General features: G+C 60.6%; 53 protein-coding genes and 2 pseudogenes (2 of these 55 cut by a window edge). 30 read left to right on the forward strand and 25 right to left on the reverse strand.

The window, feature by feature from the left end; genetic code table 11:
• The 6 genes from algG to ACYZTW_RS20880 all read right to left on the reverse strand — a co-directional run.
• Positions 1-943: the 5' portion of a mannuronan 5-epimerase AlgG gene (gene algG / locus ACYZTW_RS20855; protein ID WP_462001603.1), read on the reverse strand. The gene continues 575 nt to the left of window position 1, outside the view; only the first 943 of its 1,518 coding nucleotides appear in the window; the start codon lies at positions 941-943; its stop codon lies off the left edge, out of view.
• Positions 944-1,029: 86 nt separating this feature from the next.
• Positions 1,030-2,418: an alginate export family protein gene (locus ACYZTW_RS20860; RefSeq protein ID WP_462005812.1), complete on the reverse strand. Its 1,389-nt coding sequence runs from the start codon at positions 2,416-2,418 to the stop codon at positions 1,030-1,032.
• 41 nt (positions 2,419-2,459) lie between these two features.
• On the reverse strand, positions 2,460-3,860 hold the full coding sequence (locus ACYZTW_RS20865) for an alginate biosynthesis protein AlgK (protein ID WP_462001604.1): 1,401 nt from the start codon (positions 3,858-3,860) through the stop codon (positions 2,460-2,462).
• The gene (locus tag ACYZTW_RS20870; protein ID WP_462001605.1) at positions 3,857-5,071 is read right to left on the reverse strand and encodes a PilZ domain-containing protein; all 1,215 of its coding nucleotides are present in this window, start codon (positions 5,069-5,071) and stop codon (positions 3,857-3,859) included. Before ACYZTW_RS20870 ends, ACYZTW_RS20865 begins: the two co-directional genes overlap by 4 nt.
• A gap of 117 nt (positions 5,072-5,188) precedes the next feature.
• Positions 5,189-6,670, reverse strand: a complete 1,482-nt coding sequence (locus tag ACYZTW_RS20875; RefSeq protein ID WP_462001606.1) for a glycosyltransferase family 2 protein — start codon at positions 6,668-6,670, stop codon at positions 5,189-5,191.
• 60 nt (positions 6,671-6,730) lie between these two features.
• A complete protein-coding gene (locus tag ACYZTW_RS20880; RefSeq protein WP_462001607.1) occupies positions 6,731-8,041 on the reverse strand; it encodes a nucleotide sugar dehydrogenase in 1,311 nt (436 codons plus the stop codon).
• A gap of 677 nt (positions 8,042-8,718) precedes the next feature.
• On the opposite strand from ACYZTW_RS20880, the pseudogene ACYZTW_RS20885 reads away from it, so the two are divergent.
• Positions 8,719-8,841: pseudogene (locus ACYZTW_RS20885) on the forward strand (IS5/IS1182 family transposase); the annotation flags it as partial.
• Here ACYZTW_RS20885 and ACYZTW_RS20890 read toward each other — a convergent pair.
• Positions 8,835-9,758, reverse strand: a complete 924-nt coding sequence (locus tag ACYZTW_RS20890) for a LysR family transcriptional regulator (protein WP_462001608.1) — start codon at positions 9,756-9,758, stop codon at positions 8,835-8,837. The pseudogene ACYZTW_RS20885 and the gene ACYZTW_RS20890 overlap by 7 nt on opposite strands.
• Positions 9,759-9,989: 231 nt before the next feature.
• Here ACYZTW_RS20890 and ACYZTW_RS20895 point away from each other — a divergent pair, with 231 nt between their 5' ends.
• From ACYZTW_RS20895 to ACYZTW_RS20915, 5 genes and pseudogenes are all read left to right on the forward strand, one after another.
• Positions 9,990-10,598 carry a cysteine dioxygenase family protein gene (locus ACYZTW_RS20895; protein WP_462001609.1) on the forward strand — a complete coding sequence of 203 codons (609 nt, stop codon included), beginning with the start codon at positions 9,990-9,992 and terminating at the stop codon, positions 10,596-10,598.
• Between the two features lie 11 nt (positions 10,599-10,609).
• Complete coding sequence (locus tag ACYZTW_RS20900; RefSeq protein ID WP_462005813.1) at positions 10,610-12,193, forward strand: rhodanese homology domain-containing protein; 1,584 nt, start codon at positions 10,610-10,612, stop codon at positions 12,191-12,193.
• A 264-nt stretch (positions 12,194-12,457) separates the two neighbouring features.
• On the forward strand, positions 12,458-13,426 hold the full coding sequence (locus ACYZTW_RS20905; protein WP_462001610.1) for an ABC transporter substrate-binding protein: 969 nt from the start codon (positions 12,458-12,460) through the stop codon (positions 13,424-13,426).
• 59 nt (positions 13,427-13,485) lie between these two features.
• Positions 13,486-13,937 (forward strand): annotated as a pseudogene (locus tag ACYZTW_RS20910) (hypothetical protein); the annotation flags it as partial.
• 206 nt (positions 13,938-14,143) lie between these two features.
• Positions 14,144-15,769 (forward strand): methyl-accepting chemotaxis protein, encoded by a 1,626-nt coding sequence (locus tag ACYZTW_RS20915; protein WP_462001611.1) that lies wholly within the window; start codon positions 14,144-14,146, stop codon positions 15,767-15,769.
• 147 nt (positions 15,770-15,916) lie between these two features.
• Here the strand turns inward: ACYZTW_RS20915 and ACYZTW_RS20920 are convergent, their stop codons facing one another.
• Positions 15,917-16,093: a hypothetical protein gene (locus ACYZTW_RS20920; RefSeq protein ID WP_462001612.1), complete on the reverse strand. Its 177-nt coding sequence runs from the start codon at positions 16,091-16,093 to the stop codon at positions 15,917-15,919.
• Positions 16,094-16,208: 115 nt separating this feature from the next.
• On the opposite strand from ACYZTW_RS20920, the gene ACYZTW_RS20925 reads away from it, so the two are divergent.
• Positions 16,209-17,135: a universal stress protein gene (locus tag ACYZTW_RS20925; protein ID WP_462001613.1), complete on the forward strand. Its 927-nt coding sequence runs from the start codon at positions 16,209-16,211 to the stop codon at positions 17,133-17,135.
• Positions 17,136-17,270: 135 nt separating this feature from the next.
• On the opposite strand, the gene ACYZTW_RS20930 is transcribed toward ACYZTW_RS20925, so the two are convergent.
• Together ACYZTW_RS20930 and ACYZTW_RS20935 are read right to left on the reverse strand one after the other, a co-directional pair.
• The gene (locus tag ACYZTW_RS20930; RefSeq protein WP_462001614.1) at positions 17,271-18,083 is read right to left on the reverse strand and encodes a class I SAM-dependent methyltransferase; all 813 of its coding nucleotides are present in this window, start codon (positions 18,081-18,083) and stop codon (positions 17,271-17,273) included.
• A 37-nt stretch (positions 18,084-18,120) separates the two neighbouring features.
• On the reverse strand, positions 18,121-18,390 hold the full coding sequence (locus tag ACYZTW_RS20935) for a DUF4242 domain-containing protein (protein ID WP_033060295.1): 270 nt from the start codon (positions 18,388-18,390) through the stop codon (positions 18,121-18,123).
• A gap of 194 nt (positions 18,391-18,584) precedes the next feature.
• On the opposite strand from ACYZTW_RS20935, the gene ACYZTW_RS20940 reads away from it, so the two are divergent.
• Positions 18,585-19,568 carry an AraC family transcriptional regulator gene (locus ACYZTW_RS20940; RefSeq protein WP_462001615.1) on the forward strand — a complete coding sequence of 328 codons (984 nt, stop codon included), beginning with the start codon at positions 18,585-18,587 and terminating at the stop codon, positions 19,566-19,568.
• Between the two features lie 17 nt (positions 19,569-19,585).
• Here the strand turns inward: ACYZTW_RS20940 and ACYZTW_RS20945 are convergent, their stop codons facing one another.
• From ACYZTW_RS20945 to ACYZTW_RS20955, 3 genes are all read right to left on the reverse strand, one after another.
• On the reverse strand, positions 19,586-20,797 hold the full coding sequence (locus ACYZTW_RS20945; RefSeq protein WP_462001616.1) for a cytochrome c biogenesis protein DipZ: 1,212 nt from the start codon (positions 20,795-20,797) through the stop codon (positions 19,586-19,588).
• Between the two features lie 170 nt (positions 20,798-20,967).
• Complete coding sequence (locus ACYZTW_RS20950) at positions 20,968-21,180, reverse strand: hypothetical protein (protein ID WP_462001617.1); 213 nt, start codon at positions 21,178-21,180, stop codon at positions 20,968-20,970.
• A gap of 48 nt (positions 21,181-21,228) precedes the next feature.
• A complete protein-coding gene (locus ACYZTW_RS20955) occupies positions 21,229-21,495 on the reverse strand; it encodes a DUF2790 domain-containing protein (protein ID WP_462001618.1) in 267 nt (88 codons plus the stop codon).
• A gap of 297 nt (positions 21,496-21,792) precedes the next feature.
• On the opposite strand from ACYZTW_RS20955, the gene ACYZTW_RS20960 reads away from it, so the two are divergent.
• Both ACYZTW_RS20960 and ACYZTW_RS20965 read left to right on the forward strand, forming a co-directional pair.
• Positions 21,793-22,533 (forward strand): response regulator, encoded by a 741-nt coding sequence (locus ACYZTW_RS20960; protein ID WP_033060285.1) that lies wholly within the window; start codon positions 21,793-21,795, stop codon positions 22,531-22,533.
• Positions 22,530-23,837: an ATP-binding protein gene (locus ACYZTW_RS20965; RefSeq protein ID WP_462001619.1), complete on the forward strand. Its 1,308-nt coding sequence runs from the start codon at positions 22,530-22,532 to the stop codon at positions 23,835-23,837. The genes ACYZTW_RS20960 and ACYZTW_RS20965 overlap by 4 nt, the downstream gene beginning before the upstream one ends.
• A gap of 436 nt (positions 23,838-24,273) precedes the next feature.
• Here the strand turns inward: ACYZTW_RS20965 and ACYZTW_RS20970 are convergent, their stop codons facing one another.
• The 3 genes from ACYZTW_RS20970 to ACYZTW_RS20980 all read right to left on the reverse strand — a co-directional run bounded on the left by ACYZTW_RS20970 (position 24,274) and on the right by ACYZTW_RS20980 (position 27,343).
• The gene (locus tag ACYZTW_RS20970; protein ID WP_462001620.1) at positions 24,274-25,032 is read right to left on the reverse strand and encodes an HvfC family RiPP maturation protein; all 759 of its coding nucleotides are present in this window, start codon (positions 25,030-25,032) and stop codon (positions 24,274-24,276) included.
• Complete coding sequence (locus tag ACYZTW_RS20975; RefSeq protein ID WP_462001621.1) at positions 25,025-25,864, reverse strand: HvfB family MNIO-type RiPP peptide maturase; 840 nt, start codon at positions 25,862-25,864, stop codon at positions 25,025-25,027. The genes ACYZTW_RS20970 and ACYZTW_RS20975 overlap by 8 nt, the downstream gene beginning before the upstream one ends.
• A 144-nt stretch (positions 25,865-26,008) precedes the next feature.
• Entirely contained in the window at positions 26,009-27,343 is a 1,335-nt protein-coding gene (locus ACYZTW_RS20980; RefSeq protein WP_462001622.1) for an acetamidase/formamidase family protein, read from the reverse strand.
• 434 nt (positions 27,344-27,777) lie between these two features.
• Between ACYZTW_RS20980 and ACYZTW_RS20985 the strand changes: the two genes are divergently transcribed.
• Positions 27,778-28,824: a class I SAM-dependent methyltransferase gene (locus tag ACYZTW_RS20985; protein WP_462001623.1), complete on the forward strand. Its 1,047-nt coding sequence runs from the start codon at positions 27,778-27,780 to the stop codon at positions 28,822-28,824.
• Positions 28,825-28,986: 162 nt separating this feature from the next.
• Positions 28,987-29,829 (forward strand): NAD-dependent protein deacetylase, encoded by an 843-nt coding sequence (locus ACYZTW_RS20990; RefSeq protein WP_462001624.1) that lies wholly within the window; start codon positions 28,987-28,989, stop codon positions 29,827-29,829.
• A 151-nt stretch (positions 29,830-29,980) separates the two neighbouring features.
• Here the strand turns inward: ACYZTW_RS20990 and ACYZTW_RS20995 are convergent, their stop codons facing one another.
• Entirely contained in the window at positions 29,981-30,895 is a 915-nt protein-coding gene (locus ACYZTW_RS20995; RefSeq protein ID WP_462001625.1) for a LysR substrate-binding domain-containing protein, read from the reverse strand.
• A gap of 285 nt (positions 30,896-31,180) precedes the next feature.
• On the opposite strand from ACYZTW_RS20995, the gene ACYZTW_RS21000 reads away from it, so the two are divergent.
• From ACYZTW_RS21000 to ACYZTW_RS21010, 3 genes are read left to right on the forward strand one after another with little or no spacing between them, the layout of a single operon-like run.
• Complete coding sequence (locus tag ACYZTW_RS21000; protein ID WP_074875602.1) at positions 31,181-31,879, forward strand: CoA transferase subunit A; 699 nt, start codon at positions 31,181-31,183, stop codon at positions 31,877-31,879.
• Positions 31,880-31,912: 33 nt separating this feature from the next.
• Positions 31,913-32,578: a CoA transferase subunit B gene (locus tag ACYZTW_RS21005; RefSeq protein WP_282382231.1), complete on the forward strand. Its 666-nt coding sequence runs from the start codon at positions 31,913-31,915 to the stop codon at positions 32,576-32,578.
• 11 nt (positions 32,579-32,589) lie between these two features.
• Positions 32,590-33,771: an acetyl-CoA C-acetyltransferase gene (locus tag ACYZTW_RS21010; RefSeq protein WP_462001626.1), complete on the forward strand. Its 1,182-nt coding sequence runs from the start codon at positions 32,590-32,592 to the stop codon at positions 33,769-33,771.
• A 266-nt stretch (positions 33,772-34,037) separates the two neighbouring features.
• Here ACYZTW_RS21010 and ACYZTW_RS21015 read toward each other — a convergent pair whose 3' ends face one another.
• Positions 34,038-34,640: an NADPH-dependent F420 reductase gene (locus ACYZTW_RS21015; RefSeq protein ID WP_462001627.1), complete on the reverse strand. Its 603-nt coding sequence runs from the start codon at positions 34,638-34,640 to the stop codon at positions 34,038-34,040.
• A gap of 111 nt (positions 34,641-34,751) precedes the next feature.
• On the opposite strand from ACYZTW_RS21015, the gene ACYZTW_RS21020 reads away from it, so the two are divergent.
• Positions 34,752-35,654, forward strand: coding sequence for a LysR substrate-binding domain-containing protein (locus tag ACYZTW_RS21020; protein ID WP_462001628.1), 903 nt, complete (start codon positions 34,752-34,754; stop codon positions 35,652-35,654).
• Between the two features lie 127 nt (positions 35,655-35,781).
• Here ACYZTW_RS21020 and ACYZTW_RS21025 read toward each other — a convergent pair whose 3' ends face one another.
• Positions 35,782-37,101: an Nramp family divalent metal transporter gene (locus ACYZTW_RS21025; RefSeq protein WP_462001629.1), complete on the reverse strand. Its 1,320-nt coding sequence runs from the start codon at positions 37,099-37,101 to the stop codon at positions 35,782-35,784.
• A gap of 288 nt (positions 37,102-37,389) precedes the next feature.
• Between ACYZTW_RS21025 and ACYZTW_RS21030 the strand changes: the two genes are divergently transcribed.
• The 4 genes from ACYZTW_RS21030 to ACYZTW_RS21045 all read left to right on the forward strand — a co-directional run bounded on the left by ACYZTW_RS21030 (position 37,390) and on the right by ACYZTW_RS21045 (position 40,731).
• Positions 37,390-38,184 carry a hypothetical protein gene (locus ACYZTW_RS21030; protein WP_462001630.1) on the forward strand — a complete coding sequence of 265 codons (795 nt, stop codon included), beginning with the start codon at positions 37,390-37,392 and terminating at the stop codon, positions 38,182-38,184.
• A 57-nt stretch (positions 38,185-38,241) separates the two neighbouring features.
• Positions 38,242-39,153, forward strand: coding sequence for an aromatic amino acid exporter YddG (gene yddG / locus ACYZTW_RS21035; protein WP_462001631.1), 912 nt, complete (start codon positions 38,242-38,244; stop codon positions 39,151-39,153).
• Between the two features lie 84 nt (positions 39,154-39,237).
• Entirely contained in the window at positions 39,238-39,909 is a 672-nt protein-coding gene (locus ACYZTW_RS21040; protein WP_462001632.1) for a glutathione S-transferase family protein, read from the forward strand.
• 234 nt (positions 39,910-40,143) lie between these two features.
• Positions 40,144-40,731, forward strand: coding sequence for a DcrB/PsbP domain-containing protein (locus ACYZTW_RS21045; RefSeq protein WP_462001633.1), 588 nt, complete (start codon positions 40,144-40,146; stop codon positions 40,729-40,731).
• 3 nt (positions 40,732-40,734) lie between these two features.
• Here ACYZTW_RS21045 and ACYZTW_RS21050 read toward each other — a convergent pair whose 3' ends face one another.
• The 3 genes from ACYZTW_RS21050 to ACYZTW_RS21060 form a co-directional block, all read right to left on the reverse strand.
• Positions 40,735-41,451: an alpha/beta hydrolase gene (locus ACYZTW_RS21050; RefSeq protein WP_462001634.1), complete on the reverse strand. Its 717-nt coding sequence runs from the start codon at positions 41,449-41,451 to the stop codon at positions 40,735-40,737.
• Positions 41,452-41,628: 177 nt separating this feature from the next.
• A complete protein-coding gene (locus ACYZTW_RS21055; protein ID WP_462001635.1) occupies positions 41,629-42,741 on the reverse strand; it encodes a succinylglutamate desuccinylase/aspartoacylase family protein in 1,113 nt (370 codons plus the stop codon).
• A 200-nt stretch (positions 42,742-42,941) separates the two neighbouring features.
• The gene (locus ACYZTW_RS21060) at positions 42,942-43,721 is read right to left on the reverse strand and encodes an ABC transporter substrate-binding protein (protein WP_462001636.1); all 780 of its coding nucleotides are present in this window, start codon (positions 43,719-43,721) and stop codon (positions 42,942-42,944) included.
• Between the two features lie 259 nt (positions 43,722-43,980).
• On the opposite strand from ACYZTW_RS21060, the gene ACYZTW_RS21065 reads away from it, so the two are divergent.
• The gene (locus tag ACYZTW_RS21065) at positions 43,981-44,613 is read left to right on the forward strand and encodes a type 1 glutamine amidotransferase (protein WP_462001637.1); all 633 of its coding nucleotides are present in this window, start codon (positions 43,981-43,983) and stop codon (positions 44,611-44,613) included.
• A gap of 110 nt (positions 44,614-44,723) precedes the next feature.
• Here ACYZTW_RS21065 and ACYZTW_RS21070 read toward each other — a convergent pair whose 3' ends face one another.
• Positions 44,724-45,158: a rhodanese-like domain-containing protein gene (locus tag ACYZTW_RS21070; RefSeq protein WP_415769757.1), complete on the reverse strand. Its 435-nt coding sequence runs from the start codon at positions 45,156-45,158 to the stop codon at positions 44,724-44,726.
• Between the two features lie 101 nt (positions 45,159-45,259).
• Between ACYZTW_RS21070 and ftrA the strand changes: the two genes are divergently transcribed.
• Positions 45,260-46,234 carry a transcriptional regulator FtrA gene (ftrA, locus tag ACYZTW_RS21075; protein ID WP_462001638.1) on the forward strand — a complete coding sequence of 325 codons (975 nt, stop codon included), beginning with the start codon at positions 45,260-45,262 and terminating at the stop codon, positions 46,232-46,234.
• A gap of 117 nt (positions 46,235-46,351) precedes the next feature.
• Here ftrA and cobF read toward each other — a convergent pair whose 3' ends face one another.
• Together cobF and ACYZTW_RS21085 are read right to left on the reverse strand one after the other, a co-directional pair.
• Entirely contained in the window at positions 46,352-47,107 is a 756-nt protein-coding gene (gene cobF, locus ACYZTW_RS21080; protein ID WP_462001639.1) for a precorrin-6A synthase (deacetylating), read from the reverse strand.
• Positions 47,107-47,679: a histidine phosphatase family protein gene (locus tag ACYZTW_RS21085; protein ID WP_462001640.1), complete on the reverse strand. Its 573-nt coding sequence runs from the start codon at positions 47,677-47,679 to the stop codon at positions 47,107-47,109. Before ACYZTW_RS21085 ends, cobF begins: the two co-directional genes overlap by 1 nt.
• Before the next feature lie 342 nt (positions 47,680-48,021).
• Between ACYZTW_RS21085 and ACYZTW_RS21090 the strand changes: the two genes are divergently transcribed.
• The 8 genes from ACYZTW_RS21090 to ACYZTW_RS21125 all read left to right on the forward strand — a co-directional run.
• Entirely contained in the window at positions 48,022-48,876 is an 855-nt protein-coding gene (locus ACYZTW_RS21090; RefSeq protein WP_462001641.1) for a MurR/RpiR family transcriptional regulator, read from the forward strand.
• Positions 48,877-48,878: 2 nt separating this feature from the next.
• The gene (locus ACYZTW_RS21095; RefSeq protein WP_462001642.1) at positions 48,879-49,523 is read left to right on the forward strand and encodes a cysteine hydrolase family protein; all 645 of its coding nucleotides are present in this window, start codon (positions 48,879-48,881) and stop codon (positions 49,521-49,523) included.
• Positions 49,520-50,851, forward strand: a complete 1,332-nt coding sequence (locus ACYZTW_RS21100) for a glutamine synthetase family protein (RefSeq protein ID WP_462001643.1) — start codon at positions 49,520-49,522, stop codon at positions 50,849-50,851. The genes ACYZTW_RS21095 and ACYZTW_RS21100 overlap by 4 nt, the downstream gene beginning before the upstream one ends.
• Complete coding sequence (locus ACYZTW_RS21105) at positions 50,835-51,587, forward strand: N-formylglutamate amidohydrolase (protein WP_462001644.1); 753 nt, start codon at positions 50,835-50,837, stop codon at positions 51,585-51,587. Before ACYZTW_RS21100 ends, ACYZTW_RS21105 begins: the two co-directional genes overlap by 17 nt.
• Before the next feature lie 57 nt (positions 51,588-51,644).
• Complete coding sequence (locus ACYZTW_RS21110; RefSeq protein WP_462001645.1) at positions 51,645-52,994, forward strand: APC family permease; 1,350 nt, start codon at positions 51,645-51,647, stop codon at positions 52,992-52,994.
• Between the two features lie 119 nt (positions 52,995-53,113).
• Positions 53,114-54,130: an arginine N-succinyltransferase gene (locus ACYZTW_RS21115; protein ID WP_462001646.1), complete on the forward strand. Its 1,017-nt coding sequence runs from the start codon at positions 53,114-53,116 to the stop codon at positions 54,128-54,130.
• A gap of 61 nt (positions 54,131-54,191) precedes the next feature.
• Entirely contained in the window at positions 54,192-55,226 is a 1,035-nt protein-coding gene (gene astA / locus ACYZTW_RS21120) for an arginine N-succinyltransferase (protein WP_462001647.1), read from the forward strand.
• 289 nt (positions 55,227-55,515) lie between these two features.
• A protein-coding gene (locus ACYZTW_RS21125; RefSeq protein WP_462001648.1) for an isocitrate lyase/PEP mutase family protein crosses the window boundary here: on the forward strand, positions 55,516-56,133 show its 5' portion. It continues 252 nt past the right edge of the window; only the first 618 of its 870 coding nucleotides appear in the window; the start codon lies at positions 55,516-55,518; the stop codon falls past the right edge of the window.

The following is a 56,133-nucleotide window of genomic DNA, read 5'->3' on the forward strand; positions in this document are numbered from 1 at the left end:
CGTGCTTCTTGCGGGTACCAAAGGCGTCGTTGTGGGCAATGATCAGCCGGCGCGAACGGTCGTGCGGGTCGATGCCATAGACGATGTTGTCGCGGTAGGAATTGCCGAGAATCACCACGTCGTCGGCCTCATAGCAATAGAAGCCGTACCAGTTGTCGACGAACTGCGAATTGAGCAGCCAGCCGGTCGGCCGCTTGCGTTTCATCTTCGGCGCCATGCTCGGGCTGTACTGGGAAATACTCACCCCATAACTCTTGCTCGCGGTGTAGCCGAAGCTGGTGATGGTGCTGTTGACGATGTAAGTCTCGGTGCCGCCCCAGGACACCAGGAAGGGCCGAAACTCGTCCTCCTTCTTGTACCAGGCCGGACTGTCGTTCTTCTCACTCCAGGCGCTGACCTTGGTATCGGTAATAAACAGCTTGCCGTCATTGACCAGGAATGAACCGCCCTCCTGGGACAATCGCAACTCCTTGACCGACTTGTCGATATGCAGGGTCCCGCCGGGACGTATGACGATCGGCAAGCGCGCCAGAAACACCCCCGGCGCGGTTTCGCGCAAGGCCGTCGGTGGCAGGCTGCGCGCCAGTTGCGTCAGGCTCATGTAGCCACGGTCGATGAAGATCGCCACGGGCATTTGCTTCTGGCGCACCACCCATTCCTTGAGACGCTCCTTGCCGCCGATGAACTCGTCGAGCGAGTTTTCCTTGAGCATCGGCTGGATCAAGGCACGCCCGGCGGGTTTGTAGGCAATCTTCGCCATGGCGGCCTCGGCCGTATAGCCGGACAGGTCGGGGATCTTCGGCTCGCTGATCAGCAAGGGCTTTCCCGGAGCCTCGCTGATGGTATAGCGCGGCGCGAAGACGATACCCGCCGCGCTGACACCCGCGGTCGGCACCAACAGCAGACCCGCGAGCAACAGCCCTATCTTGACGACACTGTCCATAAGCCTCACTCATCAAAATAAATGCAACCTGGTGTGATCAAGGCGCCGTTGCCCACGATGGCATCACTGCGGGCAACAACACGGGCCTAGATTTTCCAGACGAAATCAATGAACGCTCGGTGCATGCTCGAGTCGGTGTCGCTGGCGTAGGCGTCGCCCGGGAAGAACACGCCGAGGCGCAAGCGGATCAGCGCCGAGGGTTCGTCGACCCAATCCACCATGCTCGCGGGCAACAGACCTTGTTTGAAGTACTTGGTCATGACCAGATCGACTTCCTGGCCCAGGTCCTTCTCACCGTCCACCAGAGCCGCATTGATGATCCCGTCGTCACCGGTTTCCTGCTGGTCGTCGACCCGCCAGAAGCGGTGGTAGACGAGGCTGGCGTCGTAGTCCTCGCGCAACTGCCAGGCGCCGAACAGGGTAGCCACCTGGAGGTTGCTCAGTTCACCGCGAAAGGCTTCGCCGAAACGGTGAACGCGCGAACGCGTGCCGGTGTAATTCGAGCGGTTGCTCTGCAGGCCGGTTTGCTGGAACTGATTCTCCTGGTCGCGACCGCCACCGTCGCCGCGGGCTGCGGCAGCACCGAGGCGCCAGCTTTCATCGATGTTCCAGCGCAGGCCAAGGTCCGCGCCCCAGGCGTTGACGTCGCCACTGGTGTGGCCCGTCGCAATGCGATCGCCGTTAGCGTCGACCACGCTGGTGAGGTTGTCGCGATTGCCGGTCAGCCAGGTGGCGCTGAGCCAGTAATTGACCGGCATCGTCGAGCGAAAGTTATAGCCGTCACCGTTCGCTTCGAGACCGACCCAGGTCAGGCTGCCGGTGTTGGTCTTGTCGAGCGCATCGAGCTGCTCGCCCGTATTGGGCAGACTGCCGTTGTCCTCAACGTGATGTACACGCAGGCCGAACCAGTGATTGGGCGCCCATTGCGTAGAGATGTCGGCGAAGGCATGGGAGCGGTCTTTGTCTTCGGGCGCCAGATCGCTCAAGTCAGTGCGGTAGTCGGAATAGCGTTCGGCGGCGCCGAGGTGGGCGCGCAACAGCGTGGTCTCGAAGGTCCAGTTGAGCGCTTCGATATTGGTGTCCATCCACTCGCCGCTGTCCTCGCGCAAACGCTGGCGCCCCAAGCGCAAATGCTCGCCCGGATAGGCGGTGATACCCGAATAATCAACCCAGAACTCGCGCAGCGCCAGGTAGCTGTCATCGGTCCCACGGGCGTTACTTTCGTCGACGCCGTTGTTGACCGTATCGGTGTCGATGGTATCGGTCGCCGCCACCGCCTGCCCCATCAAATAGGCACTCCAGTCACCCCATTGGCCAAAGGCCCAGGGGCGCAAATCGATGCCAATATCGTTGAGGGTGCCACCGGGTGCGGTGCCCAGGTCACGGTCGTCCTGCGACTCACCGGTAATCTTCACGTCCAGGCCGAAATTCTTCGGTGCCACTTCCGCCGCCAGCGCCAGACCGGCACTGCACATCAGCGAAACACCCAGACCACAACCTGCCAATAATGCTTGCTTCATAGTAAGTCCTGTCCATTTTCCGGAGTTTGCAGTCTGGCTAGCGCCGCGCCCGTCAGACGGGCCTGGGCTTCCCCCTCAAGCAAAGGCTGCGCGATTTTCCTTTCTGCCGGGGTCAGCCCCGACTGCAGGGCCGACAGCACTGGCTCTGCATTTACCACGCCCTGACGCTGCGCGAGTTGCGCAAAGACATAGGCATTGATCCGATTGACCTTGACCCCGCGGGAGTCGGAAAACATGTGCGCCAGGGCCAGGTCAGCATTGGGCGAACCGTTGCGGGCCGCCAGCAACAAATGTTGCAGCGCCTTCTGCGGTTCGACCTGGCCCAGATAACCGCGCCGGTACAACTGGCCCAGGTAGTAATGCGCCCCGACTTCACCGGCCGCGGCCGCCTTGAGCAAATGCTCTTCAGCCAGGCGCGGATCCTGCGGCAACCATTTGCCGAGGTAATACAGCCGCCCGGTCAGCAGTTCCGCCCGTGGGTCGCCCGCCTCGCGCCCGCGCTGCAAGGCCGAGAGCAATTGCGGCGCATCGCCTTGCACGGGGTAGTCGTTGATCAACCGTGCCAGGCTGGTCCAGGCCGGCGGATAGACCGGCGCCAGTTCCTCGAGCAGGCGCTGGGCGCTTTGTGCATCGGCCGGGCCTTCGAGGGCGGGCGACGACAGAACCCGCGCCACCGACTCGACCCGCAAGGGCGCGACTCGTCCCTCGCGCCAACCCTGGCGCAACTCCACCAGCAAGGCCTCCTGCGCCTTGGGCTGGGCGCGCATTCGGTTGAGGGTGGCCAGCTCCACATAACAAGCATCGAGTACCGCCAGCCGAGCCCGACACATCTGCTCGATCTGCGGCAGGTGAGCCATATAGGTGCCCTGATTGCGGTAAATCAGAATCTGCGCCAGATCCGCCTCGATAATGCCCTGGGCGCGCCAGCCATCGACCTTCTGCTGCGGATCCACCCCAGGCGCCAGTTGCGGGTAGCCCAGGTACAACAACGTCAGAGGCACCACCGCACTGAACTCGCCTTTATCCAGCGCGCCTTCCAGCAATTGCCGGGCCTCGTGCACTTGCTTGGGATCAGTCGGTCCCTGACGCAGCAACAAGCGGCCCAGACGTGACTGCGCCTTGACCGACTCCGGCGCGGCCTGTCGGTACAAGACTTCAGCCTCTTTCAGGCTCGCCGGGTCGCCCGCCGACGCCGTCAGGTCACCCATCCCGGCCTGGGCATCGGCATAGCCGTCCTGGGCCAGCGCCGCATAGTGCTTGCGTGCCGTTTCATAATCGCCGCGCAACATGGCCTCGCGCGCCAACCCCTGATCCGGCAGGGTGCCGCAACCATGAATCATCGTCAGAGCAGCGGCCAGCGCAGAAAGCCGCAGCCCCAATCGCCATGCGCCGTTCATTTTCCGGCCGCCATGGCTTTATTCTCCCAGGCGTTTTTCACCCAGGTATTGGCCGCCCAGGCATTCTTCACCCAGGCATTGCTCTGCAGGTTTTCGATACTGACCTCCACCGGACGCCCGGCCAGGTCGGTCTGCAACGCGCTGTCAGGCTCAATGGTGACCCGCAGGTCGGAGGCCAGGCCGCCGTTGTCCAGCACCACCGTGGCGATTTTGCCCGTGCGTGGCTGTTCTTCACCGACCAGTTGGAAGCTCACTGCCTTGCCAGGCTGGATCTTGGCAAAGTTCTTATAGGGGAAGCGCGCCTCGATGGTCGCCACACCATCGATCGGCATCAACTCGTACACCGTGGTGCCCTTGCCGACGACCTGGCCGTCCGGCACCAACTGCGCCACCACCCGGCAATCGCAAGGGCTGGTCAGCGAACCTTGCAGGGTCCGGCTGAACAGGCGCTCGAGGTTTTCCGGGGTCGCCTGCCCGGGCGGCAGGTTGCCTTTCATCACATCCAGCAGCGAGGCGGAAAAGGTCGCCAGCGGCGCCCCCTTGGACACCACCGCCCCCACCTTGACCAACGACTTGACGCTGCCGTCGCGCGGCAGGCCGATCAACTGGCCGGGCACGTTGACCCGCGCCGATTCGGCGTGAGTGACGAAATAAATGCCATACAACTGCTGCAGCACATAACCAAAGGCACCCAGCCCCACCAGGAACATCAGCAAGCTCACCGTGGTCGCCCGCAAGCGTGCGAAAAAGCCCAGGCCGTTGCCGCTTTCATGCTTTCGCGGCTTGGTGAAGTTGTCGCGCTGCTGGGTCGCGAGCATGTCACCCAGGCTGATCACCCCACCCGAGAGGTACGAGGTGATCAGATAACGCAATGCGGAGATCGCGCGCGGAGGCAGGTTGTGGAACTCGCAACCCACCCGCAGCCCCTCGCTGCCTACCGAGCGCACGACAAACTCCACGTCGATGGCAAACCCAAGCGCATCGACCTGGAACAGCAGTTTGCCTTTGTGCTGTCGGCCCACGATCAGCGGCGGGTTCGGCTGACTCAGGCTGAAGCCTCCCGCTGACAAGTCGATCAGTTCGCAATCGAACATCTCCCGGCTCGACCCGTGAAACCTGATCCTCGCCGGTAGATTGAGCCGCGCATGCTGACGCTGCACCTCCGACTCATGCACGACATTGTCATCAACAGCAATACAAGCTGTGTTCATAACGCGTCCCTTCCCATCCACGATTGAGAACGATCCGGCAGATCAGAGCCGGTGTGCACCTTTATCCTTTACCGCTGTGCAGACCGACACGGCATGCCGACTGCCCTGACACCTGTGCTACACCACCCACATCAGCAGCGCGCAAAACACACTGCCGGCCGAAAAGGTCATGGCCCGCGACGACCAGGTATTGAACCAGCGCTGATAGCTGGCCAGCCCGCGGTCGAGCCTGGTTTTCTGGCGCGTCCACGATTGCCGGTCGAGACGGAAGAACACATAGATCTTCACCATGGCGCCGACCAACTGGTTGTAATAGAGAATCAGTGGATAGGCCGGCCCGACCGGGTGCCCCGAAGCCAGCAACAGCAGACTCAGGATCAAGCGAGTCAGGCCGATCCAGAGCACATAAATCAGCAGGTAAGCCATGCTGTATTTGAGGCTGGCAATGATCGCCACTGACGGCCCGAGCAGGCTGGCCCACATCGATACGCGTTGGTCGAACAGCACCAGCGAGGTGAACCAGCCCAAGCGCTGCACGCCCAAGTGCAGCGCCCGCGAGTTCTGCCGCAGGTTATTGCCATACCAGCGGAACATCAGCTGGCGGCTGGCCTTGAAGAAGCTTTTTTCCGGGGGGTGCTCGACCGTGTTGATCGCCGCATCGGGCACATAAAAAGTGTCGTAGCCCAGCCGCATCAGGCTGTACCAACTGGACTTGTCATCACCGGTAAGGAAGCGGAAACGCCCCAGGCGCCAGTGCTGCAGATAATCGCTCTCAACGTCTTGAATAAAGCCGGGGTCGGTCACCACTTGGGCGCGGAACACCGACATCCGCCCGGTCATTGTCAGCACTCGCTTGCCCAGTGCCATCGAACACATATTGATGTGTCGCTGGGCGAACCGCAGCTTATGCCATTGGCTCATCAGGTAGCTTCCGCGCACCTCGCAGAACTCATTGGTGGTCAGCCCGCCGACCTTCGGGAACAGCTTGAACCAGGGCACGGTCTGACGCACCAGCCCGGGCGAGAGCACCGTGTCGCCATCGACCACCGCCACCACCGCATCGGCATCCGGCACATACCGGGAGATCGCCCGAAAACCATGGGCCAGGCCATCGCGCTTACCGGTGCCGGGAATCCGCACGAAGCTCAGCTTGACCTGCTCCGGCGGGGTATAGCTGTCCCACAGCGCTTTGATCAGCAGTTCATCGGCCAGCTCGACGATGGAACAGACCACCGTGGTCGGGTAACCACAACCGATGGCCTCTTCGATCACCGAGCGGTAGACTTGTGCCGTGGTCAACGCATCGATACGAAAACTGGTGACCAGCAAAAACACTTGCGACGGATCGGCACTGCTGCCCAGCCTGGTGACTCTGCGTCTGTAATAAGGGAAGACCAGATAAAGGAACAGCATCCCCCGCAGGTAATGGATCGCGCCCATCGAATAACGCCAGACACCGACCGCCCCCAGCAACAGGAGAAAGTCCCTGGATTGGGGATCGAACACGGTGCGCGGCAGCAACAGTGCAAGCCCCATCAGCGCGGTGACGTAGAACAGCCAGCCCGCAGCTTCGCGCAAGTAAACCCTGGAATCAGCCATACCTATGACCCCCGTTCGATAAACCCATGTTGCTTGGGGCGCATCAGTTTCGCGCCTCGCTTACCAGCAGATACCCTCGAGCCGATCGTCACTGGCGTGTGGCAGGAAGCCCACCAGGTCAACCACCTGCTTGCCCTCGGGCACCTGAAGCGCAATGGCTTTGAAGGACTCGTCACTGTTACCCAGCACGATCACCTCCGCCTGCTCGATCACCTTCGCAAGGTCAGGGCACAACAGCGAAGCCAGGTGCGGAATCTTCGACTCGATGTACTCCTTGTTGGCCCCGTAGATACGCGCGTATTCAACGTTGCGGTCGAAGATATGCAGGTCGTAGCCCTTGCCGATCAACATCTCGGCCAACTCCACCAGCGGGCTTTCGCGCAGGTCATCGGTGCCCGCCTTGAAGCTCAGGCCGAGTAGCGCGACACGCCGCTTGCCGTAACTGCTGATAATGTCGAAGGCTCTGTGTACCTGCACCGCATTGCTGCGCATGATCGAGGCCAGTAGCGGGTGCTCGACGTCCATTTGCCCGGCGCGATAGTTCAGGGCACGCACATCCTTGGGCAGGCAGGAACCGCCGAACGCGAAGCCGGGGCGCATGTAATAACGCGACAGGTTGAGTTTGGTGTCCTGGCAGATCACGTCCATCACATCGCGACCGTCCACGCCGGCGGCCTTTGCGATATTGCCGATCTCATTGGCGAAGGTCACTTTGGTCGCGTGCCAGACGTTGCAGGTGTACTTGATCATCTCCGCCACTTCGATGCTCCTGCGCAGGAGTGGCGCGTCCAGCTCTTGATAGAGCGTGGCGAGCAGGTCACCGCTGCGCTGGTCGAGTTCACCGATCACCGTCATGGGCGGACAGTTATAATCCTTGATCGCGGTACTTTCGCGCAGGAACTCCGGGTTGATCGCCACACCGAAGTCGACCCCGGCCTTCTTGCCGGAACACTCTTCAAGTATCGGGATCACCACGTTCTTCACCGTGCCCGGCAGCACCGTGCTGCGCACCACTACTGTGTGCCAACTGTGCTTGTCGTGCAGGGCTTCGCCGATCTCGCGGCAGACAGACTCGATGTAGACCAAGTCCAGATCGCCATTCTTCTTGCTCGGTGTACCGACGCAGAGGAACGACATGTCCGTGTCCATCACTGCCGCCTTCACATCACGGTCACCACGCAGCCGCCCAAAACTCACCCCCAGCTCGAGCAGCGGCTCCAGGTCGGGTTCAACGATGGGCGATTTACCCTGGTTGATCAGGTCGACCTTGACTTGCGAGACATCCACCCCGATGACGTCATGGCCGCGAGCACAGAGACAGCCCGCACAAACAGCGCCCACGTACCCCAAACCAAATATGCTGATCCGCATCGGTGAATCCCCCGTATATCCTGATTCAGGAAGGCCATCGGCATGCCGCGCAGGCCGACAGTCGCTCTACCGCACCAACTAACCGACCGTTAGGTACAACTTGACTCTCGACCCACACTCGAAGAATTAGGAGTGTAGCCAAACATCAAACACGTACTGTTTTTTTTAACAGAAATTTCTAACACTTCGCGCCGACAACATGAGCAGTTAGATCAGCAAAGTGAGTGCCAATATCGTAAACAGGTTAATCCTTGATAAAATCACTATAAAAATCAGCTAGATATAAAAGTTACCGTGACTGACACCTCAAACAAAAACATATACCCGCGCACCAAAAACAAGCAGACACTTACGATACTTGCCGGACAGACACGCCTAAAGCCCTGACACAGTGCAACGCCAACGTTACAACATTGTAAGCGTATCCAATACATTCCTCGTACAGTGTAAAGCCACTGAAACACGTCAATTTTTTAATAACTATTTATTGGCGCTTGTCCTGCACGCAATAGTTAATACCTTTTAAAAAACAAAACGCTTCAGGGGCTCTCTGAATAAGTCCTCGACTGTGCTGATATATGTCCTGAGCTCTTGCGACTTCGAATACGCTGGCAATAAAAAGCACACCCGACGTGGATGTTTTCTGGCCAAAATGGAACAGGTGGTGACCCGATGTCCGGCACCTGCCGGAAAAACACCCGTTGGCGGCGGGAATCCTGGCCGTCATCAATGATTATTTACAGGAGAAAGGACGGCCGCTACGCCCGGGCACGATCGTCGATGCAACGATCATTCATGCTTCTAAACGTCGAGTTTCAGGACTCTTGATTTTCTGCAACGACCCGGCAACCAGTTTGCCAAAGGCATCGACCGGCCCTTGCAGGTTGCCAAGAAAACGCGGGTAGATCAGCCACAGGTCCATCACCGGTTTGAAGTCCTTCAGAGGCATCACCGCCAACTGATCATGGTGCACGCTGCGCTCCAGCAGCGGGCGCGGCACCAACCCAAGTCCTAGCCCGTCAGCGACCAGGCCCAGCTGCAATTCTGTACCGAAGGTTTCCAGATTGACCCGCAGGGACAGGCCTTGGTCCGACAAGGTACGCTGCAACCCGGCCCGGAAGCCGCAGCCATCGGGATTGAGAATCCAGCCACTCTGGTAAACGTCGGCGAGTTTGCACGGACGCTTGGGCAACTGATCCTTGGCACACACCACCACCAACTCCATCTTGCCGATGGACTCACCAATAATGTTGTCCGGGAAAATCTTGCCCGCCGGGAACAGTGCCGCCGCTGCGTCCAGTTCGCCGCGCTCGATCTTGCCGACCAATTGACTGCCCCATCCCGTGGCCACCTGGGCTCGCAAGTCGGGGTACTCCATTCGCAGATGCTTGAGCGCATCAAGCAGTACCACGTCGCCGATGGTTTGCGGAACGCCCAGACGCAGCAACCCCGTGGGCGGCGCATCAGTGGCCACCAATTCGCGCAACGCATCCATTTCCCGCAGGATCAAACGGCACTGTTCGTACACCCGCGTGCCGATCAGCGTGGGCTTGAGCGGTTTGGTATTGCGGTCGAACAACTCCACGCCCAGCGCCTGCTCAAAGTTCTGCACGCGCCGCGTAATGGCCGGCTGAGTCAGTTGCAACGACTCGGCGGCATGGCTGATGGACTGGCAACGAATCACTTCGACAAAGGCATCGATATCGTCAATTTTCATTTGGCCCGCACATAGAGAACAGTCAATAAGATGTCTGAAAAGCATAGTTCTAATGGTGGAATCTGGATAGCCCGCGGCACTCCAGCGCCGCCATCGATAACGTCTAACGCTATTCACAGAAGCCATAAATTCCATTCAGTTATAACCTAATCATTAAAGAATCGCATATTGAGAAAAAACATTATGCTTAAATCATAAGGCCAATATTTCACCACGAACGATGGAATCGCCATGACCCAGGCCCGACACCCGGAGAGACTCAGAGCATTCATAGGTGCCCTGGCGGAATTGATCGACAGCCACCCTCGCGAAGGCGATCTGCTGCATCGCGGTGGCAAGCTGCTCGGTCAACTGGTTAGCCACGACGACTGGCTTCCTGAAGAATTTGCCCGGCCAGACCCTGAGCGCTATCAACAATATTTGCTGCATGCCGATTCACGGCAGCGCTTCAGTATCGTCAGTTTTGTCTGGGGGCCGGGGCAACGTACGCCGGTGCATGATCACCGGGTTTGGGGCCTGATCGGCATGTTGCGTGGTGCGGAATACTCGCAAGGTTTCGAACGCGCCACGGACGGCACGTTGGTAGCCGAAGGCAGCCCGATCCATCTGCGGCCGGGCCAGGTCGAAGCCGTATCACCCAAGATCGGCGACATTCATCAAGTCAGTAATGCCTTTGATGACCAGGTCTCCATCAGCATCCATGTCTACGGTGCCAACATCGGTGCCGTGCGCCGCGCGGTGTACCAGGCCGATGGCAGCGAAAAACTGTTCATCTCCGGTTATTCCAACGCCTATCTCCCCAACATCTGGGATGTGTCCAAAGAGAGCCAAGCCCTATGAGCCCGAGCCCGATTAACACCGTACCGACCCGCTCCTTCGCCGAGATTCGACACGCACTGCTGAACAAAGAAGAACTGGCGCTGGTGGATGTGCGTGAAGAAGCGCCTTTCGCTGAGGCGCATCCACTGTTCGCCGCCAACATTCCACTGTCCAGGCTAGAGCTTGAGGTGTACTCGCGGATTCCAAGGCGCGATACCCACGTCACCGTCTATGACAACGGCGAAGGTCTGGCGCAGATCGCCGCTCAGCGCTTGCAGGGCCTGGGCTACGTCAATGTCAGCCTGCTGGAAGGCGGTCTGGACGGTTGGCGCATCGCCGGTGGCGAGTTGTTCATCGACGTCAATGTGCCGAGTAAAGCCTTTGGTGAGCTGGTGGAAAGCCAGCGCCACACGCCGTCCCTGGCCGCTGAAGATGTTCAGGCGCTGCTCGACAGCGAGGCCGACGTGGTGGTGCTGGATGCCCGGCGTTTCGATGAATACCAGACCATGAGCATTCCCACGGGCATCAGCGTGCCGGGGGCGGAACTGGTGTTGCGTGCCCGGGAGCTGGCGCCGGACCCGGCGACACGCATCATCGTCAACTGTGCCGGGCGCACCCGCAGCATCATCGGCACTCAGTCGTTGATCAATGCCGGCATCACCAACCCGGTGTCTGCCTTGCGCAACGGCACCATCGGCTGGACCCTCGCCGGTCAAACACTTCAACACGGCCAGTCGCGCCGGTTTGCGCCAACCAGCGAAGAACATCGTCAAATTGCCGCTCGCGATGCCCGTCGCGTCGCCGACAAAGCGTTGGTGGGCCGCGCCACCCTCGCCGACCTGCAACGCTGGCAACAAGAACCCACTCGCAGCACCTACCTGTTCGACGTCCGCACTCCGGAGGAATTCGACGCCGGCCACCTGCCCTCTGCCCGCTCGACACCCGGCGGCCAACTGGTGCAGGAAACCGACCACTTCGCCAGTGTGCGCGGCGCGCGCCTGGTGCTGGTCGATGACGATGGCGTGCGCGCCAACATGTCGGCGTCCTGGCTCTCGCAACTGGGCTGGGAAGTGCATGTGCTGGATGACCTGCAGCCTGAACACTTCAGCGAAAACGGTGCCTGGCAAGCGCCCGTCCCAACGCCGCCACAGGCCGAAGAAATCAGCCCCGAAACCCTCGCCCAATGGCTTGCCGAGGGCGACAGCGTGGTGCTGGATTTCACCAGCAGCGCCAACTACGTCAAGCGCCATATCCCCGGCGCGTGGTGGACGTTGCGCGGGCAACTGCGCGAAGCCCTGGCCAAGGTGCCCTCGGCGCAGCGCTATGTACTGACCTGCGGCAGCAGCCAGTTGGCGCGTCTGGCGGTCACCGAGGTCGAGGCGCTGACCGGCAGACAGGTATTCCTGCTTAAAGACGGCACCGCCAGTTGGATCGCCGCGCAACTGCCCCTGGAGGAAGGCGAAAGTCAGCTGGCATCGCCACGCATCGACCGCTATCGCCGCCCTTACGAGGGCACCGATAACCCTCGCGAAGCGATGCAGGCTTATCTGGACTGGGAATACGGGCTGGTGGATCAGCTTGCCCGCGACGGCACCCATGGTTTTTTCGTGATCTGAACCTCAGCCACGACGCATTCTTTGTAGCAGCTGGCGAAGCCTGCGTTCGGCTGCGAAGCAGTCGTAAAATCAGCAATTGCGGTGCGTCAGGTAAACCACGACAGCCGGACTCACGACTGCTGCGCAGCCGAACGCAGGCTTCGCCAGCTGCTACAGATCGAGTTACGGCTTAAGTGAAGAGCCACCTGACATTAAATTCGCACCGACCCCTTTCTCCAGGCGGAGGTGACCCAAACCAGTACAACCCGCCTGGAGCACGCCGTTATGAGCTTTACCCTGCCCTTCAAACACCTGCTGATCGCCGTCGCCCTCACCGTCGGTGCGACCGCCCACGCAGCTGACCTCCAACCGCTGCGGGTGGCCAACCAAAAATCCACGATCAAGGTGCTGCTGGAGGTGTCCGGTGAATTGAAGGATGTGCCTTACGAGATCCAGTTCTCCGAGTTTCCAGCCGCCGCGCCGTTGGGCGAAGCGCTGAATGCCGGCGCGGTGGATATCGGTGCCTTGGGCGATGCGCCTTACGTATTCGCCCTCGGGGCCGGTGCGCCGATCAAAGTCGTCAGCATCGTGCATGCCGAGGGCCGCTACACCACGGCCATTCTCGCGCCCAAGGACTCGGCACTGAACACCCCCAGCGACCTCAAGGGCAAACGGATCGTCACCACCCGCGGTTCCATCGGTCACTTCCTGGCGATCAAAGCCTTGCGCAGCGTCGGCCTGACCACCCATGACGTGCAGTTCATCTACCTGCTGCCCAGCGAATCGCGAATCCTGCTGGATAACGGCAGTGCCGACGCCTGGTCGACCTGGGATCCCTACACCACCATTGCCACCACTCAAAGTCAGGCCAAGGTGCTGGTCAGCGGCGAGACCTTGCTGACGAACCATTTGTACTTCGCCGCCACCCACCAGGCCATCACTGACAAACGCCAGCAACTCGACGACTTCGTCGCACGGGTCGACCGCGCGTACCGCTGGACCAATGCTCATCCCGAGGCATTTGCCGCCGCTCAAGCGAAAGTCACCGGCTTGCCGCTGGCCGTGCATGTCGCCGTGGCCAAAGGCACACACATGCAACCCGTGGAGATTGACGACAAGGTCATCAGCGGCCTGCAAACCACCGCGGACATCTATCAGGAAGAAGGCATTCTCAGCAAACACATCGACGTCTCCCAAGGCTTCGACAAGAGCTTCAACGCCCGGCGCGCCCAACTCAACCAGGCATCCCGCTAACGAGGCGACAGATTCAGGACGCCTACCTTTTTTGATCGAGTGAATTCCCCATGAGCCTTTCTTCTCAACACCCGCCTCTGCTGCGATCGGTCGAGGCAGTCTATTTCGATGCGTTGCTCGACAGCATCGGCAAACAACTGGCCGCCACGGCTCGCGGCGGTCTGCCGGCGACCATCGCCAGGCGCACCGCCGCAGGTTGGCGCATCAGCAGTAGAAAAATCTACTCCACCGGCAGCCATGGCCTGTCTTGGTTCAGGCCCGTGACTGGCTGGTGGGCTGGCTGGAAACACGCAAGCCGTCCAACCTCGGGGCGGCGTTATTGACCTTGCCACGCGCCGTTGAGCTGGCCATCGAGGCATCCGGCAATCCCGGCCTGTCACGCAATAATCCGTTGCAACGGCATTACCGCGACGTGTTGTGCAGCCGTGTTCACACGCAGCAGAACGACGCTGTTCTGCAAGGTGTCGGCAAGGCGGTGTTCGCCCAGCGCCAGCAAGAGGAACGCCCATGAGCCAGCTCGTTCAGGAGTAGGTCTGGCGCAAGCTGCGATTCTGGCAACGATCGAACGTCGCAAATTCGTAAATACACGCCGGTAGCGCAGCGGTTTTTTTCGTCTATACAGAACATGATGCCAATGTGCCTTCACTGCACACTGGAGCCACACACTCTGACCACTCGATCGCCCTCCTGAATGAAATGATCTAGGAATACCGGACTATGGAAAGCTGGAAAATCAGAACTCATCTGCTTTTGCTCACCAGCGCTTTACTGCTGGGATTGTTGTGCGTCGGCGGACTTGGACTCTTTGGCATGCAATCGGCTGTACGCAGCCTGGAGACCGTCTACCTCGATCGAGTCGTGCCCCTGCGGGATCTGAAAAAAATCGCTGACCTGTATGCCGTGAACATCGTCGATGCCACCCATAAAGCGCGCAATGGCAACTTCACCAAAGCTGAGTCACTGAGCCGGATCGAACAGGCCCAGAGGGAAATCGACCAGACTTGGCAAACCTATAAATCGACGCAACTGATTCCGGCAGAAACGCGCCTGATCGCGCAGATCAACCCACTGATGGAAGCCACCCGCGGGCCATTGCAAAACTTGCTGGGCATGCTGCGCCAGAACGACGACGCGGGTCTGGCACGTTTCGCGACCGAGCAGTTGTATCCGCTGATTGACCCCTTGTCAGACAAATTTTCCGAGTTGATCGAGGTTCAACTGGTGGAAGCCAAGAACCAGTTCGAACAGAACCAGATTGCCTACACCGCCAACCTCAGAACCAGCCTGCTGATTCTGCTACTGGCGCTGATCGCGGGCGCCGCCTATACGTTCTTTTTCTCCAGACTGTTGGGCCGCCAGCTCGGTGCGGAACCTGCGGAACTTGCCGCCATCAGTTCGAACATCGCCGAGGGGAAACTGGCCACTACGCAGCTTGATCAGCAACAGCCGTCGACGGGTGTTCTGCACTCCGTCCAGGCCATGCGCCACAGCCTGAGTGACATGATTGGCAAGATCAGCCAGGCCTCCGAGCAGATTGAGGGTGCCACGCTGCAATTGTCTGCGTCCTCCGAACAGGGATTGAGCAGCGCTGCGCTGCAAAGCGAGACCGCCTCCTCCATGGCGGCCACGGTAGAAGAGCTTTCCGTGAGTATCACTCACATCGCCGACAATGCTCGACAGGCCCAGAGCACCGCGCAAAAAGCAGGAGAAATCACCGGCGAAGGCATGGCGGTGATGCAAGCGTCCATCGAGGAAATGGGACAGATTGCCGACCTGGTTGCACAAAGCTCATCGGATATCGATCAACTGGCGATCCAGTCGAACGACATCAGCCTGATTGTCGGGGTGATTCGGGGCATCGCCGAACAGACCAATCTTCTGGCCCTCAATGCCGCCATCGAAGCGGCACGCGCGGGCGAGCAAGGTCGCGGCTTCGCCGTGGTCGCCGATGAAGTGCGCAGCCTGGCCGCCCGCACAGCCCAATCCACCACGGAAATCGTAGCCTTGGTCAATGCCATACAAAACGGCATGGTCAAAGCCAAAGACAGCATGGCCGCCGGCTGTGAGCGCGTGACCCATGGCCAAAAACTGGTCGAAAGCGCTGGCGATTCCATGAGCAGGATCAAGGGTGCACTGGACGAATCCCTTGCGGCCGTCAGCTTCATTTCGTTGTCGCTGCAGGAGCAGCGTGCCGCCAGTGAACAGGTCGCCTGCAACGTCGAAAGAGTGGCGCAAAGCGTGGAAGAGAACGCCGCAGCCCAGAGCGGGATCGTGCGAACAACCCAGGAACTCAAGGCGATGTCCGACGGACTGGGCGTTATTTTGCGCCGGTTCAGTTTGTAAATGAGTGCCCCCCTGTGGGAGCGAGCCTCCTCGCGAAAGCGGTGTGTCAGTCGATACCTGTATTGCCTGACACCCGGCCTTCGCGAGCAGGCTCGCTCCCACAGGGGTACTTCGTTGTTTGGCAAATAGTGTTCGTTCAACCCATGATTACCAGCTCTCACCCAGCCCCAGCAAACCCATGATCTGGCGTCGCAAGTCCACCAGATACGGATCGTCGCGATGGCGCGGATAAGGTCGCTCGATGGTCAGTTGTGACTTGATCGCTGCCGGTTGGCGGTTGCCATCGGGTTCCCCTGCGCGTTCACGTGCGCTTGAGTTCAGCACGAACTTCAGCCTGCACCCGGTTTACGGACGGGAGGTTGATCATGGTCAATACTTAGAGACTGGATGTACGTCGCACGAGCCGCACGTCGGGCGGCTAATCCACGGGAGGTTCGTCATGTCTGGTCAATCCCGCTTCATGCTGGTTGCATCACCGCTGATGGAACACAGCCCTGCATTCGACAGGGCCGCTGCGCTGGCCAAGGCCGAAGACGCAGCGCTGCACATCGTCGCCTTCGATTACCTTGAAGGCCTGGCGACCGCTAGTCTGGTCAACGAAAAGGCCCTGGAACAGATGCGCGTGGGCTACGTCGAGCGCCACCGCCAATGGCTTGAGGAGCAGGCCCGGCCCTTGCGCAAAATCGGTGTGCACGTCACCACCGAAGTGGCCTGGGTCGAACGCCCATTGGAGGAAATCCTGATTCACCTCAAAGAGCAGCCGATGGACGTGCTGATCAAGGCGCTGGAGCACGAATCGCTGCTGTCACGGCTGATGTTTACCCCGCTCGATGTGCATTTGCTGCGCGAATGCCCGGTGCCGCTGCATTTCGTGAGCCACGCCGTGCACGCCTTGCCGCGAAAGATCGTCGCGGCGGTCGACCCTTTTCATCGCGATGACCATTACAAAACCTTCAACGACCGAATCCTTCACGAGGCGGCGAAACTGGCGAGCGCCTGTAATGCCGAGCTCGATGTGGTCTACGCCTATGACCTTTCATCCATCAGCGCCGACGAATTCGGCTTCGACAACGGGTCGGCGTTTTTCTCGTCGGGCAAAGCCAAGACCGTGTTCGACTACCAGGAGGATGCCTTCAACGAACTGGCCGAGCGCAACGGCATCGCGCCGGAGCAGCGGCACATGATCATGGGTAACCCGGCCAAGGTCCTCACCCGCTATGCCGATGCCTATGACGTTGACGTGATTGTCATGGGCCGGATTGGCCATCGCGGCATGGGCCGGCTGATCGGCAGTACGGTGGAGCATCTGCTGTACAAAATGCCGTGCAGCGTTTGGGTGGTGTACACCGAGCGGCTGGATGAGTGAGTGTTCCGGAGTAAGCACACACCCACTGTGGGAGCGAGCCTGCTCGCGAAAGCAATCTATCAGTCGACATTGTTGCTGACTGACAGACCGCCTTCGCGAGCAGGCTCGCTCCCACAGGGGTTTTGTGTTGGCTGGTCAACGCCGGGTGATCACCACCTCTAGGTATTCACTCGGCACCACCAGCGATTTTTCTCCCGCTCTGTTCATGCGGTTGATCAGTTCGGTCAGGTCTTTTTCCAGCCCTTGGGCGCCTTCAGGAGGCAGCGCCGCGAAGGCTTTGTGGACCGGGCCGTACCAGGTGCGAAACGTGTCGATGAAATGCGCGGCCGAGCGGTAACGGAAGTTGAAGGTCTTGCGCGTTACCTGGACCTGAAAGTCACGTTCGTCAAACTGCGAGTGAAGCCAGGCTTCGGTGCCCCACTGCGAAGGTGGTTGGGCGCCCGGCGGTGGCGGCAGGTGGCGGCCCAGGGTCTTGAACATCTGGCCGACGAACCCTTCGGGCGTCCAGTTGGCCAGGCCAATCCGCCCTCCGGGGCGACAGACCCGCGCCAGTTCCGCGGCGGCCTTGGGTTGGTCCGGCGTAAACATCACACCGAAGGTCGAAAGCACGGCATCGAAGCTGGCATCCTCGAACGGCAAGGCTTCAGCGTCGGCCACTTGAAACGTCACTTCCAGGCGTTCTGCCCTGGCCCGGTCTTCGCCGCGTTCCAGCAGCGCGGCCACGTAGTCGGTGGAGGTGACGAGGCAACCACGGCGCGCGGCAGCGAGCGTCGCGTTACCGTTGCCGGCGGCTACGTCGAGTACGCGTTCATCGCAGAGCAGGTCGCAGGCTTCGGCCAGTTGCTCGCCGACGATCTGCAAAGTAGTGCCGATCACGGCATAGTCGCCACTGGCCCAAGAGGCCATCTGACGGTTTTTCAAGGCAGTAAGATCAATGGGTGTACTCATGAATTCCGCTCCGTTGCGGGTTGGAACGCAGCCCGGCTTATTCGGCCGTGGTCGGATCGATGATGGCCGTGACCTGGGAAATGCGGTTGGCCGGGAAACCGCTCTGCCTGGCGTGTTCCTTGATCAACTCTTCGTTGGGCGCGATGTACACGCAGTAGAGCTTGTCGCCGGTGACATAACTCTGCTGCCACTGCACTTCTGGCAAGTCGCGCAACGTCCTGCAGGACTTTTGCGATGCCGCTTTCAAATCCCTTTCTGACAGTGTTCCAGCACCCGGAATCTCGCGTTCTATAACGAACTTAGGCATGGCAACCTCTCATTCTTGTTATTGATGACAGGGTCGGCAGACCCTGTGTGCCAACTATCGCGCCGGGCAACGCTGGCGTCCTGCCCGATCGTCGGCCAACCCTGCCCGATCGTCCGGAGATTTCGCGCAACGCCGCGACAGGCTCACAATCAAGCTCACCATCAAAAGCTGCCCGCCAACACGGGAAAACCACCATGGACGCCCTGTCCCAGACCCTGCGCGTCGTCCGCTTGGTCGGCGCGATTTTTATCAATGCCAGGTTCACGGCCCCCTGGTGCTACCAGTCGCCCAGCGCCGACACGGCCGCGCCGTTTCTGGAGCCCGGCGCCGAACGGGTGGTGATCTTCCACTTGATCACCGAAGGCGAGTGTTATGTCGAACTGGGTGATGATCCCCCGCTCCTGCTAACGGCCGGCGATGTGGTGGTTTTCCCTCAGGGAGACGCCCATCGCATGAGTTCTAAACCAGGGCTCGCGCCTGCCAGCGGTGCGCGGCTGGATGTAGTGCTGGCGCGCCGTCCACGGCAATTGAGTTATGGCGGTGGCGGCGCGGTAACGCGCTTGGTGTGCGGCTATCTGGCGTGCGACACCCGTCTGGCCGGCATGTTGTTGACCGGGTTGCCGGCCGTTGTCCGGGTCAATGTGCGCGGCTCGAATGCCGGCATCTGGCTCGAATCATCGGTCCGTTATGCGCTGGCCGAAGCCCGATCGCCCCGCCCCGGTGGTGAAGGTGTGCTGGCGAAACTGGCCGAGGTGTTATTCATCGAGGTACTACGCCTGTACATGCACGAACAGGGCGAAGGTCGCACCGGTTGGCTGGCGGGTGTGGGCGACCGGATCGTCGGCGCTGCCCTGAACGCGTTGCACAAAAAACCTTGTCACGCCTGGACGCTGGATGAACTGGCGCGCACGGCCGGCACTTCAAGGTCAGTGTTGGCGGAACGCTTCCAGCAACTGGTGGGGAGTTCGCCGATGCAGTACCTGACGCAATGGCGCATGTTGCTGGCGGCCAACCTGTTACGCAGCAGTAACAGCTCATTGATGCGGATTGCCGAAGAGGTGGGCTACCAGACTGACACGGCGTTCAGTCGGGCCTTTCGTCGAGAGTTTGGAGCGCCACCGGCGGCGTGGCGGCGCAGTCAGGAAAAAAACCAATGGCCCACGGCGCGCAGCCTGTGAGCCATTGATGTGAAGCCTTACGCAGCGGGTGCTTTAGCCTCTTCCAGCAACTGCTGAATCACTTTCTCCTGAGTCTCGTAACTGCCTTCACCAAAGTGGGTGTAACGCACCTGGCCCTTGGCATCGATCAAGTAGTGAGCGGGCCAGTACTGGTTGTCGAAGTTGCGCCAGATCGCGTAGTTGTTGTCGATGGCCACCGGGTAGGTGATGCCGAGCTTTTTCACCTGGTCCTTGACGTTGTCGATGATGCGCTCGAAACCGTATTCAGGGGTGTGCACGCCGATCACCACCAGGCCGTCCTTCTCGTATTTCTTCGCCCAGTCCTTCACGTACGGCAAGGTGTGCTGGCAGTTGATGCAGTCGAAGGTCCAGAAGTCCACCAGCACGACTTTGCCTTTAAGCGAATCGTTGCTCAGCGCCGGCGAGTTGAGCCATTCGACCGCACCGGACAGCGACGGCATGGCGCCTTGGGCGTTGTCCATGGACGAGTCTGCCTTGACCTTGCTGATGAAGTAGTCGACGACTTTCGGTACGGTTTCCAACACGCGTTGTTCGACCGTGGTGACGCCTTCGGACGACGTGCCGGCCAGCAGTGTTTTGTCGGCACCGGTGGAAATCACCGCCGCAGCGGCCAGTACGGCCACACCGGCACCACGACGCAGCCAACCGGTGACCGGGATCGACGCTTTCAAGCGATTGACCAGGCCGCGACCGGCGAAGATCAAGGTGCCCAGGGACAATGCACTGCCCAGGCCGTACGCCACCAGTAACAGGCTGGTTTGAGCGTTTGCGCCTTGCAGCATGGCGCCCGTGAGGATGACCCCGAGGATCGGCCCGGCGCACGGTGCCCAGAGCAGACCGGTGGCAACACCGATCATGACCGAACTCAACGGGCCGGACATTTTGCGGGTGTCCGGATCGAGGCGGTTGCCCAGCGCCACGAAGGGACGGGCCAGCCAGTCACCGACACGGGCGGAAATCAACGACAAGGCGAACAGTACCATCACGATCAGGGCCACATGACGGCCGGTGTTGTTGGCTTGTATCACCCACTCGCTGCTGACCACGGCCAGGCTGGAAATCAGGGCGAAGGTCAGGACCATGCCGCCGAGGGTGAGCAGGATCGAGGAACGTGTGCGTTTAACACCGGCGAACAGGAACGGCACGACCGGGAGGATGCAAGGGCTGAGGACGGTCAATAGGCCGCCTAGGAAAGCGATGAGAAACATGGGATCACCTTGAAAATGTAGAGGGCGACACACCACCCATCCCCTGTGGGAGCGAGCCTGCTCGCGAAGAGGCCAGCACATCCAACATTGATGTCGACTGACACTCCGCCTTCGCGAGCAGGCTCGCTCCCACACTCGATCGGTGGTGTTTACAGATCGGTATTCGGGCCTCAGGCCGTCTGGTTACCCAGCAACTGCCCCTGCGGAGTCCGGCTACCGCCGTTCTCTGCCAGAAAGGCGTTCCCGCCCTTCTGCTCCACCGGCGTCAGCTGGAAGCAAGTCGCGCTGCCACAGCTTTTTTGTTCAACAGCAGCGTTGGCATGGGCAGCGGCGCCGGCTACGGAGAAGGCAATGGCAGTCAAAAAGCGGCTTACGTTGATCATGATGTTCTTCCTGTTTCAATGGGGTTTGACGTTGGGCGGTCGGCGAACTCAGTTGTCTGAGTTGCAGCTGTCAGCAACTTTGCGGTAGTCCAGAACCTGGGTTTTGTTATGGGAATCCAGGTAGGTCAGCTGGGCATCCACAACCCCGCAGGAAGGCGAGGCGTCCTGTTTCAGCGACACCACTTTCTTGATGTCCAGGTGTGTGCCGTAGGTGTAGGTTTTAGCGGTGACATCGGCGGCTTCGGCGCGGGCCGACAAGGTGCAGATGTTCAGGGCGGCAAACAGGCAAGCGGCGTAGACGGCTTTGGTGTTCATGGTGGTTTCCTCAAGGCTTCAATAGGTCAATCGTTCCGAGGCGACTTGGCTTGCCTCGATGGAACCTATTAGAAGCCCGCGAGGTATCCCGTATGTGTCGGGAACAGGCGCGTGTAAATCGGTACGTATCAGAACCGGGCCGGGATACAGAGCGATACAAATGCCCTGAAAATGGGTGTTTTTGCGTCCACGTGTATCCGCCAACATGCCAGATACACTGCAATACAAAGTGCTGCGGGCGAGCGGGCCAAGGCTCGATAGACTGCGCGATATCCCCATCTACAGAGGCTTGGCCAAATGGAACACGTCGATCACATTCTCATCGTGGACGATGACCGCGAGATCCGGGAACTGGTAGGCAACTACCTCAAGAAAAACGGCCTGCGCACCACCGTCGTGGCGGATGGACGGCAAATGCGCACCTTCCTGGAATCCACGCCGGTGGACCTGATCGTGCTCGACATCATGATGCCCGGCGACGATGGCCTGATGCTGTGCCGTGAGTTACGCGCCGGCAAACACAAGGCCACGCCAGTGCTGATGCTCACCGCGCGCAACGATGAAACCGACCGCATCATCGGCCTGGAAATGGGCGCCGACGATTACCTGGTCAAGCCATTCGCCGCCCGTGAACTGCTCGCCCGAATCAACGCCGTGCTGCGCCGCACGCGGATGCTGCCGCCCAACCTGGTGGTCACCGAAAGCGGTCGCCTGCTGGCTTTCGGGCGCTGGCGACTGGACACCTCGGCCCGGCACTTGCTCGATGAGGACGGCACGATGGTCGCGCTCAGTGGCGCGGAATATCGGTTGCTGCGGGTATTCCTCGATCACCCTCAGCGGGTGCTCAATCGCGATCAATTGCTGAACCTGACCCAAGGCCGCGATGCCGACCTGTTCGACCGCTCCATCGACTTGCTGGTCAGCCGCTTGCGCCAGCGATTGCTGGACGATGCCCGCGAACCGGCCTACATCAAAACCGTGCGCAGTGAAGGCTATGTGTTTTCGCTGCCGGTGGAAGTGCTCGGGGCGCCCTCATGAATTTCTCGATGCGCTGGCCCCGTACCCTGGCCTCGCGGCTGTCGCTGATCTTCCTGATCGGCTTGATTCTCGCGCAGGCGCTGTCCTTCGGCGCGCAGTACTACGAGCGATACGAAAGCACGAAGAACACCATGCTGGGCAATCTGGAAACCGACGTCTCGACCTCCATCGCCATCCTCGACCGCTTGCCGGCCGAAGAACGCATGAGTTGGCTGCAACAACTGGATCGACGCAACTACCGCTATTTGTTGAACGAAGGCTCGCCGGGCATGCCCATGAGCGATTCGCCAATCGCGATGACGTCGATCAAAGAGGCCATCGGCAAGGATTACCCGATGACGGTGACCGACATCCCCGGGCCGAATAAACATTTTCAGGTCCACCTGAAACTGTCGGACGGCAGCCCGGTGACCATCGACGTGCGCCCCTCGATGGTGCCGTTGTCGCCGTGGTTACCCATCGTGTTGCTGGGGCAACTGGCACTGATGCTCATCTGCACCTGGCTGGCCGTGAGAATCGCCATCCGCCCCCTCACCCGCCTCGCCCAAGCGGCAGAGACCCTGGACCCCAACACCCATGCGGTGCACCTGGATGAAAAAGGCCCGACCGAAGTCGCCCATGCCGCCAAGGCGTTCAATTCGATGCAGGCGCGCATTGCCGCTTACCTGAAGGAGCGCATGCAACTGCTGGCGGCGATTTCCCACGACCTGCAAACCCCGATCACCCGCATGAAACTGCGCGCCGAGTTCATGGATGACTCCGCCGAGAAAGACAAACTCTGGAATGATCTTGGCGAGATAGAACACCTGGTGCGCGAAGGCGTGGCCTATGCCCGCAGCGTTCATGGCGCCACCGAGGAAAGTCGCCGCACTAATCTGGATTCGTTCCTCGACAGCCTGGTGTTCGACTATCAGGACATGGGCAAAGACGTTCAGCTCGGTGGTAAAAGTGACGCGGTGATCAACACCCGACCGCACGCTTTGCGGCGGGTGCTGGTGAACCTGACGGACAACGCACTGAAGTTCGCCGGCGCCGCCGAGTTGTGGGTGGAAGCGAAGGCTGACGGCAGTTTGTCGGTGAAGGTGATGGACCGTGGTCCGGGGATTGCCGAGGAAGAATTGGCTCAGGTGATGGAACCGTTTTATCGCGTGGAGAATTCGCGTAACCGCAGCACCGGCGGGACCGGGTTGGGCTTGGCGATTGCGCAGCAGTTGGCTATCGCGATTGGTGGGTCGTTGACATTGAGTAATCGTGAGGGGGGTGGGTTGTGTGCGGAGCTTAGGTTGCCGCGTCAGGCGGTGTGATTTTTTGAGTTCGATGTCCGGCTCTAGATCCACCCCTCACCCTAACCCTCCCGAAACGTCGGACCGCCCCAGAGGGTAGAGGGGACTGACCGAGTAGTTTTTTCGAGGTACTGCGACCTGAATTACCGAGTTGAACTCGGGTTTTGAAAACCACCCCTCACCCCAACCCTCTCCCCAGAGGGTAGAGGGAGCTGACCGAGTGGTTCTTTCAAGCTACATCGACCTGAAAAATCAAGTCGAACTCAGGTTTGAAAAGCATGAAGATCTGCCCCCTTTCCCCCTCTCCCCTGTGGGGAGAGGGCTGGGGTGAGGGGTGGGTTTTGAGTCGACCTGAAAAATCAAGTCGAACTCAGGTTTGAAAAGCATGAAGATCTGCCCCCTTTCCCCTCTCCCCTGTGGGGAGAGGGCTGGGGTGAGGGGTCGATTTTGAGCCCAACTAAATCGCCAACCCCACCACCCCTTCCCCGGCCATCTGCCGCAACAACCCCGCCCCACTCTCCATAAACTCCAGCGACCCAGCCATCCCCGCCTCCACCGCCAACCCTTCCAGCTGCGCCCGCCCGTTCAGCTCGGGAAACGCCTCAATCCGCTGCAACAACCGCCACGCCAACGGGCTGAGTGCAGAAAACTTCACACTCCAGTCCTCAGCCCGTCGCACCAGTAGCAACGTCGGCTGAGCCGGTGGGGCGTCCGGCTGGTAATCCGGCCCCACCAACTGCACCGGCCAGGCATAAGCCAGCGGCCAGGCCAGCGGCGACACCTGCAACGGTCGGTCCAGCAACAACCCGGCATCGCTCAGCGGCAACGGCTCGGCCTCGGATTGTTGCAGCGCCATCTCAACCCACTCGTAATGCGCCAGCTCCACCATGAACGGCGGCCACGACCCTTCGCTCAACGCTTGCGGTTCCGAGGCCAGAAACTCGACAAACTCCTTGGCGATCTCGCCGAATTTCGGCGTGTGCGCGCGGTAGTCGCGCAGGAAAATCCGTACCAGTGAACGCCAGTGTTCATCACCGAGAGTCTTGATCAGGACTGGAAAGGTGCCGCTGAGCAGCGATGACAGGTTGGAGAACACCAGGTCGCGGTAAACCTGCGCCCGCGCCACGTCCATTTCAGCCGGAGGCGCACAATGATCGGGATCGCGCAGGTAAAGGCCCAAGGTGTTTTGCTGCTGAAACAGACTCGGCTTATCCACGGTTCACCCCCTCGGTTTGCAGGCGGCGAATGGTCTGCAATTCGGCCACCAGTTCGGAAAATGCCGGGAAGTTGAAATCCCGCTCCAGCAGTGTCGGTTGCGCGCCGAACCGGGCGTAAGCCTCAGCCAGCAACGACCAGACCACCGGTTTGACCGAGGCGCCGTGGGTGTCGATTTTCAAGGTGTCGGACTCATCGAAATGCCCGGCCACGTGCATGGCAACCACCCGGCCCGAATCGATGCCGGCCAGAAAGGCCTGCGGATCGAACCCGTGATTGATCGAGTTGACGTAGACGTTGTTGACGTCCAGCAGCAGGTCGCAATCGGCTTCGCGCAGCACCGCGTTGGTGAAGGTCACCTCGTCCATATCCTGTTGTGGCGCGGCGTAGTAGGAGACGTTTTCCACCGCCAGACGCCGACCAAGAATGTCCTGAGCCTGGCGAATTCGCGCGGCGACGTGATGCACCGCTTCTTCGGTAAAGGGCAACGGCAGCAGGTCGTAAAGGTGACCGTCATCACTGCAGTAGCTCAAGTGTTCGCTGTACAGCGGCACCTTGTATTGATCGAGGAAAACCCGGACTTCCTGCAGAAACCCGACGTCCAGCGGTGCCGGGCCGCCCAATGACAGGGACAAGCCGTGACAGGACAACGGAAAACGCTCGGCCAAGGCACGTAACGCATGACCATGAGCGCCGCCGATACCGATCCAGTTCTCCGGCGCGACTTCCAGAAAATCAAAATCGCCCACGCGGGCGGCTTGAAGGTCTTTCATTAAACCGCGACGCAAGCCGAGCCCGACGGTCGCCTTCGCTGAGAGGGTGGGAGTTTGCATGATGTCGATCTCAATGATTGCCGGAACGGAATCACAGTTAACCGAAAAGGTGTATCGGGCCTGTGTTCCGCTCCGGCAGAAGTTCGCAGCGGTTGTATCGCCAGCGGGTCCGTACACACTGTGGTACAGACCCGCCGTTGCGCGTTAAGCCAGGTCGTACTTCTCGCGCACCAGATGGCCAATGCCGATGCGATCCAGCACGTTCATCGGGCACAGGAAGGTCACGCGGACGGTGCCCGGCAAACGGCTGATGTCGATCGAACCAGTGATGGTGGCGCGGTTGAGCACTTCGTCGTACGGCAGACCGGTGACCGAGGCGGCGCGGTTCAAGCCGTTCTCTACCGCGACGTTGAGGTTCTCGCCGCTGCCGATAAAGGTGATCGGCCCGCTCTGCTCGATGTCGTGCTGACCCCAACGCTCGCCCAGTTCGCGGACTTTCTGCCGCTGCTCGGCATTCATCGGCCGGGCCATGGGCGGCAAGTCGTCGAGGTTTTGCAGCAGAATCGGCCCTTCCAGGGTCAGGTTCTTGATCACTTCCACCACCACTTCGGTTTCCCCGGAGCAATCGGTGGCATGCCCGGCGATCTCGCCGTTGCCTTGCTGGGCGTGCATGTCGCCCATGTACACGCCGGCGCCTGGCACCTTGACCGGGCAGATCAACACGCAACCCTCGCGGATCGAGTTGGTGTCCATGTGGCCGTCGGTCTTGGCCGCGTGCAGTTCTTCGCGGGTCATGCCAAAGCGGTGCGGCGCGTTGATCAGGTACTGGCCAAAATCGGCGCAGTTGTGGGAGTCGGGCAAATCACGGGCCGGCGTGGTGCCGATGTTGCCGAGGAACGGCCGCATGTGCGCCGCCACACCGGGGATGTCGGCGCGCGCCAGGGACAGGATCGAATGTTGCGCGGCGAATTCCGGCAGCGCCGACATCTCGGATGCGTTACCGGCCAGTTGATTGGCGACGTCCTGATTGACGGTCAGGCTGACCTGATTCTGCGCATCGAACACGATCACGTAGCCGTGGCTAAAGCGAAACGCGCTGACTTCGGCGCCACAGGTGTTACAGCGAATCGCGTCCTCGCCGATGCCTTCGACATGGCTGGCCGGATGCTCGGTGCCGCACTCGGCGCAGAGTTTGGAAACGAACGGATCGCCGTGGTAGCGACCGTCAACGAAGCTCATCACCCCGGACGAAGTGGCGAGAGAGGTGACGCGCATGCGTTTGATCTTGATCGCCACCGCGTCGCCGATTTGCGCACCGGCGATGGCCACCGGTTGCGTCACTTCGTGGCCACCCTCGAAGGCCGGCGTGATCATCGGCCCCCAGCAGCCCGGCGGTGTGCCGGTGATCAGGGTGCCGCCGTCGGCCAGTGGCCCGAGCATCGTCTGGCTTGGGCCGATGATGCCGCGGGTGTATTGGTCGACACGCAGGCGATTGACGGGTGTAGATTTCAGGTCGGTTTCAGGCAGGAGCGTGGTCATTGTTGTCCCCTTCACGGTGTATAGGGCGCCAAACGGCCTACGCAGTTCATCGCAGGTTTGTATCTCGTCTGTGTTCGGCAGTAGCCCTGAGTTAGTGGGCTCTGTATCGGGAGGCTGGTTAGATACAGTGAGATACACAACACAAATCCCTTGTGGGAGCGAGCCTGCTCGCGAAGAGGCAATGCCAGTCGACACCAATGTTGAATATCAGACCGCTTTCGCGAGCAGGCTCGCTCCCACAGGGGTACGGTGTGACCCAGGGGATGTGGGCAAAGGCTTTCGTCGCCCCAGGCTGTGATGCACGGACCCCGGACTAGACTTAATGCACGCAGGGCATTCTTATCGTCCTGTTCATTCCCACGACCACCGTCCAGAGGTGAACGCCTCGAAAAACAAGGCCTCTGGACCGTGATCCTGCTGAAGGAGCACACGTGATGGACGAGGCCAGACTCAATGATTTCATGGGCAAACTGGTGAACGACATGGGCGGCGCGGCGATGCTCGCCAACGTCATCCTCGGCGAAGAGCTCGGACTGTACCGGGCCATGGCCGACAGTCAGCCAGTCACCCCTGAAGCCCTCGCCGACAAAACCGGCTGCAACACCCGCCTGCTGCGCGAATGGCTCAGTGCCCACGCCGCTTCCGGTTACATGGAACACCGCGACGGCCAGTTCCGGCTGCCCGAAGAGCAGGCCCTGGCATTGGCGATTGAAGACTCACCGGTCTATGTGGCGGGTGGTATTGGGGTGGTCGCATCGTTTTTCCATGACAAAGACAAACTGGTTAACGCCATGCGCGGCAACGGCGCCCTCGCCTGGGGCGATCACCATCCGTGCATGTTCAGCGGCACGGAGCGGTTCTTCCGGCCAGGTTATAAAGCGCATCTGGTCGCCGAATGGCTACCGGCACTCGAAGGCGTGGTCGCCAAACTGGAGGCTGGCGCCAAGGTGGCGGATATCGGCTGCGGGCATGGCGCTTCAACCGTAATCATGGCCCAGGCGTTCCCAGATTCGCGGTTCGTCGGGTTCGACTACCACGCACCCTCCGTCACGGTCGCCACCCAGCGCGCCGAAGAAGGTGGCGTGGCCGGGCGTGCACGGTTCTTCCAAGGCACGGCAAAAAGCTTCCCCGGCGACGACTATGACCTGGTCTGCTACTTCGACTGCCTGCACGACATGGGCGACCCGGTGGGCGCGGCGCGGCACGCTTATGACGCGCTGAAACCGGACGGCTCGGTGCTGCTGGTGGAACCGTTCGCCAACGACTCGCTCGATGACAACACCACCCCGGTTGGCCGGTTGTTCTACGCCGCCTCGACCTTCATCTGCACCCCGAACTCGCTGTCCCAGGAAGTCGGCCTCGGGCTCGGCGCCCAGGCTGGCGAGGCGCGGCTGCGCAAGGTGTTCACCGAGGCGGGTTTCAAGACGTTCCGTCGGGCTACGGAAACACCGTTCAACCTGATTCTGGAGGCGCGTAAATAACCGCCGTTGACGGCTGACGGCTGACGGCTGACGGCTGACGGTCTACTGTAGGAGCTGCCGCAGGCTGCGATCTTTTGATCTTGATTTGGCGATGCTGAAATCGCTGAAGATCAAAAGATCGCAGCCTGCGGCAGCTCCTACAGACCCTCCGGAGTGTTGAACATGCTCGACAGCCTCATCCGCGAACAACTTCACCGCCTTCAGCAGTTAATGGCCGACCAGCCGTTTGTGGTCCTGACCGGCGCCGGCATCAGCACCCCGTCGGGCATTCCCGACTACCGCGACAACCAGGGCGTGCGGCGTGGCCGGCAACCGATGATGTATCAGGAATTCCTCTCCGCGCCCGAATCCCGGCGTCGCTATTGGGCGCGGGCGATGCTCGGTTGGCCACGGGTGCGCCAGGCCCAGCCGAACGTGGCCCACGAGGCCTTGGCCAGTTTGCAAAGTTCTCAGCAGATCAGCGGGCTGATCACTCAAAACGTCGACACCCTGCACGACCAGGCCGGCAGCCATGACGTCATCGAACTTCACGGCAGCCTGCACCGGGTGTTGTGCCTGGACTGCGGAAAACGCAGCAAGCGGGACTCAATCCAGCAACTGATGGAAGCGCAGAATCCGTATCTGGCCGGGGTGGACGCGGTGCAGGCGCCGGATGGCGACACGCTGCTGGATGCGGCGTTTGAGGCGCGGTTTCAGGTGCCGCATTGTCCGCATTGCGCGGGTGAGCGGATGAAGCCGGATGTGGTGTTTTTTGGCGAGAATGTGGCGCAGATGACGGCGGCCAAAGCAATGGCGGCGGTCGAAAAGGCTGCGGGGTTGTTGGTGGTCGGGTCTTCGTTGATGGCGTATTCGGCGTTTCGGTTATGCCGCGCGGTGGCGGATCAGGGGAAGCCGTTGATTGCGATTAATTTGGGGAAGACTCGGGCGGATGATTTGCTGGATTTGAAGATAGAGGGGTCTTGTGAGCGGCTTTTGCCTCTTCTGACGCAACGCCTGATTCGTTGATGCCTATGGGTAAGTGTTCGACTTTAGATCCACCCCTCACCCCAGCCCTCTCCCCAGTGGGGAGAGGGGAAAGGGGGCCGATCTTCATGCTTTTCAAAACTTGAGTTCGACTCTCGGTCGCAGGTCGCAGGACATCTCCCATGCAACTCGGTCAGTCCCCTCGCCCCTCTGGGGAGAGGGTTAGGGTGAGGGGTGGTTCTCTCAGTATGTCGAATAAAGCCTGAGCCGCTGCCGACAGCTCCACCCCAGGTTTCGTCAGCACCCCAATCGCCCGTTCCACCACCGGATCGCGCAAGGTAATGCACCGCGCACCCAGTTCCAGCATCTGCCCGACACACAACGCCGGCACCGCGCTCACCCCCAACCCGCTGGCAACCATCCGTCCGACCGTCGCCAACTGATGGCTTTCAAACTCCACCGGCAATTTCATCCCCCGCGCCTGCAAGTGTTCTTCGAGCATCACCCGCACCGTGGACGGGCGCTGCAAGGTGATGAACGGCTCCTTAAGCAAAGTCTGCCAATCGATGTCTTCCCGTTCGGCAAAAGGAGAATCCTTCGGCACAACGGCCACAAACCGATCCCTATACAACGGCGTGAATGCCAGCGATGAACTTTGAGTCGGCTCAAACGCCACCCCCAGCTCGACCTGCCGGTCACGCACCATCTCCAGCACCTGCTCGTTGATCACGTCATTCACCGTGACGTTGACCTTGGGATAGCGCGCGCGGAAGGTTTTCAGGATCGGCGGCAGCAGGTTGCCGGCAAATGAGGGCATTGCCGCCAGGGTCACACGACCACGCTGGAGGGTGAAGCGTTGGCGCAGCTCATCCTCGGCATTGTCCCAGTCGGCAATCAGGCGACGCGCCAGTGGCACCAGCGATTCTCCTTCCGCCGTCAGCGCGACATTGCGTGTATTGCGCGTGAACAGGCGCCCGCCCAGCCCCTCCTCCAGCGCCTTGATGGTCAGGCTCAACGCCGATTGCGACAGGTGCAACCGCTCGCAGGCCACGGCAAAACTCAAACTCTGGGCCACGGCCAAAAATGCCCTGATCTGCTTGACGGTCATGCGCGGTCTCTCCAAGGTAACTACATTAATTCAACGTAAAAAAACCCCTGTAGGAGCTGTCGAGTGAAACGAGGCTGCGATCTTTTGATCTTGTTTTTAAAGATCAACGTCAAAAGATCGCAGCCTCGTTTCACTCGACAGCTCCTACAGGTTCCTATGGCCTCACATTGGTTAGTTTTATCTATCAATCAACCTTAAAAATCAACTTAACAAATGAATACTACGGCGAGACACTCCATCCCCATACGGCTAGCCAGCCGCCCACAAAGAATAAAAGAGGTGCATATGGCAGGTTTCGACAAGCGCGTGAGTTCCTACGAGGAAGCCCTTGCAGGTCTTGAAGACGGCATGACCGTGATCGCCGGCGGCTTCGGCCTGTGCGGGATCCCGGAAAACCTCATCGCCGAGATCAAGCGCAAAGGCACACGCGACCTCACCGTGGTTTCCAACAACTGCGGCGTCGACGGTTTCGGCCTTGGCGTGCTGCTGGAAGACCGGCAGATCCGCAAAGTGGTGGCCTCCTACGTCGGCGAGAACAAGATGTTCGAGGAGCAACTGCTCAGCGGCGCCATCGAAGTGGTCCTGACCCCTCAAGGCACCCTGGCCGAAAAAATGCGCGCAGGCGGTGCCGGCATCCCCGCGTTCTTCACCGCCACCGGCGTCGGCACTCCCGTTGCCGACGGCAAGGAAGTCCGCGAATTCCATGGCCGCAAGTACCTGATGGAAGAATCCATCACCGGTGACTTCGCCATCGTCAAAGGCTGGAAAGCCGACCATTTCGGCAACGTGATCTATCGCCACACCGCCCAGAACTTCAACCCGCTGGCCGCCACTGCCGGCAAGATTACCGTGGTCGAAGTCGAAGAAATCGTCGAGCCCGGCGAGCTGGACCCGGCGCAGATCCACACTCCTGGCATCTACGTCGACCGGGTCATTTGCGGCACGTTCGAGAAGCGCATCGAACAGCGCACCGTGCGTAAGTGATCCCCTGCCCCCGGACCTGAAGGAATAACAACAATGGCACTTTCCCGCGAACAAATGGCTCAACGCGTCGCCCGCGAAATGCAGGACGGCTTTTACGTGAACCTGGGCATCGGCATTCCGACCCTGGTCGCCAACTACATCCCTGAAGGCATGGAAGTCATGCTGCAGTCGGAAAACGGCCTGCTCGGCATGGGCCCCTTTCCTACTGAAGAAACCATCGATGCCGACATGATCAACGCCGGCAAACAAACCGTGACCGCGCGTATCGGCGCGTCGATCTTTTCCTCGGCCGAGTCCTTCGCGATGATTCGCGGTGGTCATGTCGACTTGACCGTGCTGGGCGCCTTCGAAGTCGATGTTGAAGGTAACATCGCCTCCTGGATGATCCCCGGCAAGCTGGTCAAGGGCATGGGCGGCGCGATGGACCTGGTGGCCGGCGCAGACAACATCATCGTCATCATGACCCACGCCTCCAAGGACGGTGAGTCCAAGCTCCTGTCCAAATGCAGCCTCCCGCTGACCGGCGCCGGGTGCATCAAGCGTGTGCTGACTGACCTCGCCTACCTGGAAATCCAGGACGGCGCATTCATTCTCAAAGAACGTGCACCGGGCGTCAGCGTCGAGGAGATTGTCGCCAAGACCGCCGGTAAACTGATCGTGCCGGATCACGTTCCGGAAATGCAGTTCGCTGCTCAGTGAGGAATCATTCCATGCAAGAAGTCGTCATTGTCGCCGCCACCCGTACCGCCATCGGCAGTTTCCAGGGTGCGCTGGCAAACGTGTCCGCGGTTGACCTCGGTGCTGCGGTGATCCGTCAGTTGCTGGCGCAAACCGGCCTGGACGTTGCTGAAGTCGATGAAGTGATCATGGGCCAGGTGTTGACCGCCGGCGCCGGGCAAAACCCTGCCCGCCAGTCCGCCATCAAGGCCGGCCTGCCCTTCACCGTGCCTGCGATGACCCTGAACAAGGTCTGCGGTTCGGGCCTGAAAGCGCTGCACCTGGCCACTCAGGCGATTCGCTGCGGCGATGCCGACGTGATCATCGCCGGCGGCCAGGAAAACATGAGCCTGTCCAATTACGTCATGCCCGGCGCCCGCACCGGTCTGCGCATGGGTCACGCGCAAATCGTCGACACCATGATCAGCGACGGCCTGTGGGATGCGTTCAACGATTACCACATGGGCATCACCGCCGAAAACCTGGCTGAAAAATACAGCCTGACTCGTGAGCAACAGGACGCCTTCGCCGCGGCCTCGCAGCAGAAAGCCACGGCCGCCATCGAAGCCGGGCGTTTTGCCGACGAAATCACGCCGATCCTGATTCCTCAGCGCAAAGGCGATCCGGTCGCCTTCCAGGTTGACGAACAGCCTCGGGCCGGCACCACCGCTGAAGCGCTGGGCAAACTGAAACCCGCCTTCAAAAAGGACGGTTCGGTGACCGCCGGTAACGCCTCGTCCCTGAACGACGGCGCCGCTGCGGTAATTCTGATGAGCGCGGAAAAAGCCAAGGCCCTCGGCCTGCCCGTGCTGGCGAAAATCGCGGCTTACGCCAATGCGGGCGTCGACCCGGCGATCATGGGCATCGGCCCGGTCAGCGCGACTCGTCGTTGCCTGGACAAGGCCGGCTGGTCCATCGGCCAACTGGACCTGATCGAAGCCAACGAAGCCTTCGCCGCACAATCTCTGGCGGTGGCCAAGGACCTGGAATGGGACCTGAACAAGGTCAACGTCAACGGCGGCGCTATCGCCCTGGGCCACCCGATCGGTGCGTCGGGTTGCCGGGTGCTGGTGACCTTGCTGCATGAAATGATCAAGCGTGACGCCAAGAAAGGCCTCGCCACCCTGTGCATCGGTGGTGGTCAGGGCGTGGCACTGGCGATCGAACGGGCGTAAAGCGTTCAACAGACGGCGCGGGGACCCACGAATATCCGTTCGCCGTCTGGCAAAACACCCGGTGCGACTCACGTCGCACCGGGTCCTACAGTCAGTCATAAATCTACGCTGCGCCGCATACTTTGTAGCAGCTGGCGAAGCCTGCGTTCGGCTGCGAAGCAGTCGTGGAATCGGGCAGTGCGGTGCATCAGAAGTAACGCGTGTTCAGGTTTGGCGACTGCTTCGCAGCCGAACGCAGGCTTCGCCAGCTGCTACAGGTTGCGTCGTCAGGCAAATTTCACCAGGTTCAGCACCGGCAGCGGACCGCCTGGAAACTGCACCAGCCGCGCCCCGACGCTCAATTCCCCCAGATCAATCCCGAAGAACCCCAGCTGTTCGATCAGCGCCGCCACTTGAGCTTTCGCATCGGCATCATCCCCCGAGAGAAACAGCACCCGCCGCCCGCCCTCCGCCGCCGGATCGCTTTCCAGAAAGCGCGCCTGAAGGTGATTGAACGCCTTCACCACCCGCGCACCGGGCACCCATTCGGCAAACACTTCGCTGGACATTCGCCCCTGCAAATCCACCGCTTTGAACAACGGCGCCTCGATTGAGTTGTTGGCGTCGATGACAATCCGTCCACCAAAATCCGACAGACCGTCGAGCGCGGTCGGCAGTTTCGACCAGTTGACCGCGACCAGCACGATGGCTTGTGCGGCGGCCTCCTCGCGGGTGCCGGCACGCGCCGTGGGCCCGAGTTCTGCCACCAGCGAGGCCAGGCTTTGCGGGCCACGGCTGTTGGCGATCACCACTTCAATGCCTTGACGCGAGAGTGCTCTGGCAAAGGCTGCGCCGATTGCGCCGGCGCCGATGATTCCGATGGTGCTCATGGTTGTTCACTCCGAGGGTTGTCGTTGGAATGAATACTGCACTTGCCATTAGTGTTTGATTAGCGGGTAATGCCTTGAATGATCTTCAAGCATGACTAGCAGGTGCCTGCCATGGAAACCCTCGCCAACCTCGAATCTTTTGTCCGCAGTGCCGAAACCGGCAGTTTTTCCGCCGCCGCACGGGTGCTCGCGCTGACCCCTGCCGCTGTCAGCCGTAACGTGGCGATGCTTGAACGCAACATCGGCGTGCGGCTGTTCCAGCGTTCGACCCGCAAGCTGTCCCTGACCGAAGCCGGGGAGCGCTTTCTGACCAGCATCGGCGGCAATCTGGAAGCGTTACAGACAGCGATCAGCGCGGTAAGCGGCGACCAGGGCGAGCCGGCGGGCGTGCTCAAAGTCAGTCTGGCGCCGACGTTTGGCATCGATCATATCTTGCCGCTGCTGCCGGCGTTCCTGGCACGCTACCCACTGATTCGCCCGGAATGGCACTTCGAAAACCGCCCTGTGGATTTGATTGCCGAAGGGTATGACGCAGCCATCGGCGGCGGCTTCAAGTTGACGCCCGGGGTCGTGTCGCGGACGTTGGCGGCGGCGCATGTGGTGGCGGTCGCCTCACCCGCCTACCTGGCCGGGCGCACACCGCCCGACAGCCCGGCGGACCTGTCCGAACACACCGGCATTGTGATGCGCGGCACCCGCACCGGGCGGATTCGCCAATGGCTGATGCACGATGGTGCTGGCAATGAAGCACCGGCCAATCTGAACGAACACATTGTGCTCAATGATCCGGCCGCCATGCGCGAAGCGGCGATACTCGGCCTGGGCGTGACACTGCTGGTGTTGCCGGATGTGCTGGCGAATATCCAGCGTGGCGAACTGGTGCGCCTGCTGCCCGATTGGCACGCCGACGCGGGGCCGATTTCTCTGTATTACCCGAGCCGGACGTTGATGCCGGCCAAGACCCGGGTGTTTATCGACTTTGTGGTTGAGGCGTTTCAGAGGGAGACCGCGTAATCGTTCTTCGCGAGCAGGCTCGCTCCCACAATTGATCTGCGGTGAACACTAAATCTGAGAGCCCCCCATCCCATGTGGGAGCGAGCCTGCTCGCGAAGAGGCCCGGTCAGGCAACACAGCTTCAGACTCAGGCTACGAACTGCAAGATCAACCAGCTATTCGCCCCGCTGATCAGCACAAACAACCCCCACGCCAGTACCCGCGTCGGCCACCTATTCACCAACGGCCCCATGAGCGTGTGATCGTTGGTCATGCGAATCAGCGGATACAACGCAAACGGCAATTGCAGGCTCAACACCACCTGACTCAACACCAGCAGCTTGCCGATCGCATCGTCGCCCATCAGCCAGACGCCAATGAACGCCGGGATCAGCGCCAGCCCGCGTGTGAGCAATCGCCGTTGCCAGCAAGGAATCCGCAGGTTCAGGAAGCCCTCCATGATCACCTGCCCGGCGATAGTCCCGGTGAAGGTCGAGCTCTGACCCGAAGCCAGCAACGCGACGCCAAACAACACACTGGCCAGCGCCCCGCCCACCAATGGGTCGAGCAGGTGATAAGCGTCCTGGATGTCCACCACGTCGGTATGTCCGGTCTTGTGGAACGCCGCCGCGGCGAGGATCAGGATGGCCGCGTTGACCAGCAACGCCAGGGCCAGAGAGCCAATGGTGTCGATGCGCGCCAGTTTCACCGCATCCTGCTTGCTGGCCAAGTCCTTGCCGATCATCCGGGTCTGCACGATGGAGGTGTGCAGGTACAAGTTATGCGGCATCACCGTGGCCCCGAGAATACCGATGGCCAGGTACAGCGGCGCGGCATCGCCGATGGCGGACAGTGACGGCGTGAACCCCCGGGCGACGTCCGGCCAGTAGGGTTTGATCAGCAGCAATTCAACGAAGAAACACACGCCAATGGTGCCCACCAGCACCAGCATGATTGCTTCGAGTCGGCGGAAGCCACGGTTTTGCAGGGCCAATACCAGCAACGTGTCGAATGCCGTGAGCGCGATGCCGAAGGTCAGCGAACAGCCCAGCAGCAAATGGAACGCCAGGGCGCAGCCGAGCACTTCGGCCAGGTCAGTGGCGATGATCGAGATTTCCGCCAACACCCACTGGGTCCGTGCGGTCCGCGTGCTGTAGCGCTCCCGGGACAACTGCGCCAGATCACGCCCGGTGGCGATGCCCAGGCGTGAACACAAACACTGCACCACCATCCCCGCCAGACTCGCCAGCAGCACCACGAACAACAGACTGTAACCAAACCGCGAGCCGGCCTCGATGGCGGTCGCCCAGTTGCCCGGGTCCATGTAGCCGATGGACACCAGTAAGCCAGGACCGGCAAAGCGCAGCATCCGGTTGAAGAACGAGGCGCGGGGATCGACGGCAACACTGCCGGCCACTTCTGGCGGACAGAACGGCGCCGTGGCGGTTTTGGGCAAACTGAATTTCACGCAAACATCCAGAAACAAGTGGGAGGGGGCAGCTTAGACGTTTCACGCGTTGCGGTGTACACGCAAAACCCTGTAGGAGCCAAGCTTGCTCCGGGCGGCGATCCGACGATGAAGGCGACACATTCAGTATCGAAGGGCCTGTTAGATCGCCATCGCGAGCAAGCTCGGCTCCTACAGGGCGGTGTCGATTGAAGCCCTGATATTTGTATACAAAATCACGACATCTATAGAGCAATCACTCACTCGCAATGCTAACGTTACCGCCTTACTCAGGTCGGAGGTGCGTGCGTGCTGATACTCAAACTGCTGGTCATCCCAGGGTTTCTCTTGCTGATTTCCCTGGCCGGTAAACGCTGGGGACCGAGTGTCGCCGGTTGGCTGTCGGGGTTGCCGGTGGTGGTCGGGCCTATTCTGTTCTTTCTCGCCGTCGAACAGGGTCCAGAGTTCGCTGCTCAATCGGCGACGGCAGCGCTGTCGGCGATGTTCGCGATGATTGCCTTTTGCGTGACCTACGCTCAGGTTGCACAACGCGCGGGGTGGCTGTGGACGCTGATGATTTCGCTGTTGGTCTGGGCCACGGCGGCCGTTGTACTGTCGTTGATTCCCCCGTCCCTGGTGTTCTCAGTGATCGCCGCCGCGACCGCCCTGCTGGCGGCGCCGTATCTGTTTCCCTCGGTACAGCCGATCGTTTCAGGCCCGGCGCCGAAGTCCGACAAACTGCTGCTGCGCATGATTGCCGGCGCCCTGCTCACCCTCGCCGTCACGTTGTTGGCCAGCACCGTTGGCGAACGCTGGAGCGGCCTGCTCGCCGTGTTTCCGGTGCTGGGCAGCGTGATGGCGGTGTTCTCCCAGCAAACCCGCGGACCGGCGTTTACCGCTGCGTTGTTGCGGGCGACGGCTACCGGGATGTATTCGTTCGCCGCGTTTTGCCTGGTGTTGGCGTTGACCTTGCCAGGCATGGGTCTGACCGCGTTCGCCCTGGGCATCGCGGTGTCAGTGGGTATGCTCGGGGTGACCAAGCGCTTGTTGGCCAAACCGATGAGCCCCGCACCAGACGCTGGACGTACGGCAATCAAACGCTAAGCTGCTTGATGTCATCGGGCCAGGATGTCGCCCGCTCATCGCGCTGAAGGAACAGACATGACTCAGCTCCGAAACAGCCACAGCGCGACGGCCGTCGGCGTGATTGCGATTGTGCTCTGGTCCTCCCTGGCCTTGCTGACCACCCTCACCGAAGGCATTCCACCGTTTGAACTGCTGACACTCGGTTTCGGCGCGGCGTTCGCGGCGAGCCTGGTGATTCTGGGACGACGTGGGCTCGCCGGGTTCAATAGTTGGCGCCAGCCCTGGGCCGTATGGGCGACCGGGTTCGTCGGAATTTTCGTTTATCACGCGCTGTACTTTTTCGCGCTCAAAGCCGCCCCCGCGGCCGAAGCCAGTTTGATCAACTACCTTTGGCCGCTGTTGCTGGTGTTGCTGTCGGCGTTCTCGGCCGGAGAAAAGCTGCACAAACGGCAATTGCTCGGTGCACTGCTGGGCCTGGCCGGCACGGTGTTCATCATGCAGCAACACGCGCCGGCGGCGGGCGCGGCGATGCCGGTGGCCGGGTATCTCGCGGCGTTTGGCTGCGCGCTGATCTGGGCCGGGTATTCGGTGTTCAACCGGCGCTTCAACGAAGTGCCCAGCAGCACCATCGGTGGCGTCTGCGGCCTGGTGGCCGTCGCCGGGCTGGCCTGCCATCTGTTGTTTGAAACCACGGTCTGGCCAGACGTCAGCCAATGGGCGGCCATCATTTGCCTTGGCCTGGGACCGGTAGGCCTGGCGTTTTTTGCCTGGGACCACGCCACCAAACACGGCAGTCTGGCGACGCTGGGGGCGCTTTCCTACCTGGCGCCGCTGATTTCCACGGTGTTGCTGATCACCGTGGGACGCAGCCATGCCAGCCCGATTCTGATCGTCCCCGCGCTGCTGATTATCGCCGGGGCAGTGATCGCCACGTCGCGATCGACCGCCAAAGTGCCGATAACACGTTCGATAGTTTCGAACGAGTAAAGCAAAAAGATCGCACGTCATTCGAACGGGTTTACTTCAACATCAGCCTCAGTTCAACACCCATCACTGACTGAGCCCTACACCATGAAGTTCTTTTTCCACCCTTCGCCCAACCCGATGAAAGTCGCCCTGCTGCTCGAAGAGCTGCAAACACCCTACGAATTGATCGGCGTCGACACCTTCAAGGGCGAGCAACACCTGCCAGCCTTTTTGGCGATCAACCCGAACGCCAAGGTGCCCGCCCTGGTCGATGGCGACGCGACCGTCTTCGACTCCCAGGCGATCCTGTTGCACTTGGCGCAAAAACATCAGCGCTTCCTGCCGACCTCCGTGGCCGGGCAAGCCGAGCTACTGTCTTGGCTGATGTTCATCGCGACGGGCCTGTCGCCATTTTCCGGCCAGGCGGTGCATTTCCTGCACCACGCACCGGAAGACCTGCCTTACGCGAAAAACCGCTACCTCAAAGAAGTCGAACGTCACTACCGCGTGCTCGATCAGCGCCTGGCCGACCATCAGTACCTGGCCGGCGACACCTACAGCATCGCCGACATGGCGCTCTGGGGTTGGGCCAATTACGCGCCGTACATCCTCGGCGAGAACGGCCTGGCGGCGTACCCGAACGTCAAGCGCCTGTTCGATGACATCAGCGCCCGTCCGGCCGCCCAACGTGCCCACGGTCTTAAAGAGAAACTGGTGCTGAAGGCTGAATTCGACGAAGAAACCCGTCGCAACCTGTTCCCGCAGAACCAGGCCTAACACCGCTGTTGTTGTAGCAGCTGCCGAGCCTGCGAGGCTGCGTTCGACTGCGCAGCAGTCGTAAAACTGTATGTGCGGTCTCCATGAAACACCGCATCGTCTGATTTCACGACTGCTGCGCAGCCGAACGCAGCCTCGCAGGCTCGGCAGCGGCTACAGGGTGGTGAGGGCTGCTAGAAAGTGGATTCCATGGGATGATTGCGGCGAACGCGCGACCATCCCTGGAGTTTCTGAATGTCATTGTTGAGTAAAAAAACCGTTGTCCTGTTGCTGACGGCGGTTGCCAGTCTGGGAGCGCTGAATGCGCAGGCCGCCAAGGCCACTGCCAGCGATACCGCGCCCGCACAGAAAGTCTCGATGCTCGGCGGCAAGTTCACGTTCACCCTGCCCAAGGGTTTCATCGCCAACCCGCTGCCTGCCGGCGACGCGGCCACCGGTACCGCCGGGGCAACGGGCACCATGTACACCAATCAGGCCACTAAAACCGTGGTGATCGCGGCTGAAAACACCATCCCCGGCGGCCTCAACGTCAAAGACAACGACGGTCAGTTCCTCGACTCCGTGGCGTCTGACTTCGCCACCGAACAAGCCACGGCGCTGCCGGACTTCACCAAACTCAGTGAAAAAAGCCTGACCCAGAAAGGCACCGGCCTGGGGCTGCGGCAGATTGACAGCACCGCCACCCAGGGCGGCGGCAAAACCCTCGACACCACAGTGATGGCCGCGTCCAACACGCGCATGGCGATCGTTCAGGTGATTTCCCGTCTCAGCGACAATGCTGGCCACGAGACGCTGGTCAAACAGATCGTCACCGGCAAGTAAGCATCAGGGATTGAGGCGCTGCAACCAGGCGCTCAAGTCCTGCGTCTCGGTGGCACTGATACTGTGACCGACGCCAGGGTAGGCATGAAATTCAGGCTTGAGTGACAGGCTCTGCAACAGACTGTCGGCGTCCGTGCCGTCAATGTAGGGAAGGCGTTTGTCCGCGGTGCCATGACCGATGAAAATCGCCAGCTTCTGGCGGTTTTCATCCGGTTTCAGTTCAGACTTGAGCACCGGCAGAATCCGCCCGCTCAACGCCGCGATCCCGCCCACCGCCTCGGGATGACGCAACGCCACCTCGTAGGACATGATCGCGCCCTGGCTGAAACCCACCAGGAAAACCTTGTCGGGTTCGGTGTGATATTTCTTCGCCGCTTGTGCGACGAAATCCAGCAATACCTCACCGCTGCTCTTCAGATCATCCGTCTCACCGTTGTAGGCAGCGTTGCCCTTCTCGCGAAACCACTTGTAACTGCCCTCCTCCATCACCATCGGTGCCCGTACGGACAGGAAGTTGTATGGCGCGGGCAACTCATCCTTGATGTCGAACAAATCCTGCTCGTTACTGCCGTAACCGTGGAGGAAAATCACCAAAGGCTGATGGCGCGATTCGGGGTTGACCTGCTCCAGGTACCTGAGCGGCAGATCGGTTTGCAGCGGGGCTTGAGCGTGGACGGCGGCGGACGCCAAGAGTGTCAGCAGAGCGAGAAACTTCAACATAAACCTTCCTTCACGGAGCGCAGGATTCGGGGGAGAGCCTAACACTGTGAAGCTGCCGGGGCATATTCGGTGCTGCTGATGCCGCTTTCGCGAGCAGGCTCGCTCCCACAGGGGAATGCATTTCAAATGTGGGAGCGAGCCTGCTCGCGAAGAGGCCCTGGGAAACGGCGACAATCCTTAGTCGTTAACCAGTTTTCCGACCCGAATCGGCTCACGCCCGGCGACTTTCGCCTGCCACGTGCCCGGCTGTGTATAGCGCCCGCGATCAATCGCAAACAACACGCCACTGGTCCCGGCGCAAACGGTGGTGACCCGATCATTCAGCGGATCGACCACTTCAAACAGCGCATCACCCTTCTCCACCCACTCCCCCGAATCACGCAGGAAACTGACGACTCCGTGATGCGGCGCGAACAGGTATTGAGTGCCTTCGAACGGCATGCCTTCACAGCATTCGCCCGGTGCCGCAGGCCAAGTGCCTTTGATGAAACCCTGCTCGGCGAGGAACCCGAGAATCGCCTCGCAATTGGCTTGAGCCTGATCGACTCGCGTATCCCCCATGCTGCCCAGTTCCAACGTCGTCGCCAGGTTGGCCGGCGGGATCGCGGCCTCAGGGAAAGCCCTGGCCAGGCGCAACCACGGCGATGAACACGACTCGTCGAATGAACTGCCGCCGGAGTCTTCACAGAGCAGCGCAACCGCAGCCTTCAACCGCGCCGCCAGGGATTGCCACCGCGGCCAGTGTTGCGGCAAGGCATACAAATGAATCGCCGCGTCGAAATCACAATGCAGGTCGAGGGTGATGTCGGCATCACAGGCGTGGCGCAGCAGCAAGCGGTGCATGGCTTCAAGCTGCGAGGCCGGTGCCGGCAAGCCGTCGAGTACCTGGCCCATGGTCTGGCGAATCAGCGCAATGTTGGCAGCGGCATCACTGCCCAACCTATCGCCGATCAACTCGGCCACCGGTGCGCTGAGCTCGACGAAGGAGCGGTTGAAGTTCTTGCCGCTGCCCAGCTCGAAGCGGCCCATGTGGCTGCCTTGCAGGTGCTGATCGAGGCCGATGGGATTGGCCACCGGGACCAGTTCGATCACGCCCTGCAACTGGCCTTGGCGTTCAAGTTCGGCCAGACGCTTCTTCAGCTCCCACGCCGTGCGCATGCCCGGCAGTTCATCAGCGTGCAAACTGGCCTGGATGTAGACCTTGCGAGTGCCCGCGCCATAACGAAACACGCTGAGGGTGCGTTCGGTGCCCAGGTGGCTCCAGGGCAGTGAATGGTCGATACGTTGCATGGAAACTCCTGAATATCTGAACGGCGAAAATCACCTGTGGGAGCGAGCCTGCTCGCGAAAGCGGTTTTCCAGTGGAAAGTCTTTTGCCTGACACACCGCTTTCGCGAGCAGGCTCGCTCCCACAGGGATCTCATTTCAACAGAGAGAGCATAAAAAAGTGGCAACCGCGTCAACGGTTGCCACTTTTTTGAACGGCGTGATTACTGGCCGTAAACGTCAAAGTTGAAGTACTTGTCCTGCACTTGCTTGTACTTGCCGTTGGCGCGGATTTCGGTGATGGCGGTGTTGAATTTCTCTGCCAGCGCGGTATCGCCCTTACGCACAGCGATACCGGCGCCGCCGCCGAAGTACTTGGCGTCTTCATAGGTCGGGCCTACAAAAGCGAAGCCTTTACCGGCGTCGGTTTTCAGGAAACCGTCGTCCAGGTTGACCGAGTCGGCCAGCATCGCGTCCAGACGACCGGCGACCATGTCCAGATTGGCTTCCTGCTGGGTGCCGTAGCGAACCAGATTGATACCGGCCGGCACCAGCACTTCAGTGGCGAAGCGGTCATGGGTACTGGCGCGCAGCACACCGACTTTCTTGCCTTTGAGTTCGGTCAGCGGGTCTTTGACCTCGGTGCCTTCCTTCATCACGAAACGCGCCGGGGTGTGGTAGTACTTGATGGTGAAATCGACGTTTTTTTTGCGATCGTCGGTGATGGTCATGGACGACAGGATTGCGTCGATTTTCTTGACCTTCAGGGCCGGGATCAGGCCGTCAAACTCTTGCTCGACCCAAGTGCACTTCACTTTCATCTGCTCGCACAGCGCGTCGCCGATGTCCACGTCGAAACCGGTGAGTTTGCCGTCAGGGGTTTTCATCGAGAATGGCGGGTAACCGGCTTCGATACCGAGGCGGATCGGCTTGGCGTCTTCGGCCACAGCCGTCAGGGACAACATTGACAGTGCCAGGGCACCGAACATCACTAGCTTCTTCATTTATAACTCCTGTGTGCGGAGGCTTTTATTGGCAGCTTTCGATTGGCTTTCGGTGGCTGACTCTGGTTGGAGCGCACCGAAGTGGCCGGCAGTCTAGAGTGGCTCCAGGAGGGCAAATTGTGTTTAAGCGACAAATACTTATAGAAAAGTGGTCGACGGATTCTTGCCCCTTGAAGCGTGCGCCAAGCCGGTGCAAAGACTGTAGGACAAGCCCTTTTTTCAGACAAAACCTACAAGCAAAAACTACAAGAGAGCCCTTATGCCCACGTTAAACCTGATCCAGCACCACCCCGCCGAAGGTCCCGGCGCCATTGCCACGTGGGCTGCGTCCCGAGGCTTGACGCTGAACGTGTTTCGCGCCGACCTCGGCCAGTTGCCGCCAGTGAGTACGACACCCGTGATCCTGTTGGGCGGGCCTTATGAATCCAACGGCGGGCCAGCCTGGCTGGAAGCTGAACGCCAGTGGTTGGCGGGCAGTCTGGATCAAGGCGCGGCGGTGTTTGCGATTTGTCTGGGGGCGCAGTTACTGGCGCTGAGTCTGGGCGGGAATGTGCGGCGGATGGACCGAACGGAAACCGGATGGACGCCCGTGACCTTTGTCGATGGCCAGACATTGCAGGTGCTGGAATGGCACGAAGACGCCATCGACCTGCCGTCAAACGCGCAGTTGCTGGCCAGCAGTGATCAGTGCGAGCAGCAGATGTATTGCGTCGGGCCGACGCGGGTGGGTTTGCAGTTTCATCCGGAGTGGACGGCTGAATCGGTGGCGACGCTCAATGAACACTTTGGCGATGAATCACCGCTGCCCCGTGGTCCACAGGGCAGCGCCGCCTATGCAACCGTGTTCGAGTGGTTGCAGGCGACGCTGGATGGGTGGTGGGCATCCGTTTAGAAGCAAGATCAACAGATCGCAGCCTCGTTTCACTCGACAGCTCCTACAGGGGATCGCGTAGACCTGTAGGAGCTGTCGAGTGAAACGAGGCTGCGATCTTTTCGACTACATCAACATTCGCAACCGATCACGGTGCTGGCAGGCCGTTGCACCGCAACACTCAACTCAAACCCTTCATCCAGCCACCCAGTCACCCCGCCGATCATTTCCTTGACCGGGTAACCCAGCGCCGCCAGTTTCACAGCAGCCTTGTTGGCACCGTTGCAGTGGGGCCCGGCGCAATACACCACGAACACGCTGGTTTTCGGGTAGGCCGCCAGACTTTCAGCGGTCAGCAGTCGCCCCGGAATATTGATCGCTCCCGGCACATGGCCACGCTCGAACGCGAGCGGGCCGCGCACGTCCACCAGGACAAAATCCACTTCGCCGGCCTGTTGGCTGCCGTGGACGTCGGAACAGTCGGTTTCGAAGGTCAGACGGTTGCTGAAATGCATCAGGGCGATGGCCGATGGGGCGGCGGGAATCTCGCGGACCAGGCTGGTCATGGGCTGTACTCCAAAGTCTCGGTGGGTGTGAGAAGACTTTATCCGCCCGACGCTTGCGGCTACAGTGGCGCACAAGACACTCACCGGGAACTTTCCGCCAAATGCAGCCCACCCCTGGATTGGTCGCGATTCTGGCCTACGACGGCCTCTGTACATTCGAATTCGGCATCGCCGTGGAGATCTTCGGCCTGGCCCGGCCGGAGTTCGACTTCCCTTGGTACGAGCACCGGATCGCCGCCGTGGATCAAGGCCCGATGCGCGCCATGGGCGGCATTCAGGTGCTGGCCGATGGCGGCATGGAACTGCTCGAGGACGCCCGGACCATCATCATTCCCGGCTGGCGTGATCGCAGCGCCCCGGTGCCTGAGGCATTGATCGCGGCCCTGCGCCAGGCCCATGCACGGGGTGCGCGGCTGCTGTCGATCTGCTCGGGGGTGTTCGTGCTGGCGGCGACTGGCTTGCTCGACGGTCGCGGCGCCACAACGCACTGGCGCTACACCGCTGAATTGGCCGAGCGTTTTCCGAACATTCTGGTGGACCCGGACGTGCTCTATGTCGATTCAGGTCAGCTGATCACCTCGGCCGGCAGCGCTGCCGGCATCGATGCCTGTCTGCACTTGGTGGCGCGGGATTTCGGGACGCAGGTGGCCAACTCGGTGGCGCGGCGGCTGGTGATGTCGCCACAACGCACCGGCGGTCAGGCGCAGTTCATTCCGACACCGGTCAGTCCTACGCCGCGTAGCGATTTGTCCCGCGTCATGCAGTGGGCACGCGAGCGTTTGCACGAACCGCTGGAGGTTCGCGAGTTGGCGAGTGAGGCGGCGATGAGTGAGCGGACGTTTCTGCGCCGCTTCACTGAAGCCACCGGCATGCCGCCCAAGGCGTGGTTGCAGCATGAGCGGCTGGGCCGGGCCCGCGAGCTGCTTGAAAGCACGAATCAGAACACCGACCAGATTGCCCAGCGCTGCGGTTATCGCTCGGTGGAGAGTTTTCGGGTGGCGTTTCGCAGCGTAGTCGGGGTGCCGCCGTCGGTGTATCGCGAACGGTTTGGGCGTGAGGTAAAAGCAATTTCTTGAGGTGTTCTTCAGGGCCTCTTCGCGAGCAGGCTCGCTCCCACATTGGGTCTCCAGTGCCACACAATCCCTGTGGGAGCGAGCCTGCTCGCGAAGGCGTCAGCCCAGACACCGATGCAATTAAGGCTTGCGCAGCAGATACGTATCCATAATCCACCCATTCTCCAACCGAGCCGCCTTGCGCACTCGCTCGATCTCATCCGCCACCTCCTTGAGCTTGCCGCTGATCAGGATTTCATCCGGCGTCCCCAGGTAGGCCCCCCAGTAAATCTCTGTCTCCTGATCCGCCACTTGATGGTAGGAATCTTCTGCATCCAGCATCACCACCAGGCTGTCGGCATCGCTCACCTGCCCCGCCGCCAGACGCCGGCCGGTGGTGATTTCAATCGAACGGCCAATGCGGTTCAGCGGCACCTTATGCTGCGCCGCCAGCGCCTGGACACTGGTGATGCCGGGGATCACGTCGAACTCGAAGACGCACCGGCCCGAGGCCAGAATCGCCTGCAAGATCCGGATCGTGCTGTCGTACAACGCCGGATCGCCCCACACCAGAAAACCGGCGCACTGGTCGTCAGTCATTTCCTCGCTGATCAACCGTTCGAACGTCTGCTGCTTGGCCAGGTTCAGGTCTTCTACGCTGGCCTTGTAGTCCACATCACCGCGTTCGCGCTCCGGGCTGTGGGCTTCGACAAAGCGGTAGTCGCGATCGGTGATGTAGCGCTCGCAAATCTCGCGACGCAGGTCGATCAGTTTGTCTTTGCTCTGGCCCTTGTCCATGAGGAAAAACACGTCGACGAGGTTCAGCGCTTTCACGGCCTGCATCGTGATGTAGTCGGGATTGCCGGCACCGATGCCGATGACCAGAAGTTTTTTCATCAACGTGCTCCCTCAGAGTCAGTGCCCAGCAAGCGTAGGCGCCAGCGACCGTTGAACCGCAACTCGATGGCCGACAGTGGTTCGACGTCGATCAGGTTGAACGCTGCGCCTTGCAGCACCTGCGTCAGCGCGGCGCGCATGACAAACGGATGGGTGATAGCAACGATGTGTCCCGGTGTGGCCTCCAGTGTTTTCAGCCAAGCGGCCACCCGCTCGCCGAGTTGCACCACCGACTCGCCACCGTGGGGCGCCGTACTCGGGTCATCGAGCCAGATCTGCAGCGTCTCGGCTGCAGTTTTTTGCAGATCGTCGATCCGCATGCCTTTCCAGTGCCCGAAATCACAATCCCTCAGTGCCGCGACAATCTCCACGTCACTGCCGAACAACTCGGCGGTTTGTTGGGTTCTCAGTTCAGGTCCACACATCAGTCGCGGCGTCCCCTTGAACTGAGCACGACGCGATCCCTTTGCCGATTGCCAATCCATCTCTATTGGCTCATTCGTAGGAAAAAACGCCAATTTTTGTGCGACGGTTCGAGCGTGGCACATCAGGGTCAAACGGGTTGCCTGCACAAAGGATCACTCTGTCGAAGGGAATGGAAAACGGCGTCACGCCGCGGACAATGGCCCAATTGTGCCGTAAGAAGCGCGATCCAGGGCGTTTCGTTTGATCCAGCACATTCAGGTTCGAAAACACACTCACCTGAAAAATCGGCAATATCCGACACCACTAAGGGCGATGGCCTACAAGCTCTGTCGACTTCCGTGTAGCCCAAGGCCCACGGGCTTTTCGCCCCATTTTGGGGCTTTAAAAAAACCATGTAAAAATTCACTAGACATGTAGAGTCCGCTACATAAATACTGTTTTAGCAATTTATGAAATGAAACCGACATATCCATCCAGCAGGAGCCAGGATGCCTTCTCTCAGAGACCTGATCACCGATCCCGGCCTGGAACTTACGCCGTCGGAACGCAAAGTCATCCGTGCCTTGCTGGACCAGTACCCACGTAACGGACTGGGCCCGATGTCACGTTTGGCCGAACATGCCGGTGTCAGCGATCCCACCATCGTGCGACTGGTCAAAAAACTGGGTTTCAGCGGTTATGCCGATTTCCAAGATGCCCTGCTCAGCGACATGGACCACCGCCTCCGCTCCCCCAGTGCCCTGTTGCAGCCTCGTGCTCAACTTCAGAAAGGCGACGCCTGGAGCCAATATCTGGCGCACAGCCATCGAGCGCTGGTGGACACCCATGCGCTGACCCAACCCGAAGATGTGCGGATTCTGGTCGAATGGCTGCTCGACACCCGCCATCAGGTGCATTGCTTCGGGGGGCGCTTCAGCAGTTTCCTCGCCAATTACTTGCTCAACCACCTGCGCCTGCTGCGTCCAGGCTGTTTAGCCCTGGAAGACAACGCGCAACTGCCCGACCGATTGTTCGACGTGCAGCGTCAGGACGTGGTGCTGGTGTTCGACTATCGCCGCTACCAGGCACAGGCCCTGCGCGTGGCCAATGCGGCGAAAAGTCGCTATGCACGCGTGGTGTTGTTCACTGACATCTATGCTTCACCGTTGCGGGAAATGGCCGACCTGATTATCAGTGCGCCGGTGGAATCGGTATCGGCCTTCGACTCCCTCGTCCCGGCGCTGGCCCAGGTCGAGGCGCTGATTGCCTGCCTGTCCCTGCGCAGTCCGGGTCTGGCCGATCGCCTGGAAGGCATCGACGCCCTGCGGACCGACTTCGACACCCACCTGCTGGAGGATAAATAAGGATGTTCACGCTCCCCCACCACTCACCTCGGGATTTGCCGTTCATCACCGATCACACCGCACTGTTGCTGGTGGACATGCAACGCGCCTGGCTTGAGCCGCAGTTCGACCCGCACCTCAACGGACCGGACGCCGAGTACTTCCTGACCCGCACCCACATGCAGGTGGTGCCCAATCAACGCCGCTTGCTCAGCGCCTTTCGCAGCGCCCGGCAAAACGTGCTGCACACGATCATTGAAAGCCTCACGGCCGATGGCCGCGACCGCTCGCTGGACCACAAGCTCTCGGACATGCACTTGCCCAAGGGCAGCCCGCAAGCGCGGATCATCGACGACCTGACCCCGGCAGAAAACGAAATCGTACTGCCCAAGACCTCTTCCGGGGTCTTCAACTCCACCAACATCGACTACGTGCTGCGCAACCTCGGGACGCGGCACCTGATCATCGCCGGCATCGTCACCGACCAGTGCGTGGACATGGCCGTGCGTGACGCCGCGGACCGCGGTTATCTGGTGACGCTGGTGGAAGATGCTTGCGCGACTTACACACCCGCGCGGCATCAGGCCTGCCTGAATGCAATCAAAGGTTACTGCTGGATCACCGACACCCAGACTGTGCTCGGCCGATTGCAGGAGATGCAGCCATGAGCGAGCGCCTGTTGCCACTACCCATGACCACCCTCGTCACCACCGACCTGATCGGCGTGACACGCGGGCGCTCCTTTCCCACGGACGAACTCGAGCACTATCAAAGGACCGGGTGTGGCTGGGTGCCGGCCAACAGCGCGCTGACCCCGCAAGACATCATCGCCTACGCCAACCCGTGGGGCGCTTATGGCGATTTGCGGCTGATGCCCGATCCGGTCAGCCGAGTGATGGTCAATAACGGCCCGGATGCCAACGCTCCGGCGCTGGATTTTATTCACAGCGACATTCGCGAAACCGACGGCCGCCCGTGGGGTGCCTGCCCGCGTACGTTATTGCGCAACGAGGTAGAGCGTTATCGCTCCGAGTTGGGCTTGCAGGTCAATGCGGCGTTCGAGCACGAATTCAACGTGAACACCGGCGACGTTGAACACCTGGCGTTTTCTCTGCAAGCCCAGCGTCAGGGTGCCGAGTTTGGCGGTTGGCTGCTCAGCGCCCTGCGTGCCGGTGGCGTCGAGCCGGAAATGTTCCTGCCCGAGTACGGCAAACATCAATACGAAATCACCTGTCGCCCGACCCTGGGTGTGGCCGCTGCCGACCGCGCGGTGAACGTTCGTGAAATCACCCGCGAGATCGCCCGGCAAATGGGCCTGGAATTGAGCTTCGCACCTAAGACCTCGGAGCATGCGGTGTGCAACGGCGTGCACCTGCACGTCAGCCTGCTGGACCTGGCCGGCCAACCGGTGATGTACGACGCCGGCACCACCAATGGCTTGTCGACCCTCGGCCAGCACTGGGCCGCCGGCATCCTGCATTACTTGCCGGCGCTCTGTGCGTTTACCGCACCGACGCCGGTGTCCTACGAGCGTTTGCAGCCCCATCACTGGAGCGCGTCCTACGCGTGCCTCGGGCAACGTAACCGCGAAGCGGCGCTGCGAATCTGCCCGACGACAAGCCAGGGCGGCAAATCGGTGGCATCGCAATACAACCTGGAATTTCGCGCCATGGACGCGACGTCCTCACCGCACCTGGCCATGGCCGCACTGCTGATTGCCGGTCGGCTGGGCATCGAGCAACGCCTGGCCTTGAACGCAATCACCGATGAAGTCCCCGATGCCCTGAACGAAGAACAACGCCAGGCGCACGGCATCGTCGCCCTGCCCGCGTCCCTTGCCCAGGCCCTGGACTGCCTGCGCAACAGCGAGGCACTGATTGAAGCCCTGCCGAGCGCGTTGCTGGACACCTATTTCGCCCTTAAAACCGAGGAACTGACGCTGACGGAACAGCTGTCGCCCGCCGAACGCTGTGAGCACTATGCGCGCCTGTACTGAATCTGCTGAGCTCGGACTTTACACCGAGCCCGCGTACACCCTGAGCCGGGAAGACTCCGGCCATCCGTTGATTCTGGTGTGCGAGCACGCCAGCCGTTTTATTCCGGCCGGGTTAAATGACCTGGGCCTGAGTCACGAGGCGGCCCGCGAGCACATCGCCTGGGACATCGGCGCCCTGGCGCTGGCCGAGGGCTTGTCCCAGGCACTGGGCGCAACCTTGTTGGCGGCCAATTATTCGCGACTGTTGGTCGACCTCAACCGACCGCGCCAAGCCCCGGACAGCATTCCGGCGCAGAGCGAGATTTATCAGGTACCGGGCAACCAGAATCTGGACGAAGCCACCTGCGAGTACCGTCGGCAATCCCTGTTCGAGCCGTTTCACTCGCGTCTGACAGACTTGATCAACGAACGTGTCGCTCAAGGACGACCGGTTCGGGTGGTGGGGATTCACAGTTTCACGCCGGTCTATCACGGCCAGCCTCGCACGTTGGAAGTCGGCGTGTTGTTTGGCGAGGCCAGGGAATATGCCCAGCGCTTGATCGATGGCTTAAGCCAGCATCCATTAAAGGTTGCCGGTAATGAGCCATACAAAATCAACCCGCTGGGCGACATGACCGTGCCGGTCCACGGCGATGCACGCGGCCTGGAATCGGTGTTGATCGAGGTGCGCAACGACCTGCTGCGTACGCCTGAAGACGTCCGTCGCTTTACCGAATACCTGGCACCGCTGTTGTAAAGAAATCGCGTCAAACTCGCAGCTTGCAGCTGCTTTCATCCCAAGGAGAAAGGCTTCATGGAAATAGAAGAATTCGGCTACAAGCAAGAGTTGAAACGCAGCCTGTCACTGACCGACCTGGTGGTATACGGGATGATCTTCATGATCCCCATCGCACCGTTTGGTGTTTATGGCTACGTCAACGCCGAGGCACCGGGGCTGGTACCGCTGGCCTACATCATCGGCATGGTGGCGATGCTCTTCACTGCCTTGAGTTACGGCAGCATGGCTCGGGCCTTTCCGATTGCCGGCTCGGTTTACTCCTATGCGCAACGGGGCCTGAACCAGCACGTAGGGTTTATCGCCGGTTGGCTGATGCTCCTCGATTACCTGCTGATTCCGCCGCTGCTGTATGTATACGCGGCCATGGCGCTGAATCATTTGTACCCGGACATTCCGAAGGTCGGTTTCATCCTGGCCTTCCTGGTCAGTGCGACGTTCGTCAATTTGCGGGGCATCACCTTCACCGCGCGAATGAACATCCTCTTTCTGCTGGCGCAACTGGTGGTGCTGGGGATCTTCCTGTTTTACGCCTGGAACGCGCTGCACAGCGGCGGCGGTAACGGTCAGCTGACCCTGGCGCCGTTGTACAACCACGAGACGTTCAACTTCGCCCTGCTGATGCAAGCGGTGTCGATTGCGGTGCTGTCGTTCCTCGGTTTCGATGCGATTTCCACCCTCGCCGAAGAGATCAAGGGTGACCCGGGCCGCAGCGTCGGCAAGGCCGCGCTGATTACGCTGGTGGTCATGGGTGTGATCTTCGTCGTACAGACCTGGATTGCGACTGATCTGGCGGCCGGCATGGGTTTCAAATCGGCCGACACGGCTTTTTATGAAATCGCTGAACTCGCGGCCGGCAGCTGGCTGGCAACCCTGACCGCCGTGGCGACGGCGCTGGCCTGGGGCGTTGCGGTGGCAATCACCTCTCAAGCGGCAGTATCTCGTCTGCTGTTCGGCATGGCCCGGGACGGCAAGCTGCCGAAAGTACTGGCCAAGGTTCACCCCAAACACAACACGCCGTATGTGAGCATCTACCTGGTGGCCGTGCTGTCGCTGCTGATCTGCTACCTGTTCATCAACTCGGTGGACACCCTCACCGCACTGGTGAACTTCGGCGCACTGAGCGGTTTCATGTTGCTGCACCTGACGGTCATCAACTACTACTGGCGTCGGCAGAAATCCGGCCAGGTGATCCGTCACCTGATCTGCCCGGTGATCGGCTTCATCATTGTCGCGGCCATCATGTACAACATGGGTGTCGATGCACAGAAGCTCGGCCTGATCTGGATTGCCCTGGGCCTGGTCTATCTGTTTGTACTCAACAAACTGGGCACCCGTGCGGTACTGCCCGACCCAAGCAATGGCTGACAAGAAAAAGAGCGGCGTCTGACAACAATTCAGGCGACCGCCGATATATCGCGTGGAAACCGACAGTGATAGTCAAGTTCGGTGCTAACCGCCGAACCCTTTGATACAGGAGTGCATCCATGCTGGTCTTACGCCCAGTCGAGTTAACCGACCTGCCCCAGTTGCAGCAACTGGCGCGCGACAGCCTGGTAGGCGTCACGTCCTTGCCGGACGACACCGAATGCCTGCGCGAAAAGATTCTCGACTCCTGCGCCTCATTCGAAAAAGACGTTGAAGGTCATGGCCCAGAGAATTACTTCTTCGTGCTGGAAGATCTGACCCGAGAGCGTTTGGTGGGTTGCTCGGAAATCCTTGCCACCGCCGGTTTCAGCGAGCCGTTCTACAGCCTGCGCAACCGGCATTTCACCAGCGCCTCGCGGGAGCTGAACATCGAGCACGGCGTGCCCGCGCTGTCGCTGTGTCACGACCTCAGTGGCCATACCTTGCTGCGAGGTTTTCATATTGACGCAGCGCTGGTGCGAACACGCTTCTCTGAACTGCTGTCCCGGGCGCGGCTATTGTTCATCGCCGCCCACTCGCAGCGCTTTTCCGAAGCCGTCATCACCGAGATCGTCGGCTTCAGCAGCGATGAAGGGCACTCGCCGTTCTGGGATGCGGTGGGCAAGCATTTCTTCGACCTGCCCTACGCCGAGGCCGAGCGACTTTGCGGCCTGGAAAGCCGAACCTTCCTCGCCGAACTGATGCCGCAATACCCGATCTACGTGCCGATGCTGCCCCAGGCGGCGCAGGACTGCATCGGCCGCATCCACCCCGATGGCCAGGAGGCCTTCGATATCCTCGAGCGCGAAGGCTTCGAGACCAACAGCTACATCGACCTGTTCGACGGCGGTCCAACGTTGTATGCGCGCACTCCGGGTATCCGCTCCATCGCCCAGAGCCAGACCGGCACGGCAAAACCGGGTGCGCCGATCGATGCCCGTGGCAGCTATCTGGTGAGCAACGATTCGCTGAAGGATTATCGCGCCATTGTCGCCGATCTGGATTACCAGGCCGGGCAACCTGTGGGGTTGAGCGCCGAGATGTGCGCCGCCCTGAACGTGACCGAAGGCAGCCCGATCCGGCTGATCGCCCTGTGAGCATCACCCGGCCCCGCGCCCAACGACAGCGCCCGAGCGGGCGTGCAGAAGGAGTTGCATCATGATTGTCCGCCCGGTTCACGTCACCGACCTGCCCGCCTTGCTGAACCTGGTGCGCCAGGCTGGCCCCGGCTTCACCACCCTGCCGGCCAACGAGGAACGCCTGAGCCACCGGGTGCGCTGGGCCCAACGAACCTTCGCCGAACAGGTCGAACGCGCCGATGCCGATTACCTTTTCGTACTCGAAGACGACGATCAACAACTGGTGGGCGTCAGTGCCCTGGTGGGCGCCGTGGGCCTGCGCGAGCCCTGGTACAACTACCGGGTCGGGCTCACGGTCAGTTCGTCACCGGACCTGGGTATCCAGCGACAGATTCCGACGTTGTTCCTGAACAATGAAATGACCGGCCAATCGGAGATTTGCTCGCTGTTTCTGCGACCCGATCAACGCCAGGGCAGCAACGGTCGATTGCTGTCGTTGGGGCGTTTGTTGTTTGTTGCCGAGTTTCCGCACCTGTTCGGCGACAAACTCATCGCCGAACTGCGTGGCAGCGCCGACGAACATGGCTGTTCACCGTTCTGGGACAGCCTGGGCCGGCACTTCTTCAAGATGGATTTCAGCCACGCCGATCACTTGTCTGGGCTGGGCAGCAAGTCGTTCATCGCGGAACTGATGCCACGCCAACCGCTCTACACTTGCCTGCTCACGGAACAGGCCCAGGCCGTGATCGGTAAGGCACACCCAAACACCGAACCGGCCCTGAAGATCCTCACCGCCGAAGGTTTTGCCCATAAGGGTTACATCGACATCTTTGACGCCGGCCCGGTGATCGAAGCCCCGGTCTCGAACATCCGCGCCGTGCGCGACAGCCAACCGCTGCTGCTGGTTATCGGTACGCCCGACGAGCAGGCGCCGGTATGGCTGATCCACAACCGTCGCCTGGAAAACTGCCGCATCACCGCCGCCCAGGCCAGGCAGGTGGGCAACAGCCTGATCGTCGACCGCCTCACCGCCAAACGCCTGCAACTGCAACCCGGCAACTCGGTACGCGCCGTGCCGCTGCTCAATCAACAGCAGCAGGCGGTGGCGGCCTGATCGGATTCTGAAACCTCTCCACACCTGTGGCGAGGGAGCTTGCTCCCGCTGGGCTGCGAAGCGGCCCCCAAAGCCGATACCACTTTTCTTCAGACAGTTCGCGTTCGTTGATTTTACGACTACTGCGTAGTCGAGCGGGAGCAAGCTCCCTCGCCACAGGAAAGGCGCCATCTTCCTAGTGCAAAAATTCGTCATCATCCTTCCCCCGCTCGCGTGATAGCCTTTTGTTCCTTCGGCGTTGACACTTTTGCTCAAGCCCTTCCATTCCCATTGCAGTGGTGGAACTCATATGTCCAGGCTTTCTCATCAAGATTTGCGCCGTAACTTTCGCGAGCTGTTCGCTTCCAGCGCCTGCTATCACACGGCGTCGGTCTTCGACCCGATGTCGGCCCGCATTGCCGCTGACCTGGGTTTTGAAGTGGGGATCCTTGGCGGTTCGGTCGCATCGTTGCAGGTATTGGGCGCCCCCGACTTTGCCTTGATCACCCTCAGCGAGTTTGCCGAGCAGGCCACGCGCATTGGCCGTGTTGCCCAACTGCCGGTCATCGCCGACGCCGACCACGGCTACGGCAACGCGCTCAACGTCATGCGCACCATCGTCGAACTTGAACGCGCCGGTGTGGCCGCCCTGACCATTGAAGACACGCTGCTGCCCGCCCAGTTCGGCCGCAAGTCCACCGACCTGATCGGGGTGGCAGAAGGCGTCGGCAAGATTCGTGCGGCACTGGAAGCACGGGTCGATTCGGAAATGGCAATCATCGCCCGCACCAACGCCGGGATCCTGCCGGTGCAGGAAGTCATCAGCCGTACCTGTCATTACCAGCAGGCCGGTGCGGACGGGGTTTGCATGGTGGGCGTGCGGGACTTCGACCACCTCGAACAAATCGCCGAGCACCTGAGCGTACCG

It is taken from the genome of Pseudomonas sp. LB3P25 (assembly GCF_054897985.1).

Coding starts and splice junctions, on each gene's coding strand:
- ACYZTW_RS21110 (WP_462001645.1), top strand. CDS start 51,645: ATGGAAATAGAAGAATTCGGCTACAAGCAAGAGTTGAAACGCAGCCTG.
- ACYZTW_RS21100 (WP_462001643.1), top strand. CDS start 49,520: ATGAGCGAGCGCCTGTTGCCACTACCCATGACCACCCTCGTCACCACC.
- ACYZTW_RS21015 (WP_462001627.1), bottom strand. CDS start 34,640: ATGAGCACCATCGGAATCATCGGCGCCGGCGCAATCGGCGCAGCCTTT.
- ACYZTW_RS20925 (WP_462001613.1), top strand. CDS start 16,209: ATGTCTGGTCAATCCCGCTTCATGCTGGTTGCATCACCGCTGATGGAA.
- ACYZTW_RS21045 (WP_462001633.1), top strand. CDS start 40,144: ATGTCATTGTTGAGTAAAAAAACCGTTGTCCTGTTGCTGACGGCGGTT.
- ACYZTW_RS20975 (WP_462001621.1), bottom strand. CDS start 25,864: ATGCAAACTCCCACCCTCTCAGCGAAGGCGACCGTCGGGCTCGGCTTG.
- ACYZTW_RS21040 (WP_462001632.1), top strand. CDS start 39,238: ATGAAGTTCTTTTTCCACCCTTCGCCCAACCCGATGAAAGTCGCCCTG.
- ACYZTW_RS21065 (WP_462001637.1), top strand. CDS start 43,981: ATGCCCACGTTAAACCTGATCCAGCACCACCCCGCCGAAGGTCCCGGC.
- ACYZTW_RS20935 (WP_033060295.1), bottom strand. CDS start 18,390: ATGCCTAAGTTCGTTATAGAACGCGAGATTCCGGGTGCTGGAACACTG.
- astA (WP_462001647.1), top strand. CDS start 54,192: ATGATTGTCCGCCCGGTTCACGTCACCGACCTGCCCGCCTTGCTGAAC.
- ACYZTW_RS20980 (WP_462001622.1), bottom strand. CDS start 27,343: ATGACCACGCTCCTGCCTGAAACCGACCTGAAATCTACACCCGTCAAT.
- ACYZTW_RS20905 (WP_462001610.1), top strand. CDS start 12,458: ATGAGCTTTACCCTGCCCTTCAAACACCTGCTGATCGCCGTCGCCCTC.
- ftrA (WP_462001638.1), top strand. CDS start 45,260: ATGCAGCCCACCCCTGGATTGGTCGCGATTCTGGCCTACGACGGCCTC.
- ACYZTW_RS20860 (WP_462005812.1), bottom strand. CDS start 2,418: ATGTGCAGTGCCGGTCTGGCGCTGGCGGCGGAAGTGGCACCGAAGAAT.
- ACYZTW_RS20955 (WP_462001618.1), bottom strand. CDS start 21,495: ATGAACACCAAAGCCGTCTACGCCGCTTGCCTGTTTGCCGCCCTGAAC.
- ACYZTW_RS20870 (WP_462001605.1), bottom strand. CDS start 5,071: ATGAACACAGCTTGTATTGCTGTTGATGACAATGTCGTGCATGAGTCG.
- yddG (WP_462001631.1), top strand. CDS start 38,242: ATGACTCAGCTCCGAAACAGCCACAGCGCGACGGCCGTCGGCGTGATT.
- ACYZTW_RS20990 (WP_462001624.1), top strand. CDS start 28,987: ATGCTCGACAGCCTCATCCGCGAACAACTTCACCGCCTTCAGCAGTTA.
- ACYZTW_RS21105 (WP_462001644.1), top strand. CDS start 50,835: ATGCGCGCCTGTACTGAATCTGCTGAGCTCGGACTTTACACCGAGCCC.
- ACYZTW_RS20945 (WP_462001616.1), bottom strand. CDS start 20,797: ATGTTTCTCATCGCTTTCCTAGGCGGCCTATTGACCGTCCTCAGCCCT.
- ACYZTW_RS21095 (WP_462001642.1), top strand. CDS start 48,879: ATGTTCACGCTCCCCCACCACTCACCTCGGGATTTGCCGTTCATCACC.
- ACYZTW_RS20940 (WP_462001615.1), top strand. CDS start 18,585: ATGGACGCCCTGTCCCAGACCCTGCGCGTCGTCCGCTTGGTCGGCGCG.
- ACYZTW_RS21005 (WP_282382231.1), top strand. CDS start 31,913: ATGGCACTTTCCCGCGAACAAATGGCTCAACGCGTCGCCCGCGAAATG.
- ACYZTW_RS21010 (WP_462001626.1), top strand. CDS start 32,590: ATGCAAGAAGTCGTCATTGTCGCCGCCACCCGTACCGCCATCGGCAGT.
- ACYZTW_RS20930 (WP_462001614.1), bottom strand. CDS start 18,083: ATGAGTACACCCATTGATCTTACTGCCTTGAAAAACCGTCAGATGGCC.
- ACYZTW_RS21070 (WP_415769757.1), bottom strand. CDS start 45,158: ATGACCAGCCTGGTCCGCGAGATTCCCGCCGCCCCATCGGCCATCGCC.
- ACYZTW_RS21060 (WP_462001636.1), bottom strand. CDS start 43,721: ATGAAGAAGCTAGTGATGTTCGGTGCCCTGGCACTGTCAATGTTGTCC.
- ACYZTW_RS20995 (WP_462001625.1), bottom strand. CDS start 30,895: ATGACCGTCAAGCAGATCAGGGCATTTTTGGCCGTGGCCCAGAGTTTG.
- cobF (WP_462001639.1), bottom strand. CDS start 47,107: ATGAAAAAACTTCTGGTCATCGGCATCGGTGCCGGCAATCCCGACTAC.
- ACYZTW_RS20880 (WP_462001607.1), bottom strand. CDS start 8,041: ATGCGGATCAGCATATTTGGTTTGGGGTACGTGGGCGCTGTTTGTGCG.
- ACYZTW_RS20950 (WP_462001617.1), bottom strand. CDS start 21,180: ATGATCAACGTAAGCCGCTTTTTGACTGCCATTGCCTTCTCCGTAGCC.
- ACYZTW_RS21050 (WP_462001634.1), bottom strand. CDS start 41,451: ATGTTGAAGTTTCTCGCTCTGCTGACACTCTTGGCGTCCGCCGCCGTC.
- ACYZTW_RS20915 (WP_462001611.1), top strand. CDS start 14,144: ATGGAAAGCTGGAAAATCAGAACTCATCTGCTTTTGCTCACCAGCGCT.
- ACYZTW_RS21090 (WP_462001641.1), top strand. CDS start 48,022: ATGCCTTCTCTCAGAGACCTGATCACCGATCCCGGCCTGGAACTTACG.
- ACYZTW_RS20895 (WP_462001609.1), top strand. CDS start 9,990: ATGACCCAGGCCCGACACCCGGAGAGACTCAGAGCATTCATAGGTGCC.
- ACYZTW_RS21055 (WP_462001635.1), bottom strand. CDS start 42,741: ATGCAACGTATCGACCATTCACTGCCCTGGAGCCACCTGGGCACCGAA.
- ACYZTW_RS20875 (WP_462001606.1), bottom strand. CDS start 6,670: ATGGCTGATTCCAGGGTTTACTTGCGCGAAGCTGCGGGCTGGCTGTTC.
- ACYZTW_RS20960 (WP_033060285.1), top strand. CDS start 21,793: ATGGAACACGTCGATCACATTCTCATCGTGGACGATGACCGCGAGATC.
- ACYZTW_RS21115 (WP_462001646.1), top strand. CDS start 53,114: ATGCTGGTCTTACGCCCAGTCGAGTTAACCGACCTGCCCCAGTTGCAG.
- ACYZTW_RS20965 (WP_462001619.1), top strand. CDS start 22,530: ATGAATTTCTCGATGCGCTGGCCCCGTACCCTGGCCTCGCGGCTGTCG.
- ACYZTW_RS21000 (WP_074875602.1), top strand. CDS start 31,181: ATGGCAGGTTTCGACAAGCGCGTGAGTTCCTACGAGGAAGCCCTTGCA.
- ACYZTW_RS20890 (WP_462001608.1), bottom strand. CDS start 9,758: ATGAAAATTGACGATATCGATGCCTTTGTCGAAGTGATTCGTTGCCAG.
- ACYZTW_RS20985 (WP_462001623.1), top strand. CDS start 27,778: ATGGACGAGGCCAGACTCAATGATTTCATGGGCAAACTGGTGAACGAC.
- ACYZTW_RS21020 (WP_462001628.1), top strand. CDS start 34,752: ATGGAAACCCTCGCCAACCTCGAATCTTTTGTCCGCAGTGCCGAAACC.
- ACYZTW_RS20865 (WP_462001604.1), bottom strand. CDS start 3,860: ATGAACGGCGCATGGCGATTGGGGCTGCGGCTTTCTGCGCTGGCCGCT.